The sequence below is a fragment of the uncultured Bacteroides sp. genome (assembly GCF_902472605.1).
In the GTDB taxonomy this organism is placed as follows: domain Bacteria; phylum Bacteroidota; class Bacteroidia; order Bacteroidales; family Bacteroidaceae; genus Phocaeicola.
Genome location: NZ_CABROP010000025.1, coordinates 1 through 45,311, shown reverse-complemented (window position 1 = coordinate 45,311; position 45,311 = coordinate 1). Strand labels below are relative to the sequence as shown.

General features: G+C 44.7%; 39 protein-coding genes. 20 read left to right on the top strand and 19 right to left on the bottom strand.

The genetic code is table 11. The annotated features are described in order from the left end of the window. Nucleotides 1-237: 237 nt before the first annotated feature. The 4 genes from RDP42_RS07565 to RDP42_RS07550 all read right to left on the bottom strand — a co-directional run bounded on the left by RDP42_RS07565 (nucleotide 238) and on the right by RDP42_RS07550 (nucleotide 6,715). Nucleotides 238-2,136, bottom strand: coding sequence for an ATP-dependent DNA helicase RecQ (locus RDP42_RS07565; RefSeq protein WP_308763198.1), 1,899 nt, complete (start codon nucleotides 2,134-2,136; stop codon nucleotides 238-240). Between the two features lie 6 nt (nucleotides 2,137-2,142). Continuing rightward, the gene (gene recJ, locus RDP42_RS07560) at nucleotides 2,143-3,864 is read right to left on the bottom strand and encodes a single-stranded-DNA-specific exonuclease RecJ (RefSeq protein ID WP_204474919.1); all 1,722 of its coding nucleotides are present in this window, start codon (nucleotides 3,862-3,864) and stop codon (nucleotides 2,143-2,145) included. 232 nt (nucleotides 3,865-4,096) lie between these two features. Continuing rightward, complete coding sequence (locus RDP42_RS07555; protein ID WP_308763197.1) at nucleotides 4,097-5,290, bottom strand: C1 family peptidase; 1,194 nt, start codon at nucleotides 5,288-5,290, stop codon at nucleotides 4,097-4,099. Between the two features lie 33 nt (nucleotides 5,291-5,323). Continuing rightward, nucleotides 5,324-6,715, bottom strand: coding sequence for an aminopeptidase P family protein (locus tag RDP42_RS07550; protein WP_204478514.1), 1,392 nt, complete (start codon nucleotides 6,713-6,715; stop codon nucleotides 5,324-5,326). A gap of 131 nt (nucleotides 6,716-6,846) precedes the next feature. Between RDP42_RS07550 and RDP42_RS07545 the strand changes: the two genes are divergently transcribed. After that, nucleotides 6,847-7,713 carry a patatin family protein gene (locus tag RDP42_RS07545; protein ID WP_308763196.1) on the top strand — a complete coding sequence of 289 codons (867 nt, stop codon included), beginning with the start codon at nucleotides 6,847-6,849 and terminating at the stop codon, nucleotides 7,711-7,713. Between the two features lie 59 nt (nucleotides 7,714-7,772). Here the strand turns inward: RDP42_RS07545 and rny are convergent, their stop codons facing one another. From rny to RDP42_RS07530, 3 genes are all read right to left on the bottom strand, one after another. Then, nucleotides 7,773-9,308, bottom strand: a complete 1,536-nt coding sequence (rny, locus tag RDP42_RS07540; RefSeq protein ID WP_204474926.1) for a ribonuclease Y — start codon at nucleotides 9,306-9,308, stop codon at nucleotides 7,773-7,775. Nucleotides 9,309-9,414: 106 nt separating this feature from the next. After that, on the bottom strand, nucleotides 9,415-9,720 hold the full coding sequence (locus RDP42_RS07535) for a cell division protein ZapA (protein WP_204474927.1): 306 nt from the start codon (nucleotides 9,718-9,720) through the stop codon (nucleotides 9,415-9,417). Between the two features lie 26 nt (nucleotides 9,721-9,746). Next, nucleotides 9,747-10,040 carry a hypothetical protein gene (locus RDP42_RS07530; RefSeq protein ID WP_204474928.1) on the bottom strand — a complete coding sequence of 98 codons (294 nt, stop codon included), beginning with the start codon at nucleotides 10,038-10,040 and terminating at the stop codon, nucleotides 9,747-9,749. 210 nt (nucleotides 10,041-10,250) lie between these two features. On the opposite strand from RDP42_RS07530, the gene queD reads away from it, so the two are divergent. Beyond that, nucleotides 10,251-10,583, top strand: a complete 333-nt coding sequence (queD, locus tag RDP42_RS07525) for a 6-carboxytetrahydropterin synthase QueD (protein WP_308763195.1) — start codon at nucleotides 10,251-10,253, stop codon at nucleotides 10,581-10,583. Continuing rightward, complete coding sequence (locus tag RDP42_RS07520; RefSeq protein ID WP_308763194.1) at nucleotides 10,570-11,115, top strand: 7-carboxy-7-deazaguanine synthase QueE; 546 nt, start codon at nucleotides 10,570-10,572, stop codon at nucleotides 11,113-11,115. Before queD ends, RDP42_RS07520 begins: the two co-directional genes overlap by 14 nt. A gap of 331 nt (nucleotides 11,116-11,446) precedes the next feature. Here RDP42_RS07520 and RDP42_RS07515 read toward each other — a convergent pair whose 3' ends face one another. From RDP42_RS07515 to RDP42_RS07490, 6 genes are all read right to left on the bottom strand, one after another. Further along, a complete protein-coding gene (locus tag RDP42_RS07515) occupies nucleotides 11,447-12,178 on the bottom strand; it encodes a LytTR family DNA-binding domain-containing protein (protein ID WP_308763193.1) in 732 nt (243 codons plus the stop codon). Beyond that, entirely contained in the window at nucleotides 12,175-13,254 is a 1,080-nt protein-coding gene (locus RDP42_RS07510) for a sensor histidine kinase (protein WP_308763192.1), read from the bottom strand. Before RDP42_RS07510 ends, RDP42_RS07515 begins: the two co-directional genes overlap by 4 nt. 143 nt (nucleotides 13,255-13,397) lie before the next feature. Beyond that, entirely contained in the window at nucleotides 13,398-14,618 is a 1,221-nt protein-coding gene (locus RDP42_RS07505; protein WP_303915429.1) for an ABC transporter permease, read from the bottom strand. A gap of 19 nt (nucleotides 14,619-14,637) precedes the next feature. Beyond that, the gene (locus RDP42_RS07500) at nucleotides 14,638-15,384 is read right to left on the bottom strand and encodes an ABC transporter ATP-binding protein (RefSeq protein WP_308763191.1); all 747 of its coding nucleotides are present in this window, start codon (nucleotides 15,382-15,384) and stop codon (nucleotides 14,638-14,640) included. Between the two features lie 12 nt (nucleotides 15,385-15,396). Next, entirely contained in the window at nucleotides 15,397-16,617 is a 1,221-nt protein-coding gene (locus tag RDP42_RS07495; protein WP_308763190.1) for an efflux RND transporter periplasmic adaptor subunit, read from the bottom strand. A gap of 12 nt (nucleotides 16,618-16,629) precedes the next feature. Further along, nucleotides 16,630-17,973: a TolC family protein gene (locus tag RDP42_RS07490; RefSeq protein WP_308763189.1), complete on the bottom strand. Its 1,344-nt coding sequence runs from the start codon at nucleotides 17,971-17,973 to the stop codon at nucleotides 16,630-16,632. A gap of 142 nt (nucleotides 17,974-18,115) precedes the next feature. Here RDP42_RS07490 and RDP42_RS07485 point away from each other — a divergent pair, with 142 nt between their 5' ends. From RDP42_RS07485 to RDP42_RS07470, 4 genes are all read left to right on the top strand, one after another. Then, the gene (locus tag RDP42_RS07485) at nucleotides 18,116-18,334 is read left to right on the top strand and encodes a DUF4492 domain-containing protein (RefSeq protein ID WP_308763188.1); all 219 of its coding nucleotides are present in this window, start codon (nucleotides 18,116-18,118) and stop codon (nucleotides 18,332-18,334) included. Nucleotides 18,335-18,372: 38 nt separating this feature from the next. Next, nucleotides 18,373-19,869 (top strand): cytochrome ubiquinol oxidase subunit I, encoded by a 1,497-nt coding sequence (locus RDP42_RS07480; RefSeq protein ID WP_204474939.1) that lies wholly within the window; start codon nucleotides 18,373-18,375, stop codon nucleotides 19,867-19,869. Between the two features lie 34 nt (nucleotides 19,870-19,903). After that, nucleotides 19,904-21,055, top strand: a complete 1,152-nt coding sequence (gene cydB, locus RDP42_RS07475) for a cytochrome d ubiquinol oxidase subunit II (RefSeq protein ID WP_308763187.1) — start codon at nucleotides 19,904-19,906, stop codon at nucleotides 21,053-21,055. 298 nt (nucleotides 21,056-21,353) lie between these two features. Further along, the gene (locus RDP42_RS07470) at nucleotides 21,354-23,852 is read left to right on the top strand and encodes a family 43 glycosylhydrolase (protein ID WP_308763186.1); all 2,499 of its coding nucleotides are present in this window, start codon (nucleotides 21,354-21,356) and stop codon (nucleotides 23,850-23,852) included. A 105-nt stretch (nucleotides 23,853-23,957) separates the two neighbouring features. On the opposite strand, the gene RDP42_RS07465 is transcribed toward RDP42_RS07470, so the two are convergent. From RDP42_RS07465 to RDP42_RS07450, 4 genes are all read right to left on the bottom strand, one after another. Then, a complete protein-coding gene (locus RDP42_RS07465) occupies nucleotides 23,958-27,218 on the bottom strand; it encodes a S41 family peptidase (protein WP_308763185.1) in 3,261 nt (1,086 codons plus the stop codon). Nucleotides 27,219-27,226: 8 nt separating this feature from the next. Beyond that, nucleotides 27,227-27,487, bottom strand: coding sequence for a hypothetical protein (locus tag RDP42_RS07460; RefSeq protein ID WP_308763184.1), 261 nt, complete (start codon nucleotides 27,485-27,487; stop codon nucleotides 27,227-27,229). 4 nt (nucleotides 27,488-27,491) lie between these two features. Beyond that, a complete protein-coding gene (locus RDP42_RS07455) occupies nucleotides 27,492-27,860 on the bottom strand; it encodes a phage holin family protein (protein WP_308763183.1) in 369 nt (122 codons plus the stop codon). A 74-nt stretch (nucleotides 27,861-27,934) separates the two neighbouring features. After that, the gene (locus RDP42_RS07450; protein ID WP_072543161.1) at nucleotides 27,935-28,138 is read right to left on the bottom strand and encodes a YtxH domain-containing protein; all 204 of its coding nucleotides are present in this window, start codon (nucleotides 28,136-28,138) and stop codon (nucleotides 27,935-27,937) included. Between the two features lie 192 nt (nucleotides 28,139-28,330). On the opposite strand from RDP42_RS07450, the gene RDP42_RS07445 reads away from it, so the two are divergent. The 11 genes from RDP42_RS07445 (at nucleotide 28,331) to RDP42_RS07395 (ending at nucleotide 41,390) form a co-directional block, all read left to right on the top strand. Next, complete coding sequence (locus RDP42_RS07445) at nucleotides 28,331-28,819, top strand: SPOR domain-containing protein (protein ID WP_303916821.1); 489 nt, start codon at nucleotides 28,331-28,333, stop codon at nucleotides 28,817-28,819. A gap of 107 nt (nucleotides 28,820-28,926) precedes the next feature. Beyond that, nucleotides 28,927-29,880: a PCMD domain-containing protein gene (locus tag RDP42_RS07440; RefSeq protein WP_308763182.1), complete on the top strand. Its 954-nt coding sequence runs from the start codon at nucleotides 28,927-28,929 to the stop codon at nucleotides 29,878-29,880. Nucleotides 29,881-30,121: 241 nt separating this feature from the next. Continuing rightward, entirely contained in the window at nucleotides 30,122-31,132 is a 1,011-nt protein-coding gene (gene gap, locus RDP42_RS07435; RefSeq protein ID WP_072543158.1) for a type I glyceraldehyde-3-phosphate dehydrogenase, read from the top strand. Nucleotides 31,133-31,253: 121 nt separating this feature from the next. Beyond that, nucleotides 31,254-32,165 (top strand): tRNA (adenosine(37)-N6)-dimethylallyltransferase MiaA, encoded by a 912-nt coding sequence (gene miaA / locus RDP42_RS07430; RefSeq protein WP_308763199.1) that lies wholly within the window; start codon nucleotides 31,254-31,256, stop codon nucleotides 32,163-32,165. 5 nt (nucleotides 32,166-32,170) lie between these two features. Beyond that, nucleotides 32,171-33,103, top strand: a complete 933-nt coding sequence (locus RDP42_RS07425) for a diacylglycerol kinase family protein (protein WP_204474950.1) — start codon at nucleotides 32,171-32,173, stop codon at nucleotides 33,101-33,103. A 2-nt stretch (nucleotides 33,104-33,105) separates the two neighbouring features. Beyond that, nucleotides 33,106-33,909 (top strand): 3-deoxy-8-phosphooctulonate synthase, encoded by an 804-nt coding sequence (gene kdsA / locus RDP42_RS07420; protein WP_308763181.1) that lies wholly within the window; start codon nucleotides 33,106-33,108, stop codon nucleotides 33,907-33,909. Between the two features lie 106 nt (nucleotides 33,910-34,015). Next, the gene (locus RDP42_RS07415; RefSeq protein ID WP_374046938.1) at nucleotides 34,016-35,125 is read left to right on the top strand and encodes an OprO/OprP family phosphate-selective porin; all 1,110 of its coding nucleotides are present in this window, start codon (nucleotides 34,016-34,018) and stop codon (nucleotides 35,123-35,125) included. 101 nt (nucleotides 35,126-35,226) lie between these two features. Further along, nucleotides 35,227-36,501: a serine--tRNA ligase gene (gene serS, locus RDP42_RS07410; RefSeq protein ID WP_308763179.1), complete on the top strand. Its 1,275-nt coding sequence runs from the start codon at nucleotides 35,227-35,229 to the stop codon at nucleotides 36,499-36,501. Between the two features lie 262 nt (nucleotides 36,502-36,763). Then, complete coding sequence (locus RDP42_RS07405) at nucleotides 36,764-38,701, top strand: glycogen debranching enzyme N-terminal domain-containing protein (RefSeq protein WP_308763178.1); 1,938 nt, start codon at nucleotides 36,764-36,766, stop codon at nucleotides 38,699-38,701. Nucleotides 38,702-38,718: 17 nt separating this feature from the next. Continuing rightward, on the top strand, nucleotides 38,719-39,990 hold the full coding sequence (locus RDP42_RS07400; protein ID WP_308763177.1) for a glycosyltransferase family 4 protein: 1,272 nt from the start codon (nucleotides 38,719-38,721) through the stop codon (nucleotides 39,988-39,990). 14 nt (nucleotides 39,991-40,004) lie between these two features. After that, nucleotides 40,005-41,390: an alpha-amylase gene (locus RDP42_RS07395; RefSeq protein ID WP_308763176.1), complete on the top strand. Its 1,386-nt coding sequence runs from the start codon at nucleotides 40,005-40,007 to the stop codon at nucleotides 41,388-41,390. An 86-nt stretch (nucleotides 41,391-41,476) separates the two neighbouring features. Here the strand turns inward: RDP42_RS07395 and RDP42_RS07390 are convergent, their stop codons facing one another. Both RDP42_RS07390 and RDP42_RS07385 read right to left on the bottom strand, forming a co-directional pair. Continuing rightward, a complete protein-coding gene (locus tag RDP42_RS07390) occupies nucleotides 41,477-42,931 on the bottom strand; it encodes a DUF4270 domain-containing protein (RefSeq protein ID WP_308763175.1) in 1,455 nt (484 codons plus the stop codon). 25 nt (nucleotides 42,932-42,956) lie between these two features. Continuing rightward, nucleotides 42,957-43,775, bottom strand: coding sequence for a glycogen/starch synthase (locus RDP42_RS07385; protein ID WP_303916322.1), 819 nt, complete (start codon nucleotides 43,773-43,775; stop codon nucleotides 42,957-42,959). A 255-nt stretch (nucleotides 43,776-44,030) separates the two neighbouring features. Between RDP42_RS07385 and panC the strand changes: the two genes are divergently transcribed. After that, entirely contained in the window at nucleotides 44,031-44,876 is an 846-nt protein-coding gene (gene panC, locus RDP42_RS07380; protein WP_308763174.1) for a pantoate--beta-alanine ligase, read from the top strand. A gap of 6 nt (nucleotides 44,877-44,882) precedes the next feature. After that, on the top strand, nucleotides 44,883-45,233 hold the full coding sequence (gene panD / locus RDP42_RS07375) for an aspartate 1-decarboxylase (RefSeq protein ID WP_204476771.1): 351 nt from the start codon (nucleotides 44,883-44,885) through the stop codon (nucleotides 45,231-45,233). The last annotated feature ends 78 nt before the right edge of the window (nucleotides 45,234-45,311 follow it).

Below are 45,311 nucleotides of genomic sequence, written 5' to 3'. Positions count from 1 at the left end.
TTTACTGACGGAATCGGAAGAGGTCATCTGGCTTCTTCAGAAGTGTCATGTCCTGATGGATAGAATTATGTAAGAATACATGGAAAATTGACAATAAAAAATGGCATATGAAGATGATAGACCATAATCATTTCATATGCCATCTTATTTTGGGGACATTTACTGAATATCCCTAATGAAATTTTCATAAAAACGGCGGAAGGGTTTTCCTTTCCGCCGTTTTTTTATGTCTCGAAGTCAGCTCTGCAACCGGCCGTTTTCTTGTCGGATGATTTCCTCCGACAGTAGATAGGAAACGACTTTGGTAAGTTGCTCTTCTGGCACATCTTCCATTCGGGTCTTCAGTTCTTGCAAGGAAAGAGATTCCATTTCCAGCAGCGAGCGTATCTGGCGACTGATTTCGTCAAACTGGCTTTGTCGCAGTCCGGAATGGTGGTGCTGGAGGCATACATCACATTGTCCGCAGTTGTGTTCGTTTTTTTCTCCAAAATAATGCAGCAGCATGCGGCTCCGGCATTTGTTTTCGCTTTCTGCATATTCAATCATGGCTTCGATACGTCGGCGATAACTTTCTTTCCGGTCTTCGTATACCTCTCTGCTCAGATAAATGCGATCGGTTTCCTGCCGTTCACGGGTGTAGATAATATAAGGTGTCTTTTTCCCGGGAATATAGTGGAGAATGTGCTGTCTGGTGAGAAAGAGAAGGGTTTCGTAAATCTGTTGCCGACTCAATCCCGAACGGTTAGAGAGAAGTTCCTCATTAATGTAGGCATAGTCGGTAAACAGTCCGGTGTATGTCCGCAGCAGGATGCGGAGGAGTTTTTCCGTATCTTCATTCTGTTCATGGATGCGGTACAATTCCTCTTTGGTGATAGTGAACATGATCCGTGAAGCGTTGTCCTGTTCGTCTGTGTATTCCAGGTAGCCGGCGCGGGTCAGGATTTTCAAGGCACTGTCGGTCTGTACGGGAAAATGCTTGAAGTTGTGGCAGAATTCATCCAAGTTAAAGGCAAAGGTACATCCTAAGCCGTCTCCCATGGCCATCTGGTAGTAGAAATTGATGTCTTCGTACACTTTTCGGATATAGTCTTTCTCAGGAAAAGTATCACTGATTCGTTGTTTGAGAGTGATTTTATCGCGGGGACAGAACAGCAATACTGCGTACGCTTTCAGTCCGTCACGTCCGGCTCTTCCGGCTTCCTGAAAATAGGCTTCGGGAGAATCAGGTACGTCGGCATGAATCACCAGACGTACATCGGGTTTGTCAATACCCATTCCGAAAGCGTTGGTGGCTACCATCACGCGGTATTCCCCTTTCAGCCAGGCTTTTTGCCGTAAGTCCTTGGTATCGTCGCTGAGTCCGGCATGGTAGAAAGTAGCCGTGATGTGATTCCGATTGAGGAGTTGGGCAATTTCTTTGGTTTTTCTCCGGTTGCGGGTGTATACGATACTGGAACCGTTGACCCGTTGCAGGATATGCAACATCTCGCCGTCTTTGTCTTCGGTATGTCGGACAATATAGGCCAGGTTCTTCCGTTCGAAACTCATGCGGAACACATTCTCTTGCCGGAATTGAAGGCGTTCTTGAATGTCCTTGACCACTTCCGGAGTGGCAGTAGCCGTCAGGGCAATGACGGGAACGCCTGGAAGCAATTGTCGTATTTCCGCGATTTTCAGATAGGCCGGTCGGAAATCGTATCCCCATTGAGAAATACAATGTGACTCATCGACCGTGATGAGGCTCACCTGCATGCTGCGGAGTTTAATCTGAAAAATTTCCGTGCCCAATCTTTCTGGGGAAATATAGAGAAACTTGTAATTGCCGAAGATGCAGTTTTCCAAGGCAATCAGAATCTCTTCGCGCGTCATGCCGGAATAGACAGCCGTGGCCTTGATTCCTCGTTCGCGTAAGTTGCGTACCTGGTCTTTCATCAGGGCAATCAGAGGGGTAATGACCAGGCACAATCCTTCCTGTGCGAGGGCCGGCACCTGGAAAGTAATGGATTTACCTCCTCCTGTGGGCATGAGCCCCAAGGTGTCACGGCCTTCACCGACGCTGCGGATAATATCTTCCTGTATTCCACGGAAGTGGTCGTATCCCCAGTATTGTTTCAGGATTTTCAGATAGTCAGGCATGTGAAATCAACTGCGGCTGGGCTTGATGTCTTCTATCTGCAACTGAATCTCCCCTCGCTTGTGGGTGTTTTCTTCAATCGTGTAGCAGATATTAAACGACTGTTTGGTCTTGATGTAGCGGACTTGCGAACTTTGTCCGAAAGCGATTCCGTTCATGACGTTGTTCGATTTGTTGTCTACCAGCTCCAGCTTGATATGCTCTTGGTCCCGACCCACTACCTTGCTGGTACCGTAGTCGTAGACATTTAGCGTGGCAAAGATCGGCTTATGATTCTCCGGACCAAACGGATTGAACTTCTTCAAGTCGAAGAAGAATTTCGGGGTGATGTCCCTGAAATCCAACTGTGCATCAATCTGAATGGTAGCATTGGTCTGTTCCGGAAGAATATGGTTGGTGACATATTCTTCAAACCGACGGGTGAATTCCGGCACATTTTCCACTTTCATGGAGAGACCAGCCGCATAGGTATGACCGCCAAAGTTTTCCAACAGGTCCCGACAATATTCGATGGCTTTGTATACGTCGAAACCGGATACAGATCGGGCAGAACCAGTCGCCAAGTTGTCGGTACGTGTCAGTACAACGGCTGGGCGGTAATAGATTTCCGTCAGTCGGGAAGCCACGATGCCGATAACTCCTTTGTGCCAGTCTTCATTGAAGATGACAATAGAACGTCTTTCGGATAAGTCAGACAGGTTGTCGACAATTTTGTTGGCTTCTTCCGTCATGCTCTTATCCAAATCTTTTCGGGTTTCATTGTAGCTGTTGATGCGGTTGGCTTTCTTCAGTGCGGCAGCAAAATCTTTTTCAATCAACAGGTCTACGGCTTCTTTTCCGTTTTGGATTCGTCCTGATGCATTGATGCGCGGTCCGATTTTGAAGACAATGTCGCTGATGGTGAGTTCTCTTTCGGCCAGTCCGCATACGTCAATAATGGCTTTCAGTCCGATGCTCGGATTGGCGTTGAGCTGTCGGAGCCCGTGATAGGCCAGAATACGGTTTTCACCCATAATGGGTACAATATCAGAAGCAATACTTACCGCCACCAGGTCGAGGAGGGGAGTCAGCTGATGGAATTCAATGCCGTTGTTCTGGGCAAAAGCTTGCATGAACTTGAATCCTACTCCGCATCCGGAAAGATGCTCGTACGGGTAAGTGGAATCAAAGCGTTTGGCATTCAGGATGGCTACGGCTGGGGGAAGTACTTCATCGGGTACGTGATGGTCGCAGATGATGAAATCAATGCCTTTTTCTTTGGCATAAGTGATTTCCTCAACTGCCTTTATTCCACAATCCAGCACGATGACCAGTTTGACACCTGTTTCATACGCATAGTCTACTCCTTTTTTTGACACACCATATCCTTCGTTGTATCGGTCGGGAATATAGTAGTCTATGTTCGAATAGAACTGTTGTAGAAACTTGAAAACAAGGGCGACGGCGGTTGTTCCGTCGACGTCATAATCTCCATACACTAAGATTCGCTCCTTTCTTCCCATCGCCTGATTCAGCCTTTCCACGGCCACATCCATGTCTTTCATCAGGAAGGGGTCGTGCAGGTCGTTCAGTTGTGGGCGAAAGAACCGTTTGGCCTCGGCAGCTGTGTGTATGCCTCTTTCTTGCAGCAACTTGCACAAGATAGGACTGATTCCTATTTCTTTGGCGAGGGCTCTAGCTGCTTCTCTTTCTTGAAGTGTAGGAGGTTGATAGTTCCATTTGTAGTTCATTTATATATGTTTTTTCTTTTTTTCTGCTAACCAAGACCTTGCGTTGTTCCCGGCAGAGGATACGAGTATGCTTGCTGTCGGATTTTTATTGGCAAAGCCTTTTGTCGGGAAAATCAGCTTTCTCGACTTCAATCCGTAAAATTAGTAAAAAGAAAGAAAAAAGCGGCTCATTCCTTCTTAAATTTATGGAATGAGCCGCTTATTATTTATAATTAGTCTATATACTAATATCTTATAATCCTAATTTCTTAGCGATGTCTGCCGGAATGGTTTTCTTGTGGACCAAGATGTTCATGGTTTTGTATTTGACAAATGCTTTAGAAGCGTACCAGATACCTTTGTATTTTCCGCTCAAGCCCCATGAGTTCTTTACCATATAGTATTCTTTTCCGTTCTGGTCTTTTGCGATACCATAGATAAGCATACCGTGATCGTCTGTCGTTTCCCAGTTGTCGAAGGCAGTCTGACGCATTTCCTGAGTGACATTGATTTCAGGAAGAGGTTTGCTGGTCAGCTCTTTGCGTTTGTCTGATTTGCTCAGTCCCAGCCAGCGTGCCATGTCGGAACCGGTCAGTTCTGCGCCTTTTGCTACGTCCGGGCATACAGCTACACCATCGCGGGTAAATCCTTCTTCACTGACGTCTGCACCCCAAGCAAAAGTGTATCCATTGTTGATGGCGTTGTCCATTACTTCCATCAGTTCATCGATTGGAAGGTTATATGACAAAGCGTTGCGCCAGTTGTCCTGTACCTCGATGCTGAACGGCTGGTAGAAAGGATGGTGTGTGAATGAAGTCAGTGATACATAGTCGTCCATGTTCAATCCTAATACTTCATCAGCAAATGTTCTCGGGGTATAAGTTTTGCCTTTGTAGGTAAATTCTTTCGGGCATTCTCCCAGGTAAGTATCATAAATGGCGGTTACACCTTTTTTCCATACCGGAGTCAGTTTGCTTCGTTTCCCTTTTCCGATGGCTTCTACGTAAGCACCTGCTACTGCATCCAGTTCGTTGTGGTTAGGAAGAGAGTCTCCGTATTGGATACCCGGCATGATATCCTGTGGTACCATACCATAGTTTTTGTAGCAATATACGATGTCTTCAAAGCTTCCGCCCGGAGAGAATGAAGCGTCGCCGTGATAACGTACATAGTTTACGGCACGGTCTTCCATTGTTTTGTGTACCACAAACATTTCAGACAGGTCGAATTCTCCCTTTCCGGTGCGGAGGAGTTCAGATTCCAAGAAGCCGATGCTGGAGAATGACCAGCAAGTACCAGACTGATTCTGGTTCTTTATAGAAGTAATAGGGTTTTCTTTTACAGTGGTGAAAGTGAATCCCTCTTCCGCCTTGTCTTTCTTAGGACCTTTGGCATACATGCTTCCGAAACAGAGTCCTGCGGCGGCCAATAAAATAAGTTTGTTCATTGTTTGATAAAATATTATAGGTTAATAAATCATTTATTCATTCATTATCGCTTCCACTTCCTCGAAGGTGATAGGAATATGCTTTTCGCCTAAGAATCTAGAACCGTTATCTGTAATCAGAATATCGTCTTCCAGACGGATACCACCAAAATCTTTGTATTTCTCGATGGCTTCGAAGTTCAGGAAGTCGGTATGCAGTTTTTCTGCTTTCCACTTGTCGATGAGGGCCGGAATGAAATAGCATCCGGGCTCGTCGGTGATGACAAATCCTTTTTGTAAACGTCGTCCCATACGGAGAGAAGCCAGTCCGAACTGAGTGGAAGGTTGAACTTCATCGTCATAACCCACGTAGCACTGACCCAAATCTTCCATGTCGTGTACGTCCAGTCCCATCATGTGTCCCAGTCCGTGGGGAAGGAACAAGGCATGCGCTCCTGCGGCTACGGCATCTTCAACATTTCCTTTCATCAGGCCCAGTTCCTTTAAACCGTTGGCCAGTACCTTGCAAACTTCCAGGTGTACAGACTTGTAAGTTACTCCCGGACGAGCCAGTTCCAGTGCCTTGTCGTGGCAAGCTAATACGATGCCATACACATCTCGCTGACGGCTGGTGAATTTTCCGCCTACTGGGATGGTACGAGTATGGTCAGAGCAATAATAGTTCATCAGTTCAGCACCTGCATCGGTCAGCATCATCCGGCCTTCCTGCAAAATATGACTGTGGTCATGGTTGTGGAGTGTCTGTCCGTTTTGGGTCAATATGGTAGCGAAAGATACCATACGTCCGTAAGACGAGGCAATTCCGTCGAGTACGCCGGCGATGTATTGTTCTGATACGCCCGGTTTGCACAGGCGCATGGCTGCTGTATGCATTTCATATCCCACGTTGCAGGCTTTGTCGATTTCTGCAATTTCGCAATCTTCCTTTGCGGCCCGCAGTGAGATAACTGCCTTGATGAGCTCGAGCGACGCATGATGTTTGGTCATGGAAGCTTTGATCCCCGTCAGCTCTTCCAACAGTAGCATGTTGTCGTAGCGGTAAGGCGGGAGAAAATGAATGGCTCTTTTTTGGGCAATAGCTTTTCCTACAAAATCTCTCAGCTTGTCGAACGGGAAGCTTTTTTCAACTCCTACCTGTGCTGCCAGTTCCTGTACGCTGGGCTGGGGACCCATCCAGATGATGTCGTCCATGTCCACATCATTGCCAAAAAAGTATTCCGTTCCGTTGTCAATGTCAATGATACCCGCATAGCCCGGGTGAGAATGTCCGAAAAAGTAGACGAACGAGCTGTCTTGACGGAATTTATATGTGTTGTCAGGATAATTGGCGGGTGCTTCGTTGTTCCCAAGAATGAGGATGATGCCGTTGCTCATTTTGTCTCTTAGAGCTTTCCGGCGTTTCTGATAAGTAAGCGAATCAAACATATTCATTTCATTTTAATATCACATCTGTGAAAATTATGTTGCAAATGTAGTAAATAAAATAGAAAAAATGGCGTAAATGTATTGGAAAAACATATATTTGCAAATCCAAGGTTACTTTAAAAAAGCGACGTATGAAACTAGACTTTGAAAAAACAGGATTGGTTTTAGAGGGTGGAGGCATGCGTGGTGTGTTCACGTGCGGAGTGCTGGATTTCATGATGGATCGTCATTTGGAATTTCCCTATGTGATTGGTGTTTCTGCTGGGGCGTGTAATGGTTTGTCTTACATGTCACATCAGCGTGGTCGTGCTAAGTTCAGTAATATTGATATGATGGCACAGTATCATTATATTGGGCTGAAATATTTATGGTATCAGCATAGTATACTGGATCAGCACTTGCTTTATGATTTATTCCCCAGTCAGATTGCACCTTTTGACTATGAGGCCTATTTTAATAATCCGGCGAGGTTTGAGATGGTCACCACCAATTGTGTGACGGGAAGGGCTTGTTATTTGGAAGAAAAGAAGGAGCGAGACAGGGTGCGGTTGGTAGATATCGCCAAAGCTTCCAGCAGCTTGCCCTACGTGTGTCCTATTGCCTATGTAGACGGTCGGCCGATGTTGGATGGAGGAATTGTCGATTCTATTCCGGTACTGCGTGCGATTTCGCAAGGATATGAACGGAATGTGGTGGTGTTGACTCGTAACAGAGGATACCGAAAGTCAGAGAAAGACATTCGTGTGCCTCGTTTCATCTATCGTCGTTATCCTCGGTTGCGTCTGGTACTCAGCAAACGGTGTGCTGCATACAATGAACAGTTGGACTTAGTAGAAAAGTTAGAGGATGAAGGACGTATCATCGTCATTCGTCCAGAAAAGAAAGTGGTGGTAAACCGGATAGAGAAAGATGTGAAGAAATTATCCGATTTGTATGAAGAAGGTTATGCGTGTGCAGAAAAAGTGCTGCTACCTTTTTTGGAAGAAGAAACGAAATAAGAGTGTTGGTATGAAATAAAAAACCGGAATCTTTTGATTCCGGTTTTTTATTGTGGATTTTATTTGGCGAAGCTGACCGCACGAGTTTCACGGATGACTGTGATTTTTACTTGTCCCGGATAAGTCATTTCGTCTTGAATTTTCTTGGCAATTTCTGTGGACAGGCTTTCTGTCTGTTTGTCGTCAATCTTGTCTGCCCCTACGATGACACGGAGTTCACGACCGGCTTGGATAGCATAAGTCTTGGTAACTCCCGGATAAGACATCGCAAGTTGTTCAAGGTCGTTCAAACGTTTGATATAAGCTTCCACAATTTCACGGCGTGCACCCGGACGGGCTCCGGAGATGGCATCGCAGACTTGTACGATAGGAGCCAGCAGACTGGTCATTTCCACTTCATCGTGGTGAGCTCCGATAGCGTTACAGATATCGGGTTTTTCTTTGTATTTTTCTGCCAGTTTCATACCTAACAATGCGTGTGGCAATTCGGGTTCTTCATCAGGTACCTTGCCAATATCATGCAACAGACCGGCGCGTTTTGCTTTCTTCGGGTTCAATCCCAGTTCTGAGGCCATTACCGCACATAAGTTGGCTGTTTCACGGGCATGTTGCAACAAGTTTTGTCCGTAAGAAGAACGGTATTTCATCTTACCGATGATACGAATCAGTTCCGGATGCAGGCCGTGGATACCTAAGTCGATGGTAGTACGTTTACCTGTTTCAATAATTTCGTCTTCTACTTGCTTGCGTACTTTAGCTACTACTTCTTCGATACGGGCCGGGTGGATACGTCCGTCGGTTACCAGCTGGTGCAAAGCCAGACGAGCAATTTCACGGCGAACCGGGTCGAAGGCAGAAAGTACGATGGCTTCCGGAGTATCATCCACTACGATTTCCACACCGGTTGCAGCTTCCAATGCACGGATGTTACGGCCTTCACGTCCAATGATACGTCCTTTGATTTCATCTGATTCTATATGGAATACAGTGACGGAATTTTCAATGGCAGTTTCAGTAGCTACTCGTTGGATAGATTGAATCACGATACGTTTCGCTTCACGGTTAGCGGTCAGTTTAGCGTCGTCCATGATATCATTAATATAAGACTGGGCCTGTGTTTTGGCTTCTTCTTTCAACGATTCTACCAAACGTTCCTTTGCTTCTTCTGCAGAGAGTCCGGAAATCGTTTCCAGTTTTTCTCTTTCCTGAGACTGTAGGTTGTCCAGTTCTTCTTTTTTCTTTTCAATGATTACCAGCTGTGCGTCGAGATTTTCTTTAATGGCTTCTGTTTCGTTGCGTTTGCGCTGGAGTTCTTCGTTTTTCTGGTTGAGCACCATTTCACGTTGTTTCAGCTTGTTTTCTGCCTGTTGGATTTTTTGGTTCCGCTGAGCAACTTCTTTTTCCAGATCCGCTTTTTTATTCAAGAATTTCTCTTTCACTTCCAGAAGCTTGTTTTTCTTGATTACCTCAGCCTCTGTTTCGGCTTCCTTAATAATGGTGTCATATTTCGTCTTCAAGCCGTACTTAAAGAATCCATACGACAATGCACCCCCCACCAGGAAGGCCACAATCGCTAGTATTACTGTCGTCAACATTATAATTAATTTAAATATATAAATAAAAAACGCATAAACTTTTCCGTTGGAATTCCTTCGGTACAAGCTTATGCGTGAAATTAGCTTTAATAATATTTCTATCTCTCTATAAACCTTTGTCCTGACTTTGTTGGATGCATCGTTCGATATCCTCGTTCAGTTCTTTTATTTTTTCCATATACGGACGGGTATCATTCCGGTCTTTCATGGAAGTATTTTCATACGCTAAATCGAGTGCCACCATCTTCCAGTGTTGTATGCTGTTGAATTCAGGAAATGCACTGCGGTATTTATTCAGTTTATAGTTAATCTGTCTGGCAGCTTCTCGATACCCTTCCTCTTCCGACGGGAATATAGATACGGGATAACGTTCGTTGTCAATTAGTAGATTAAATCTCTTTTTTTCGTCCATAAAAGTATATACTTCACCGTTTTGTCTTATTCATTCAGCAAAGCGATGCATTTATCGACTTCACGCACAAGTTTTGCCAGTCTTTGTTTGGTATCTCGGAGGTCATTGTCGTTGATACTGAGAATACGGGCATTTTTCAAATTGATATACTTGGTTTCCAATTCTTTTAAACTGTCTTTCAGTTCGTTTATTTCAGCATTTTTTGCGTCAAGCTCTTTCCTTAATGAAAGATTTTCTTTTTCCAATCCTTCGTGAAGAAACAGCAATTGTCGTAGCTTGCCTTCGAAAGTATGCAACAGTTTTTTGTCCTCTTCCGTCATCCGTATATCAAAAAAGTATATACAAATATACTGTATTGGTTGGAATTTCAAAAATATTTGTTGCGGATTTTATTAAAATTTGTGAGATTGAGTGGTTACGCAAATCTTTGCATGCGATTTTTTTTCTGTCTGATAATTCTTTTTACCTTTGTGATTGCATTGAGGTGACATTAGATGCGGAGTTTTTAATCTTTTAAAAATTAAATTGTTATGTATACTGTTATTAAGCGGATGGAGATTTCTGCCTCGCATCGTTTGGAACTTTCTTACGAAAGCAAGTGTGAGAACTTGCATGGTCACAATTGGATTATCACCGTCTATTGTCAGTCGGAACAGTTGAATGAAGACGGGATGGTAGTTGACTTTACCCATATTAAGAATGTGGTGAAAGGGCAGTTAGACCATAAAAACTTGAATGATGTGCTGCCTTGCAATCCGACTGCTGAGAATATCGCCCGGTGGATTTGTGAACAAGTGCCTCATTGTGTGAAAGTAGAAGTCTGTGAATCGGAAGGAAATACTGTGATTTATGAGAAAGATTAATGAGATTTTCTACAGTCTCCAAGGGGAAGGGTTTCATGCGGGTACTCCAGCCGTGTTTATCCGTTTTTCTGGGTGTAATTTGAAATGTGATTTTTGCGATACGCAGCATGAGCAAGGTATCCTGATGTCGGACGAAGATATTTTGGCGGAAGTTAGACGTTATCCTTGTCGGATGGTGATTTTGACAGGAGGAGAGCCAGGCTTATGGATTGATGATTGTTTAGTGGAGGCGTTGCACGAAGCCGGTAAATATGTTTGTATTGAAACCAATGGCACTTGTGTGCTTCCTAAGGCGATTGACTGGGTGACTTGTTCGCCTAAGCAAGAGTCTAAATTGCGAGTGGAACGGGTGGATGAAATAAAGATTGTTTATCAAGGTCAGGACGTAGAACCTTATTTGCAGATTCCGGCTTCTGCCTATTTTTTGCAGCCTTGTTCATGCATGAATACTTCGGAAGTGGTAGATTACATTAAGTTACATCCCGTTTGGCGTTTGAGTTTGCAGATTCATAAATTGATTGCGATTCCTTAATATCTTCATGCAAAATGTAAGAATATGCAGTTTTCCCTTTTTTTGATGTTTTTTAACAACTATCTCAGAGAGATTTGTTAATAAATCTATTTTCCAAATGGCTTGAGATGCTTTTGAACAATAAAAAAGATACTCCTGCTAATCACTATTAGCAGGAGTATCACAACACAAAAACTAAACTAGACTTAACTAAACTATTCTAAAGGAAGTTTCACAACTTCCGCTTTTATTATGTACGCTACAAATATAGGATTTAGATTTGTTGTAACCAAAGAAAATCGATAAAAAATTGAATTGTTTCAGAAAAAAATGTTGGAAATACAACAAATTTTCAAATAGTATGTTTATTAACATAATTTTGGAGGTCCTGCTTGTAGCTGTCCGATATCGGAATGTAGTCCTTTCCAAAAACAATTCTTCCTTTTTCTATAATTTTTATTTTTTGTTTTTGCACTATGAAAGACCGATGGATACGGATAAACCGGTTGGCAGGTAGTTTGTCTTCCATCATTTTCATGCTGACCAATGACAAGATAGGGCGTGGATTGTCTTCGAGATGAATCTTTATGTAATCTTTCAGCCCTTCAATATAGAGAATCTTATCCAGTTCAATTTGAATCAGCTTATAGTCACTCTTAACATAGATGTATTTCTGATCGTCGGATGATTGTACTTCGTTGGAAGCATTTTCTGCTTTCTGGCAGAGTTCAAACCATTGCACGGCTTTGTTGACGGCTGTCATAAAATCCGAGTAGCTGATGGGTTTGAGCAGATAGTCGAGCGCATTGACTTTATATCCGTCCAAGGCATACTGTCCGAAAGCAGTTGTAAATATGATGCGGGTGGTATTTGGAATAATTTTAGAAAATTCAAGTCCGTTCAGTTCCGGCATCTGAATATCCAGAAAGATGAGGTCTACCGGATGTTCAGTCAGAAGTTCCATGGCCTGAATGGCGCTGGAGTATGCTCCACACAGTTCCAGTGAGGGGGTTTTCTTTACATAGCTTTCCAGCAATCCGAGAGCCAGCGGCTCATCATCTATAATGGCGCATTTGATTGTCATGGTATGGTTTGTTTATTGTTAGTGTCAGGAATGTCAATAGTGAGTATTGAACTGTATTCTTTTTGGTCAGGGCTGACTTGTTGCTGCCATTCATAATGGCCGGCGTACAGCAATTCCAGTCTTTTGCGTACTTGTTCCAGTCCGATACCCGATCCGCTCTTGTCGGTAGCATTCTTAGGATAGTTGCTATTGCGTATTATGCAGTGGATTTTATCTTCTTTTTCCACCAGAGTAATGTCAATGAAACTTGGACTGGTGGGAGATACTCCATGCTTGAAAGCGTTTTCAATCAGTGAAATGAACAGCAGGGGAGCTACCGGACTCTGACTGTCCGGACGAATCTGGAAATGGGTACTGATTTTCACTTGCGAGGAAACCCGGATGCGCATCAGTTCAATGTAGTTTCGAATGAAGTCTACCTCTTTGTTCAAAGGAACAAATGTTTCCTGGTTGTCATACAGTACATAGCGTAATAATTTACTGAGTTCTTGAATGGCTTGTTGGGCTTTTTCTGTATCGAATGCAGTAAGCGCATAGATATTATTCAAGGTATTCAGCAGGAAATGAGGATTCAACTGGTTACGCAGATTCTTGAGTTCGGCCTCCGTACGGCTTTTTACGGCTTCACGGCGTGCCAGTTCTGTGGCACTCCAGCGAAGACTCATCCGGATGGCCACACTCAGTCCTACCATAAAAATCATGCTGGTGATGTCTCTTATATAAAAGATGTATTGGGGTGGCAGATAAGGACGAGGGCGTACGGGTGGGGGAAATGCCATCACGTTGTGCCAGTAGCGCAATCCAATGGAAACTATAAAAATGAGTGCAATGTTCAGTAGAATGAACCGTCCGATATGGTCTTTAAAAAGTATGGTAGGAATTAAAATCAAATAGTTGATATAGAAAATGACAAAGAAGGAAAGAGAGACTCCAGAATGATTGATGAATTCCTTCCAGTTAATGTTTCCATTGTCGTGCTGCGTAAAAAATAACGGAAATCCGAAAAATAATCCCCAGCATATGGTGTGGATGGTCAGTTCTAATAGGTATTGTTTGTTATGAGTGAGGTGTGTCATACAGATAGGTTTAAAGCAAAGATACGATTTTTTAAGAAAAGTCCGGCCGTCGCATGCAGTAAATACGTTGAATTATTTATTGCAGAGATAGACGGCCGGACAGGAAACCAAAGTTATGAAGAACAAAGTAGTTCCGTTATGTTTTATTCATAGCGCAGTGCTTCAATCGGATCCAGGTCGGCGGCTTTCTTGGCCGGATACCATCCGAAGAACACACCGGTAAGGGTACATACTGCGAATGACAGCAATACACTCCATGGCTGGATGAATACAGGCCAATGGGCAACCGTCTTGATGACGAAGCTGGCTCCACAGCCCAGAATCACTCCAATCAATCCTCCTGTAATACTGATCAGGATGGATTCTATCAGGAATTGTGACAGGATGTCTACTCCTCTTGCACCCACAGACATACGAAGGCCGATTTCACGGGTACGTTCGGTGACACTGACATACATGATGTTCATGATACCGATACCTCCTACTACCAAAGAGATTCCTGCGATGCAGGCCAGCAAGGTGGTCATCAAGTCGGTAGTGGTATTCAGCATGGAACTGAGTTCCTGTTGCGTACGGATAGTGAAATCATCATCGTCTGTTTCTTTCAGTTTATGTTCACGGCGTAAGATAGTGGTGATTTCGTCTACGGCTTCTTCCGTCATGTCTTCCGTCAGAGCGGAGGCAAAGATACCACTCAGGTAGGTCTGGGCCAGCAGACGTTTCATTACCGTGCTGTAAGGAGCCAGTACCACGTCATCTTGGTCCATACCCATGGAGTTGTATCCTTTTGATTTGAGCACCCCGATGACACGGAGGGGAACCTGGTTGCAGCGGATAATCTTTCCAATCGGGTCTTGTCCGTCGGGGAACAGGTTGTCTACAATGGTTTTACCAATGACACACACTTTTGCTGCCGTGCGGATATCTTCTTCTGTAAACATGTCTCCTTGTTCCACGGTCAGCTGACGGATGGTCAGATAGCCGAGGCTGACTCCACTCACTGAAGACGGGTAGTTGTTGGAACCGGAAATCAGCTGTCCGGAAGCCGAAACGTCCGGGCTGATAGCCGACAAGTACATACATTCATCGCGTAAGGTCTCATAATTTTCCAGTTTCAGGGTTTGCATGCTCGATGGGTCCTGACGGACACCTCCTCGCATTTCGGCTCCCGGGTGGACCATAATCATGTTGGAGCCCATTTCGGAGATTTGTTTTTGGATGCTCCGTTTGGAGCCTTGTCCGATGGCCAGCATGGCAATGACGGAAGCTACTCCGATAATGATTCCTAACATGGTCAGAAAAGCACGTAGCTTATTATTGGCCAATGCCCGGAAAGCTATTTTAAAAAGGTTTGTTCCATTCATAAGTCATCTCGATAAATTGTCAATCATCATCGTTTTTCGGCAGGGCAGCCAGTGCTTCCGCAGCCGAAAGAATATGGGGGTTGGTTACGTCTTCAATGACATGTCCGTCGCGCAGTCGGATGTTGCGGCTGCTGTATTGTGACAAATCCGGATTATGTGTCACGAAGATGATGGTACGTCCTTCCTGGTGAAGTTTCTGGAAGAGGACCAGAATTTCGAAAGAAGTACGTGTGTCCAGGTTACCGGTCGCTTCATCGGCCAGGATGACCGCCGGATTGTTGACCAGTGCACGTGCAATGGCTACACGTTGCATCTGTCCACCGGACATCTGGTTAGATTTGTGTTCCAAACGGTCAGCCAGTCCCACTGCAGTCAGGGCTTCTATGGCTCGGCGGCGACGTTCAGCGGCACTGACAGCACTGTTGTACATCAGCGGGAGTTCTACATTCTCTACGGCTGTCGTTTTTGGCAGCAGGTTGTAGTTCTGGAATACGAATCCGATTTTCCGGTTCCGTAGTACCGCTCTTTGCGGTTTGCTCATCGTACGTACGGATACCCCGTCAAGAAGGTATTCCCCACTGGTCGGCGTGTCCAGACATCCCAATGTGTTCAGAAGGGTAGACTTACCGGAACCGGATGTACCCATGATGGTCACGAATTCTCCTTCCTGAATGCTGAACGAGATACCGCGCAACGCATGTACCGTTTCGTCTCCTACTTGGAAGTTCCGTTTGATATTTTGTAATTCTATGACAGTCTTTTTCATGACAGTATCTCCTTATTTTTGTTTCTTCTTGTCATTTCCCGGAGGGCCTGGCATGAAGGGGCTTCTTTCTCCGTCGGCAGAAGCTTCAGGAGCTGCATTTGCAAATCCTTTCAATACCGTTTCTGTGACAATCGGAGTACCTTCGCTGATACCTTCCAGGATTTCCGTGTGGCTTCCGTCGCTCAGACCGATTTTTACAGGGTGTGCTGTGAAACCGTTGGCATCCATGGTCCATACTTTGTGTTCACCTTCACAGTCAGTGATGGTCTTTTTGCCGATTAGATTTTTTTCTGGAGTGAAGCGTAATGCTTTGTTGGGAACCACGAGTACATTGTCACGTGTATCCGTATAGATGGTTACATTGGCGGTCAGTCTTGGTTTCAGCTTCAGGTCCGGATTGTCGGCAGTAATAACTACCTCATAAGTGACTACCGTTTCGCTGCTGGTACTGGTACTGCTGGAGCTGCTGCTGTTGGCACTGCCCAGTCGGATTTGGTGAACTCGTCCTTCAAACACATCATTCGGATAGGCATCTACGGTGAATGTGACTCTGGCACTGTCTCTCACTCCGGCAATATCAGCTTCGTCCACATCGGCCACTACCTGCATCTTGGTCAAATCGGCAGCGATAGTAAACAGGGTCGGTGTTTCGAAACCAGATGCCACGGTCTGTCCTTCTTCTACGTCCTTACTGGTGACAATACCATTGATTGGAGAGGTGATGGTAGCGTAAGAAAGGTTTCGTTCTGCCTTTGAAAGAGCGGCCTGACTTTGTTCGAATGTACTCTTGGCACGTTCGTAGTCATAGGTACTTTGCTCGTAGTCGGTTTCACTAATCAGTTGCTTTTCATGTAGCTTTTTGTTTCTCTCGTATAGTTTCTTTTGGTAATCGTATTCGGCTTTTGCACCGTCGTATGTAGCTTGCGCTGATTGTAAATCACTGAGCAGGGTCACTCTATCCATCTCGGCTATCACTTCCCCTTCTTTTACTACCGAATTATAATCTACGTATATTTTATCAATGATACCTGATACCTGTGTACCGACTTCCACTTCAGTGACAGGTTCGATGGTTCCTGTGGCTGTAATGGAATTGCTGATATTACCTTTTGCTACTGTTTCGGTGACGAAGTCTACTTTGCCTTGTGCGCTCTTCTTGCCAAAAATCCAGTATCCTGCCACAGCCAGTACAATTACGACGCCGGCTGTGATAATTATTTTTTTCTTGTTCATATTGTTAGGTTATTATAATTCAATGTCTTTTCCTGCATAAAAATCAAGTAGTGTACGGTTCAATATCGCCATATATTTGGCCTGAATCCGCTGCTGCTGTGCGCTGAGCAGGTTGTTTTTTTCTGTCAGTAGTTCTACGGTATTCTTCATACCCAGTTTGAACTGTTCGTTGACCATATCGAAGCTGGTTTGGCTACTTTTCAGTTTCACTTCGGCTGCTGCATATTGTTGTTGTGCATTCAGTGCGTCCAGCCAGATGGTCTCGATATCCGTGTACAATCCTTTCTGCTTGTCCTGAAGATTCAGTAAAGAGGAATTGTATTGGAACTGTGCTTTTTCTACCGCACTTTTGGTTTGGCGGTTGTTGAAAATCGGTACGCTGATGTTCAATCCAATCATGTTGTTCCAGCCATATTTCATTTGCTGTGCCCAGTTGTTCTGGCTGGAGTTGTTGGTCATACTGGAGGTAGAGGCCGACAGACTGATGGTCGGGAAATAGCCGCTCTTTGCAGAAGAAATGGCCAGCTTGGCATTGTCAATGCTCAGTTTGCTGCTCTGTATTTCCGGACGGTTGGCCAGGGCTGTTTGGTAAACATCTTCCTGACTTGGAAGCAGCTGCATTACTTTGGCGTCATCCAGTACCGGAAGTTCCAGTTCCATTTCGGCGGTACCGTCCAGTTCCAGCATCTGTTTCAGCTGAAGCTTGTAGTTTCGCAGTGAACTTTCGGAAGTCACCAGCTGATACTCGTCGTTTCCAACTTGTGATTCCAGCTGTGCCAGATCTGCTTTGGAGATGCTGCCTTGGTTGAACAGTTCCTTGGCCCGTTCATAAGTGGCTTTGCTCACTTCCAATGTCCCTTTGTTGATGTTGACCGATTCGTCTGCATAAAGAATCTGCAAGAAAAGTTTTGTAATCTCTTCTTTGAGAGTATTCTCGGTTTCTGCCACACTCAGTTCGGCTATTTCCTGATTTTTCTTTTGCTGTTTGATGTTGTTCAGGCGTTGTCCTCCGTTCCAAAGTGTCCATTGTGCGTTCAGGCTGTAACTGCCGTTGTAGGTGGTTTTGTTGTTACTGCTGATAATTTCCGTTCCACTTACAGTGGCACTGTTCTGTTGGTAAGGACGGTTCACCACATTCTGTCCGGTGTTGAATGAAAGGCTTGGGAAGAGTGCAGCCTTTGCCGTTTTCACATCCACTTCGCTTTCCTGTAAGGAAATTTTATTTTGCTGCAGTTGGATGTTTTTCTCCAGTGCATAATTTATGCAGTCATCGAGCGACCAGGTTTGTTTCTCCTGGGCATTGGCTGACAGGAAAGTCGCAAATGCGGTGAAGAAAATGAGTTCTCTTTTTTTCATAATTCATTGAATTTTTACATTGCAAATGTATTCCTTTATATATAGAAGCGCAAAACAGATAGATTTTTCCACAGAATATCTCGATAAACTCTTGTTTTTTCCCGATAAAGCATTTACTTTGTAATCATTATAAAACTACATTATGATTAAAAACACTATCATTCGAATTTTTCATTTTTACCGTGACGGTTTTCGGGAGATGACCATTGGCCGTACGTTGTGGGCCATTATCCTGATTAAACTGTTTGTCATGTTCTTCATCTTGAAGTTGTTTTTCTTTCCTTCGTTCCGGAGTGGAAAGAGTGAGACGGAAAAGCAGGACTATGTGGGAGTGGAACTGACCGACCGGATGGCAGAATAATTATACCTTATTATATTAACCGATAAAGTAATTTTTTTATGCTTGAAACAATCGACACTTCGATGATTGACTGGTCGAGGGCACAATTTGCCTTGACGGCCATTTACCATTGGTTGTTTGTGCCATTGACATTGGGCTTGGCCGTGATTATGGCAACTATGGAGACACTGTATGTGCGTACGGGTAATGAATTCTGGAAACGCACTGCAAAGTTTTGGATGAAACTTTTTGGAATTAATTTTGCCATCGGTGTGGCTACCGGTTTGATTCTGGAATTCCAGTTTGGTACCAACTGGAGTAATTATTCCTGGTTTGTGGGAGATATTTTTGGAGCCCCGCTGGCCATTGAAGGTATTCTTGCCTTCTTTATGGAAGCTACCTTTGTGGCTGTAATGTTTTTTGGCTGGCACAAGGTGAGCAAGGGATTCCATTTGGCATCTACTTGGCTGACCGGATTAGGAGCCACGATTTCTGCTTGGTGGATTCTGGTAGCCAATTCTTGGATGCAATATCCCGTGGGAATGGAATTCAATCCGGAAACCATGCGTAATGAAATGGTCGATTTCATGGCTGTGGCGTTCTCTCCGGTAGCTGTGGTGAAATTCTTCCATACCGTGTTGAGCAGCTGGATGGTAGGAGCGGCTTTTGTCATCGGTATCAGTGCCTGGTATCTGATTCGTAAGCGTGAAAAAGAGTTTGCCCTGGCCAGCATGAAGGTGGCGGCTGCCATTGGACTGTTTGCTGCTTTGGTGACTGCCGGAACGGGTGACAAGTCTGCTTATCAGGTGGCACAGGTACAGCCAATGAAACTGGCTGCCATGGAGGCACTCTATGAAGGAGGCACGCACGAACCGCTTACAGTGGTCGGTGCCATCAAAATTCCGGAAATGCTTTCTTTCCTGGCTACCCACAGCACTTCGGGCTATGTGCCGGGTATCAATGATTTGCAGAACGGTGGCTATACGTTGCCGGACGGCTCTACCGCACTTTCGGCTGAAGAAAAAATGGCCAACGGGAAGAAAGCCATTACAGCCTTGGCCGATTTCCGCAGAGCCAAGCAGCAAGGTGATGAATCGGCCATGCAGATTGCCCGCAGCGCGTTGGATGAATACATGCCTTATTTTGGTTACGGATATATTCAGGATAAAGATACTTTGGTTCCTCATGTCGGATTGTTGTTCTGGTCATTCCGGGTGATGGTCGGCTTGGGAATGTATTTCATCCTGTTCTTCCTGGTAATCCTGATCTTGGTTTGGAAGAAACAGTTGGCTAAGCTGAACTGGTTGCATTGGATTGCCTTGTGGAGTATTCCGTTGGCTTACATTGCCAGTCAGGCCGGATGGATTGTGGCCGAGATGGGACGTCAGCCCTGGACCATTCAGGACTTGTTGCCCGTCAATGCGGCTGTCTCAAAACTGGAAACTGGTTCTGTACAGACCACATTCTTTATTTTCCTTGTGATGTTTACCGTACTGCTGATTGCGGAAATCGGCATCATGGTGAAAGCCATCCGTAAAGGACCGGATGAAAAATAAACTAACCGATACATTATCTTAAAACCGAAAAAATATGGATTCAACTTATATATTCTTGCAGCATTACTGGTGGTTTCTGGTCTCTCTGCTGGGTGCCTTGCTGGTATTTTTGCTGTTTGTGCAGGGAGGAAACTCTTTGTTGTATTGCCTGGGACGTACAGAAGACGAACGTACTTTGCTTGTGAACTCCACGGGCCGTAAATGGGAATTTACCTTCACGACACTGGTTACTTTTGGAGGAGCCTTTTTTGCTTCTTTCCCTTTGTTCTACAGTACCAGCTTCGGAGGGGCGTACTGGTTGTGGATGATCATCCTTTTCAGCTTTGTGCTTCAGGCGGTGTCTTATGAGTTTCAGTCGAAATTGGGCAACTGGTTGGGCAAACGCACTTATCAGTTCTTCCTGGTGTTGAACGGAGTGGTCGGTCCGCTGTTGCTGGGGGCAGCCGTAGCAACTTTCTTCAACGGCTCCAATTTCGTGGTGAGCAAGGGCAACCTGACCGACGAGATGATGCCGGTTATCAGTCATTGGGGAAACGGTTGGCATGGACTGGATGCTTTTGGCGACCCTTGGAACTTGGTATTGGGATTTGCCGTGCTGTTCCTTGCCCGTTTGTTGGGGAACCTGTATTTCATCAACAATATCCGTTATGAAGAACTGAATGCTCGTTTCCGCCGGCAGCTGATTGCGGATGTAGTGCCTTTCCTGGTATTTTTCCTGGCATTTGTCATCCGTACGCTGTTGAAAGACGGCTTTGCGGTGAACCCGGACAACGGACTGATTGTGATGGAACCGTTCAAGTATTTCCATAATCTGATAGAAATGCCGTATCTGCTCGTCCTGTTCCTGATAGGAGTGGTAGGTGTTTTGTATGGAATCGGCAAGAGCATTTTCTGCAAGACCTATACTCGCGGCATCTGGTTTGCCGGAATCGGTACGGTATTGACCGTATTGGCCTTGCTGTTAGTGGTTGGCTATAACCATACGGCTTATTATCCGTCTACCGCCGACTTGCAGAGTTCACTGACCATTGCCAACAGCTGCTCCAGCCAATTTACGTTGAAAACCATGGCCTATGTGTCTATCTTGGTTCCGTTTGTACTGGCTTATATCATCTATGCATGGCGGGCTATCGACCGCAAGCCGTTGACCATGAAGGAAGTGAAGGAAGACGATCATAGCTATTGATCTGTTAAGAGATTCTTTTTATATTAGGAACCGTTGTCTGATTATGGAATGATCGGGCAACGGTTTTGTGCTTGAAAAAACGCAAGTACGTTTGACTCAAAACGCAAGTGCATTTGACTTAAAACGTAAGTGCGTTTTGAGCAAAACTCTTTGGCGTTTTAGGGAAAACGCAAGTGCGTTTTGGGAGAGGCCTTTTAATAGTTACATTTCTCTACCTTTTGTGTCCTTTTTTCTCCGTTTTTTCAAAATTTACTGGCTATTTTTGTGTATTATATAATTTAGCATCTTATAAAATCTCATGAAAAAACTATTCTTGTTGATTGTGCTTTTCATTTCTGTGGGGACTGGAATGGGGGCACAGAATTTTCCAAAAGTGATTTTCCCCGGAGATTATCCGGATCCGTCCATCCTGCGTGACGGTAAGGATTATTACATTACGCATTCACCTTTTTATTATGCGCCGGGTTTCCTTATTTGGCATTCCACTGATTTGATGAACTGGGAGCCGGTATGTCGGGCTTTGCCGGAGTATGAGGGCTCTGCGATGGCTCCTGATTTGTTGAAATATCAGAACCGATATTATATTTATTATCCTACGTCTGCGGGAGAGATTTATGTGATTTATGCGGACGATATTCGTGGCCCGTGGAGTAAGCCGGTGAAACTGGCATTGAAAGGAATAGACCCCGGCCATGTGGTGGGAGAGGACGGGAAACGTTATCTGTTTACCAACAACGGATGGATCACTCCTTTAAGTGAAGACGGGTTGAAAGTCACCGGGCCGAGCCGCGAAGTGTACGATGGATGGGAATATCCGGCCAACTGGGTTACGGAAGGAAAGGATAGGTATTTGGAATCTCCTAAGCTGATTCGTAAAGACGGGTACTATTACATGATGTCGGCAGAGGGGGGTACCGCCGGTCCAGCCACCAGTCACATGTGTGTGGTGGCCCGTTCCAAGTCGGTATTCGGTCCTTGGGAAAATTCCCCGTATAATCCAATTGTGCATACATATAGTGCCAGCGAGAATTGGTGGTCAAAGGGACATGGAACACTTATCGATGATGTGAACGGTAACTGGTGGTTAGTATATCATGCGTACGCTAACGGGTATCATACGCTGGGGCGCTCTACCTTGATGGAACCGATAGAATGGACCTCCGACGGATGGTGTCGTACGACGCAGGAGGCTGACTGGTTGGGCAAAAGCAGACAACCGGAGTGGAAGATGAAGATTTCGGATGATTTCAGCGGGTCGGAATTGGGATTGCAGTGGACCTTCTGGAAAGAATATGCGCCGAAAGCACTGACATTCGCCGATGGAGAAATGCAGGTAAAAGCCAAGGGACATACTCCGGCAGATGGTCGTTTGCTTTTGACTACGGCCGTGGATAAATGTTATGAAACGGAAGTGGAGATAGCATTGGGCAGTGGCAACACGGGAGGACTGTTGCTTTTCTACAATGAGGAAGCCTATGCCGGTGTGACATCCGATGGAAAGAACTTCACGGTTTACCGGGGAGAGGAAAGGCCTTTGACGCTGCCTAACCGGATGGGAAAACACTTCTGGGTGAAACTGTTGAATCAGGGTAACCGCGTGAAAATGTCGGTCAGTGCGGATGGAAAGACTTGGGAAGTGCTGGCCGAGAATGTGGATGTATCCCGTTTGAACCATAATGTATATAAAGGTTTCTATGCCTTGCGTCCGGCACTCTTTGCTGCCGGAAAAGGAAAGGTGGGGTTCCGTGATTTCCGCTATCGTAATGCCATACCGGAAGAAAAAGATATGGCAGCCTACCTCATGGTTTTCCATCGGGATGAAACGCATGGCCTGTATATGGCGATAAGCCGTGACGGATATACCTTTACTGCTGTCAATAACGGGGAACCTGTGCTGGCCGGCGATACGATAGCTTATCAGCATGGAATTCGTGACCCTCACATTTTTCGCGGACCGGACGGAGCCTTTTATCTGGCAATGACCGATTTACACGTATTTGGGGTGCGTGACGGTTATCGTACTACGGAATGGGAACGAGGAGCGGAATACGGATGGGGAAACAACCGGGGACTGGTGCTGATGAAGTCGTGGGATTTGATTCACTGGAACCGGGCGAATATCCGTTTTGATCGGCTTTCTGCCGGATTGAGCGAAATTGGTTGCGCGTGGGCACCTGAGGTGGCTTACGACGACCAGAAAGGACGTCTGATGATTTATTATACCATGCGTTTCAAGAATGAGGCCAATAAATTGTATTATGTGTATGTGAACGATGATTTCAACAAGATAGAAAGCACTCCACAAATTTTGTTTGAGTATCCGATGGACGGGGTGTCGGCCATTGATGGCGACATCACGAAGGTGGGCGACAAGTATCATCTGTTTTATGTGGCACACGATGGCGTGGGCGGCATTAAGCAGGCCGTGTCCGACCGGATGGACGGAGGTTATGTGTACGATGCCCGTTGGTATGACTTTGAGCCGAAGGCCTGTGAGGCCCCCAATGTATGGAAACGGATTGGAGAGAACAAGTGGGTGCTGATGTATGATATTTTCAGCATTACTCCTCATAACTTTGGGTTTGCAGAAACCACCGATTTTGTGCATTTCAAGAACTTGGGCCATTTCAATGAGGGCGTGATGAAAACCACGAATTACACTTCTCCCAAGCATGGAGCTGTGATTCATCTGACCAAAGAAGAGGCGGATAACCTGGAGAAATACTGGAAAGAGCATCAGCGGAATTATGACCGCCAGTCATTGCGGAAGCAGCTGTTGACGGAGAAGGCTGAATAGTTCTCATTGAAATATACGTCAATGACTTGACTACATAATTAAAAGGGCGGGGAAAGAGGATTGTTTTTCCATCTTTCCCCGCCTGATTTTTAGAGGGTTGTCCTTTTATTTTTTATTCTTTACGGCATCGGCCTCTTTGAGCATTTCTTTTACGGCTGCCTCCAATTGTTCATCTTCGCCGTTCAACGATTTTTCAGGCGTGTTGTATACGGTGATGTCGGGTTCCAGCAGATGGTTTTCCATGTACTGGCCACGCATATCCATGCAGCCTACCTGCGGGATACCGAACACGATAGTTGGGTCTATCTGGCGTTCCCACCAAACGGCGGTCATCGTGCCGGGCACAGGAGCACCAATCAGTTTGCCGATTTTCAGCTCTTTGTATACCCATGGGAAGCCATGTGCGTTACTATAGTTATCTTCGCAGACCATGACGCAGGAAGGTTTCAGCCATTTGTTGAACGGATCACTGCCGATGTATTGTCCACGTGGCACGAAGCGCTGGTATTCTTTGCCGCTCAGCAAAGTGGCCAGGTCGTCGTGAAGCCATCCTCCACCGTTGTGTCGGGTATCCACGATGACGGCTTCCTTGTTACGGTTCCGGTCACTCAGCAATTCGCTATATACGGTGCGGAAGCTTGGACTGTCCATTCCTTTCACGTGTACATACGCAATACGTCCTCCGGAAAGTTTTTCCACCATCTGCTCATTCCGTTTCACCCAGCGCTTGTAAAGAAGCTCGTTCTGTGCCCCCATGCTGATGGGTTTGATGCTCACCTGGAAGCGCTTGCCGTTGGCTGGGTTGTAGATACTGAGTTGTACATTCTTTCCGGCTTTTCCTTCCAGCATCGGGAAATAGTCAGTACCTTTCAGTATGGCTTGTCCGTCGATTTTTTCAATGATGCAACCCGGAGTGACCTCGGTTTTCTTGACGGCAAACGGACCTTTGGCGATGATTTCCTGAATCTTCAAGCCGTCGCCTTCGTACTGGTTGTCGAAGAAGACACCCAGGCAGGCGGTTGACAGGGTAGCTCCCGGTGCATAATAGCGGGCGCCGGTATGGGAGCCGTTCAGTTCACCCAGCAGTTCACTCAGCATTTCCTGGAAGTCATAGTTGTTGTTGATGTGCGGCAAGAAACGGGCATAACTTTCGCGGTAGAATTTCCAGTCGGTTCCATGTAAGTCGGCCACGTAGAACTTGTCGAGTACCTGCTGCCAGATGTGGTTGAAGATATATTCCCGTTCCTTGTACGGACGGTAGTTGAAGATGGCTTCGAAATTCACGTTTTTGATGTCGTTTTTCTCAGTGTCAATCTTCTTGATGGCTCCGTTACTGCACAAGAACAGCTGTTTGTCTTCTTTGTTGTAAATCAGTGAACCATATCCGATATCTTTAAGCAGGAGTTCGGTCTTCTGTTCCTTTAAGTCGTGTACCCAGAGGTCGGCTCCATCTTCAAAAGAAGCCTGGTAATACAATTTGTCACCTTTGGGAGAAAGTACGGCATCGCCTAAGAAAGAAGAGTTTACTGTCAGTCGGATCACGCGGTCACGACAATTTTCCAAGTCGAAGGTCAGAGGAGTAACTTCATCCTCTTTTTCTGATTTGTCTTTCTTTTTGTCCTTTTTCTTGTCGTCCTTGTTGTCCTTTTCTTCATCTTTCTTCTCTTTTTCTTCCACCAGTGCCAGCTCTTCTTTGCTCAAGCGGAAACGTTCGTAGGCATCCAGGTCGAAGAACATGATGTAGACATCGCTTTCAGCTCCCCAGCTTCCGTGACTTCTGTATCCGGCACGGTCGCTTTCCCAGATCATGGCTTTGCCATCCAGTACCCATTTGGCATTGGAATCGTTGTAGCCGCTTTCTGTCAGGTTATGGATTTCGCCGTTGCCGGAAGCGTTGACCAGTGCTACGTCGTTGTTGTTCCATCCTCCTGTGCCGATGTAGCCGCAAAGTAGCCAGCGGCTGTCGGGACTCCATTGGAACCACTGGTCACCGTCGCTGTAAGAGTATTCGTATTTTCCGTCCATGGCGGTACATACGGATTTATCTTTCAGGTTGAGTACACGTAAAGTGGTACGGTTTTCAAGAAAGGCAACTTTCTTTCCGTCCGGGCTGTATTGGGGTTGGAAAGAAGTGACTTGTGTCTGTGTGAGCCGTTCTTCCTTGATGCCGGTGGCATAAGTGAACAGCTTTTCTTCCTTTTCAGTAAGGGTAGACTGGTAAATCTGCCAGATGCCGTTTCGTTCAGAAGCATATACGATGCTTCTTCCATCGGGAGAAAAGTCTATGCTACGTTCTTGTTCAGGGGTATCTGTGATTTGCTTGGTGGTTTTATAGTCGGTAGATGTGACAAAGACATCGCCGTGAAGCACGAAGGCCACTTCTTTTCCGTTAGGGGATACGGCAATTTCCGTAGCTCCGGAGGTTCTGATTTGGTGTGCAAGTTCCGTTTCAGTCTGGTCTGTCACGATGCGGATGTTGACTTTCTGTGGAGACTGCCCTTCTTTAACCGTATAGATTTCGCCGTCGTAGCCGTAGCATAACAAACCGTTCTGGGCGGCAGACAGGAAACGTACCGGGTGTTGGGTATGGTGGGTCAGCTGTACTTCGTTGCTTCCATCCAAGTTGCGTTTGAATACATTGAACGAACCTCCTTTTTCACTCAGGTAGTAGAACGACTGGTTGTCGGCACTCCATACCGGGCTGCGGTCTTCTCCGTTGAAAGAAGTCAGTTTCTGGTAAGAGCGTTTATGATTGGCATCTTCCTTGCTGATCCAAATGTCGCGGGTAATGGAAGAAGTGTGATGTTTGCGCCAAGGGTCTTCATATCCTTTCTGGTCGTGATAGAGCAGGGTTGTACCGTCTTTACCTACGCTGATATCTTCCATGGGGAAAGAAGAATACAGAACGGGGCGTCCTCCTTGGGTACTGACTTCATACACTTGCGGAAACTGGGAACTGGGGAAAGACAAGTCGGTTGCATTTGGCATTACGCTTGCCCTGAATAAAATATGTCCTTCATCTGTAAAAGTTACAGGTAATTCATTCCCGGAGTGAGTGGTAAGTCTTTGGGGAGTTCCTCCATCCTTGGAGACGATGTAGATGTCCAAGCTGCCTTGGCGGGAAGATGCAAAGGCAATCTGCTGTCCGTCCGGACTCCAGATAGGATGTGTATCAAAAGCCTGGTTTGTGGTCAGCTGTTTGGCATTTCCTCCCGTAGAGGCTACGGTATAGATGTCTCCTTTGTAACAGAATGCGATGGTGTTTCCATCTGGGGAGATGGCACAATAGCGCATCCATAACGGATTTTCTGCCGCTCCGGCCATCGTGCATGTGGCAAGAGCAGTAATCAACAATTGGGTTTTCATTCGTGAATTTATTTTTTCTTTCGGTTAAAAAAACGGTGAATGCGTTGGAAAATCATGATGCCGGTCCGGAGTCCGTCGTAGGCAGCAATTCCAGCATTGACATGCTGCATGAGATTCTCCATCTTGTTTTTGCTTTGCTGGGGAGCAAATAAGTTTTCAGTAAGTTGCTGTATGCGTGCCTTCGAGTCCCTGAGTTCTTGCTTCTTTTGAGCTCTCAGTCTGGAAATCATTTCCACGCTATAATTGATAGGGGTTTTTATTTCGTCCATTATTTTATTCTTTTGGGGTAGATTCGTTTAAAAATAACCGGGCCAGGAAATGTACCATAGGTTGGAAAATCCATTGTTTCCGCATTCGGTAGATAAGAATAGCCAAAAGGAGCACGACTCCTCCGATAATGGCATATCCGCCAATCAGACTTCCTACAAGAGGAGCTAAAGCGTAGACCAGCATGAATGAGAAATAGAAAAGCGCCATCATGCCGAGTATGATAAGTATGAGGATGAGAATAAGGGTGGACAGAAGAATCGTCAGTTTTTCTACTAAATCCAGTTTTATGTACTGTCCTTGGAGTTCAATGTATTTTTTGACTTCTTTGAAAAGGGCCTCCAGGTTGTCAATGCTTTTATCGTTTGCGAACATAAGCAGTTATTCTTTGATGAAAAAATAAAAGCAGACTTTTCCCTCGGAAAAGCCTGCTTTATACTTACGACAAATTATTCAGCGTCTTTTACTTCTGCTGCAATCTGATCGACCAAATCTTCCATTTCAGCACGATTCAGTCGAATGCCTTTCTTGCGAAGAACTTCTGCGATTTTTCTACGGGTTTCTTCGCCTTTTTCCGGAGCAAACAAAATGCCTGCTGCAGCTCCTAAAGTTACACCACCCAAGAATGCTGCTACGATACTTAATGCTTTCATAAATCTGCTTTTTTAAAGTTATTACTTTACAAATCTAATAATAATCCTGATATGTTGTTCTTTTTTTATTGAAAAATGCATATCTATGTAAGGTAAAGAGCATAATTAACTGATTTTAATAGTCAGGCAGATTTTATATTGTTACCTTTGCAACAGTTAAACTGAATATTCATCTAATTTTGTATAGATAACATGAAGAAAGTAGTTGTAATGGGAATGGCATTGTGCACTGCATTGGCGTTCTCTTCTTGTAAATCAAGTGAAAGTGCTTACAAGAAAGCTTATGAAAAGGCTAAACAGCAAGAATTGGCAGAAGCATCAGCTGCCACAGAGGCTCCGGCAGAAGCTCCTGCAGTGGAAGCAGCACCGGCTCCCGTAGTTTCTACAGCTCCAGTACGAGAAGAAAAAGTAGAACTCGTTTCTGGCGATGGATTGAAAGCCTACAGCGTAGTTTGTGGTAGCTTTGGAGTAAAAGCCAATGCAGATGGGCTGAAGTCTAAACTCGATGGTGACGGATATAATGCCAAAGTGGTATATAATGCGGAACGTAATATGTACCGTGTGGTAGTAGAATCATTCGATACCAGAGATGAAGCAGCTCGGGCAAGAGACGCATTCAAGGCCAAATATCCGAATCGTGAGGATTTCCAAGGCTCTTGGTTGTTGTATCGTGTCTATTAATTTGACATAAAATAAGATTTATTGGTCCATATAGGTGGATTGAAAGCGACTGTTTTTACACGGTCGCTTTTTTTTGTATATTTGCCGCCTGAAAATAATTAGCATTTATGAAGTTATATAGGATTATTGGTGTGTGCCTGCTTGGCATGCCTTTGGCAATGCATGCGCAGGAAAAGGTTGTTCCCATTAAATATGGCGATATGGACCAGTGGGTAACCCGTAAGATTCACGAATCAGGAATTATCGGGGGAAATACAAAATTGTTGTATGAACTGGGACCGACAAAGGAAATAGATGGAAATGTGGCGTATGTGAATCAGGGCGGGTCTCCATGGGGAAACTCCAATGTGATGGCCAAAGTGATGGGAATCGTAAAGACCAATACCAGCGTATATCCTGAAAAGAGAGGTAACGGCTATTGTGCCCGTTTGGAAACCCATATTGAAAGTGTGAAGGTGCTGGGCTTGGTAAATATTACGGTATTGGCTTCTGGATCAATGTTTCTTGGAGATATGAAAGAGCCTATTACCGGTACTAAGGATGGAGAGAAAGCTTTGAATTCGGGCCTTCCTTTTACTTCACGTCCTAAAGCCATCCGTTATGACTATAAAGTGCAGATGTCGGGTGAACCCAATCGTATCCGTCAGACAGGTTTCAGCAAGAAGGCAACCATTCCAGGGCAGGATTGCGCCATTATGGTGTGCCTTTTACAGAAACGTACGGAAGATGCGGAAGGGAATATCATTGCTAAACGAGTGGGAACGGTGGCTGTGAAATATAATAAGACTCAGGGATGGCATAATGGAGCTACGTATGAAATTATGTATGGAGATATTACGCATGACAAACGTTATGTGGCAGATTTGATGCAACTGGGTACAGGTGGATATTATGCTCGAAATAGTAAAGGAGAAAGCAAGCTGATTAAGGAAGTGGGTTGGGCTGGAGAAAATGAACATCCTACTCATCTGATTCTTCAGTTTACGTCCAGTATGGGAGGTGCCTTTATCGGGTCGCCTGGAAATAAGTTATGGATTGATAATGTCAATTTGGTATATTGAGATTGCAAATTACGTTTTTGAGAAGTAAAAATCAGATAAAATAAGGCCCTATATATAAATAAGGTGTAAAAGCCGGTTTTTTTTAATTATTTTTTCTCCTATTCTTGATTGACTTTAAAAAGAAATACTTATTTTTGCATCGCAATCGAGGAGAAAGGGATGACATTTTAATACTTCTCTTTGGTTACAGACAGAGTGAGTGTTTATAAAGCAATTATAAAACCTTTAAATTTTAAACAAAATGATTAAAGTAGGTATTAACGGTTTCGGTCGTATCGGCCGTTTCGTATTCCGTGCAGCTCAGAACAGAAACGATATTCAGATCGTAGGTATTAACGACTTGTGCCCGGTTGATTACTTGGCATACATGTTGAAATATGATACTATGCACGGTAAATTCAACGGTACTATCGAAGCAGACGTTGAAAACAGCAAATTGATCGTTAACGGTAAAGAAATCCGTGTAACTGCTGAAAAGAATCCTGCTGATTTGAAATGGGATGCAGTTGGCGCTGAATACGTTGTTGAATCAACTGGTTTGTTCCTGACTAAAGAAAAAGCTCAGGCTCACATTCAGGCAGGTGCTAAATATGTTGTAATGTCAGCTCCTTCTAAGGATGACACTCCGATGTTCGTTTGCGGTGTTAACGAAAAGACTTACGTTAAAGGTACTCAGTTCGTTTCTAACGCTTCTTGTACTACTAACTGCTTGGCTCCTATCGCTAAGGTTTTGAACGACAAATGGGGTATCACTGATGGTTTGATGACTACAGTTCACTCAACTACTGCTACTCAGAAAACTGTTGACGGTCCTTCTATGAAAGACTGGAGAGGTGGTCGTGCTGCTTCTGGTAACATCATCCCGTCTTCAACTGGTGCTGCTAAGGCTGTAGGTAAAGTTATCCCGGCTTTGAACGGTAAACTGACTGGTATGTCTATGCGTGTTCCGACTTTGGATGTATCTGTAGTTGACTTGACAGTTAACTTGGCTAAACCGGCTACTTATGCTGAAATCTGCGCTGCTATGAAGGAAGCTTCTGAAGGCGAATTGAAGGGTATCCTGGGTTACACTGAAGATGCAGTTGTTTCTTCTGACTTCTTGGGTGACACTCACACTTCTATCTTCGATGCTAAAGCTGGTATTGCTTTGACTGATACTTTCGTTAAAGTTGTTTCTTGGTATGACAACGAAATCGGTTACTCTAACAAAGTATTGGATTTGATCGCTCACATGGCTTCTGTAAACTGCTAATTAGTTTAAACCATATAGCGAAAGCCGTCAGGATTTTCCTGGCGGCTTTTTTTTGCTCATAATCATGCTTGATGTGCAGAAAAAGGTTATCTTTGCTGCCGAACTCCTCAATTTGGCTCTTATGAAGTATGATTTGATTACGATACTGGGTCCTACGGCTTCCGGCAAAACTTCTTTGGCGGCCGCATTGGCAGCTCGTCTGAAAACAGAAATTATCAGCGGCGACAGCCGGCAGGTGTATCGTAAAATGGATTTGGGAACAGGAAAAGATTTGTCGGATTATGTGGTAGATGGTTACCAAGTTCCTTATCATCTGATTGACATAGTGGATCCGGGATATAAGTATAATGTCTTTGAATATCAGCGGGATTTCCTGGCTGCGTATGAAGACATGAGGTCCAGAGGGCTTCTTCCTATCTTGTGTGGAGGAACAGGCATGTACCTGGAGTCTATCTTGAAAGGTTACCGTTTGCTGCCTGTACCTGAAAATAAAGAGTTGCGGGAGCGATTGTCTTCCAAATCTCTGGCGGAACTGACAGAGATACTAAGCCATTATAAGAAATTGCACAATTCCACCGACGTGGATACGGTGAAACGGGCGATTCGTGCCATTGAAATCGAAGAATTTTATTTGACTCAGGATGTCAACGCTCGTTCGTTTCCGGAGATACACAGTCTGATTATTGGTGTAGACATTAACCGGGAACTACGGAGAGAAAAAATAACCCGCCGGTTGAAAAAGCGACTGGAAGAAGGGATGGTGGATGAAGTGAAATCCTTGCTGGCAGAGGGTATTCATCCGGATGACTTGATTTATTATGGACTGGAATATAAATACCTGACTTTGTATGCGATTGGAAAACTTTCGTACGAGGAGATGTTCCATCAGCTTGAAATCGCCATCCATCAGTTTGCCAAACGGCAGATGACCTGGTTCAGGGGTATGGAAAGGAGGGGATTCCAGATTCATTGGATCAATGCGGAATCGCCGATAGAGGAGAATGTGAAACTAATTGTAGACTTGATAAATTAACCGATATGGCAGTAGAACCAGACAGATGGGGGGTCATTTACAACCCTAAAGCCGGAAGTCGCAAAGCGCAGAAACGCTGGCGGAATATTCGCGCTTACATGGACGAGTGTAAGGTGAAATATGACTATGTGCAGTCGGAGGGATTTGGGTCTGTAGAGCGCCTGGCAAAAACGATGGTGAACAACGGATACCTGACCATTGTAGTGGTGGGAGGTGACGGAGCCATCAATGATGCGTTGAATGGCATTATGAATTCCGATATAGAAGACAAGCAGAAAGTGGCGTTGGGCATCATTCCCAATGGCATTGGCAATGATTTTGCCAAATACTGGGGCTTGAATTCGGATGATTACAAGATGGCGGTGGATGTATTGATTAACCGCCGCTTGCGGAAAATAGACACAGGCGTATTTTCTTATTTTGATGGAGAACAGCATCAGACCCGCTATTTCCTGAATGCAGTTTACATGGGACTGGGGGCACGGATTGTGCGGATTACCAATGAAACCCGAAGATTCTGGGGTATTCCGTTGGTTTCTTATCTGGCTTCTTTGTTTTTGGTGGCATTTGAAAGAAAATTGTATCGGATGCATCTGAAGGTGAACGATGAGCATATCCGGGGGCGGATCATGGCGGTGGCTGTGGGTAGCGCTTATGGCTATGGACTTACGCCGAGTGCAGTACCTTACAATGGATGGCTGGATGTATCGATTGTATATCGTCCGGAACTGCGTGAATTGATTTCCGGATTGTGGATGTTGCAACAGGGACGTTTGTTGAACCATAAAATCGTAAAGCCTTACCGGACACGTTGTGTAAAAGTATTACGGGCTCAAAATGCGGAAGTCAGTCTGGATGGACGTCTTTGGCTGGACCGTCATTTCCCTATTGAGATAACTATTGCTCCAGAAGCGATAACTTTGATAATTCCTGATTGATTATGATAAAGAACATTTCAGATTTGAAGCGGGAGGATATGTTTTTCCTCTTGGCTGGACCGTGTGTGATAGAAGGAGAAGACATGGCGCTCCGTATTGCAGAAAAGGTAGTGAAGATTACGGATAAATTGCATATTCCTTATGTGTTCAAAGGGTCTTACCGGAAGGCGAACCGTTCGCGCTTGGATTCTTTTACAGGCATTGGCGATGAAAAGGCTTTGAAGATTCTGGCAAAGGTGCGGAGTACGTTTGATGTACCTGTAGTGACGGATATCCATACAGCTCCCGAAGCTGAAATGGCTGCCGAATATGTCGATATTTTGCAGATTCCGGCCTTTCTTTGCCGTCAGACGGATTTGCTGGTAGCGGCAGCCCGTACGGGAAAGATGGTCAATATCAAGAAAGGACAGTTTCTTTCACCGGCTGCCATGCGATTTGCCGCAGATAAGGTGGTGGAAGCCGGAAACGATCAAGTGATGCTGACGGAGCGTGGTACGACCTTTGGTTATCAGGATCTGATTGTGGATTATAGGGGGATTCCGAAAATGCAGTCTTTCGGACATCCGGTAATTTTGGATGTGACCCATTCTTTGCAGCAGCCTAACCAGGCTTCAGGAGTAACCGGAGGTATGCCGCAGCTGATTGAAACGATGGCTAAGGCTGGTGTGGCAGTCGGCGTGGATGGTCTGTTTATGGAAACGCATGAAGATCCTTCCAAAGCGAAGAGTGACGGGGCTAATATGCTGAAACTGGATTTGCTGGAAGACTTGCTTGTCAAACTGGTACGTATTCGTCAAAGTCTGTGAGTTGCCGATGAAACAATTCTTAGGTGTGAAGTGTGGACTTAAATGGAAGGTTACTTTGTGGATACTTTGGGGATTAACCCTGAAAGTAGCCGCACAAAGTGAGCCTATGATTTCTTCTCAGGAACAACCGTTACTGGAACGTTTGACCGAGGGAAAACGCAAAGTGGACTGGGCCGATATGAATATCCAGTTCTGCTCGGCGGTGGATGCGTCTTTTCAGAACGGACAATTGGATGAGACGGCTTTCAAGGTGCATCGTATCCGTTTGGAGGTGTTGGGAGGTTTTCATGAGAAGTTTACCTATCATTTTCGGCAATCATTGAATCAGTACACTACTCCCAATATTCCGTTGGATAATCTTTCGGGTTCGGTGGAGCTGGCCATGGTGGGTTGGCAGTTGAATGACAGATGGAAGCTGACCGCTGGAAAGCAGGCTGTGCAGTTCAGTGGGTATGAATGTTGGGTGAATGCCATTAAAGTACGGCATTATTCTGATTTTAACAACACGATACCTTGCTATCAGGCCGGATTGAATGTGGCGTATAAGATGAACGACAGCCATGAATTTAATTTTCAGGTGACCAACAACCGGAATGGAGACAGCAATGACCAGTTCATGTATGGATTGCCAGAAGGAGTGGAGGCCACCAAGATTCCTTTGCTGGCTACGGTGAACTGGGACGGATATTTCGTGGATCATGCCATGCAGCTCCGTTATTCGTTGTCGTATGGGCAGCTGGCCAAAAATAAGAATGTCTTTTATTTTACCTGCGGTAATGTGTGGGACAAGAAACCTTTTTTGGGGTACATCGATTTCATGTATTCTCGCGAGGGAATCGATTCGAAAGGATTGATTAGCGGAGTGACCGTACAGGATGGAGTAGGGAAGACTTTGTCGAACGTGGATTATTTCACGACTATTTTTAACCTGGACTATCGGGTAGCTTCTCATTGGAATCTTTATGTGAAAGGAGTGTATGAGCAGGGAAATGTGTTCAAGTCGTCGGGTGATGTGAATGCCGGTACCTATCGGAGAGTGTGGAACGCCCAGCTTTGTGCCGAATACTATCCATTGAAAAACAGTGAACTATTATGCTATTTGCATTTGCTGTATAAGAATGTGCATCTCACGGAAAGAGCCACGCGCTGGGGAGCTGAAAGTTATAACCAGCAGCGAATTTCATTGGGATTGGTTTACACCCTTCCTGTTTTCTAAACGGAACAGATTTTATACGTGACATCTGTTTATGTATTCCAATAAAAAACTATATCTTTGCAGCACGAAACAGAGAGGATTATACTAAAAAGTAAAAAGATATGCTTACCATTAAACAAATTACAGAAGATACCGACAAGGTAATTCGTGGATTGGAAAAGAAGCATTTTGCCAATGCAAAAGAAACAATTGCCAAAGTGCTTGAACTGAACGACAAAAGACGTAGTGCACAGAATCAATTAGATAAAAATCTTTCAGAAGTAAATTCTACTTCAAAGGCGATTGGAGCCTTGATGAAAGAAGGCAAGAAAGAAGAAGCTGAGGCTGCCAAAGCACGTGTGGCAGAAATCAAGGAAGCCAGCAAAGACTTGCAGGCCGAGATGGATAAGGCAGCAGAAGATATGCAGAACTTGCTTTACACTATTCCGAATGTGCCTTACGAATGTGTACCCGAAGGATTTGGCGCGGAAGACAATGTGGTAGAGAAGATGGGTGGAATGGAAACCGAACTTCCTAAGAACGCTCTGCCTCACTGGGAACTGGCAAAGAAATATGACTTGATTGATTTTGACCTGGGTGTGAAGATTACAGGAGCCGGTTTCCCGGTATATAAAGGAAAAGGAGCTCGTTTGCAGCGTGCATTGATCAACTTCTTCCTGGATGAAGCTCGTGCAGCAGGTTATGAAGAAATTATGCCTCCTACGGTAGTGAATGCTGCCTCAGGATATGGTACAGGACAGTTGCCTGACAAGGAAGCTCAGATGTATCATTGCGAACTGGATGATTTGTATCTGATTCCTACGGCCGAAGTTCCGGTAACGAATATTTACCGTGACGTGATTTTGGATGAGAAGCAACTTCCGATCAAGAATTGTGCGTATACACAGTGTTTCCGTCGTGAAGCAGGTTCTTATGGTAAAGATGTACGTGGCTTGAACCGTCTGCACGAGTTCTCTAAGATTGAGCTGGTACGTATTGATAAGCCGGAACATTCCAAACAGTCTCATCAGGAAATGTTGGATCATGTAGAAGGTTTGTTGAAGAAGTTGGAACTTCCTTACAGAATTCTTCGTCTGTGTGGTGGAGACATGAGCTTTACAGCTGCGCTTTGCTTCGATTTTGAAGTTTATTCCGAAGCACAGAAACGTTGGTTGGAAGTCAGCTCTGTTTCTAACTTTGATACTTACCAGGCCAATCGTTTGAAATGCCGTTATCGTACCGCAGAAAAGAAAACGGAATTGTGCCACACTTTGAATGGTTCTGCATTGGCTTTGCCGCGTATCGTAGCTGCATTGCTTGAAAACAATCAGACTCCGGAAGGTATTCGTATCCCGAAAGTATTGGTACCTTACTGCGGATTTGATATCATAGATTAAGGAGCATAGGGCGTTTTGCCTATCCCCATTTTTAGTCGTCTGACAAATCTCTTTTTAAGATAAAATAAGAGAAATTTGTCAGGCGACTTTTTTTTAGCGTAAGAATTGTCATCTCTAATATGATATTTTTTGGAAAAATGTGCCTTAGAAGCCAAAAAAAAAGGATTTTGGTTTTGCTATTAGTTTTTAATCATTAATTTTGAGGGGAAATAAATAACATCTTTTTAGAACGAATATTAATTTATAACCTTAATATACAACTATGAGTTATTTACGATTTGATAAGACGATAATGACAAATCTGGAAGAAACTCTGACAAGAGAAATTCTTCGTACAAATCGCTCGGGGGCTTATCATTGTTCGACTATTGTGGATTGTAATACTCGCAAGTATCATGGCTTGTTGGTAATACCGGTTCCGGAATTGGATGATGAGAATCATGTATTGCTTTCTTCGTTGGATGAGACTGTCATCCAGCATGGGGCAGAATTTAATTTAGGTCTGCACAAGTATGGAGGTGATAATTTCAGTCCGAGAGGACACAAGTACATCCGTGAGTTTGAATGTGAGAAAGTGCCGACTACAGTTTATCGTGTCGGGGGATGTGTGCTGAAGAAGGAAAAAGTGTTTGTGCATCATGAAAACCGTATTTTGATTCGATACACGTTGATGGATGCACATTCAGAAACTACGCTCCGGCTTCGTCCTTATCTGGCTTTCCGAAGTGTGCGTCAGTATACTCACGAAAATGCGCAGGCCAGTCGTCATTACGATCTTGTGGAGAATGGAATTAAAACTTGCATGTATCCGGGATATCCGGAACTTTATATGCAGTTGAGTAAGGAAAATGAATTTTGTTTCCATCCTGACTGGTACAGAGGAATTGAATATCCAAAGGAACGTGAACGTGGATATGATTTTAATGAAGATCTGTACGTTCCAGGTTATTTTGAAGTAAGTATCAAGAAAGGAGAATCAGTCACATTTTCTGGAGGAGTTTCCCCTATCGAAACACAGTCTTTAAATGCTTTGTTTGCTGCCGAAGTAGAGCAGCGTACTCCACGTGATAACTTTAAGAACTGTCTGATCAATTCCGCTCATCAGTTCCTGAACAAGCAGGATGGTGAATCTTACATTTTGGCCGGATATCCTTGGTTTAAATGTCGGGCGCGCGACATGTTCATCTCTTTACCGGGACTGACATTGTCCATTGGAGAGGTTGGTAAGTTTGAGATGATTATGGATACTGCCATAAAAGCGGTGTATGCCTTTATGGAAGGAAAGGATAGCCATCTGAAAGTAACGGAAATCGAACATCCGGACGTGTTGCTGTGGATGGTATGGACCATACAGCAGTATGCCAAGATGGTTTCTTGGGATGAGGCAAGAGTGAAGTACGGCAAGTTGCTGAAAGATGTGATGGAATACCTGGCAGGTAGTAAGCATCCTAATCTGACGGTGCATGACAATGGGCTGGTTTATACCAACGGAAAAGAAAAGGCTGTGACTTGGATGAATTCTACGGTCAACGGACGACCGGTAGTAGCCCGAACGGGATATATCGTGGAATTCAATGCGTTATGGTACAATGCTCTCTGTTTCGTAGCCGATCTGCTGGCTGGAGACGAGGGCTTTGCTGCTTATTTGCGTCAGTTTGCTGAAAAAGCGGCTCCTTCTTTCATCCAGACTTTCTTGAATGAATATGGCTATCTGCTGGATTATGTGGATGGCAACATGATGGACTGGAGTGTGCGTCCGAACATGATTTTTGCCGCTGCATTCGATTATTCTCCGCTTGATTCCAAACAGAAGAAGGGAGTAATTGACATTGTGACCAAGGAACTGCTGACTCCGAAAGGCCTTCGTTCTTTGAGTCCGAAGAGTGGCGGTTATAATCCGAACTATGTGGGACCGCAATTGCAGCGTGATTATGCCTACCATCAGGGAACTGCATGGCCGTGGTTGGAAGGATTCTACTTGGAAGCTTATTTGCGCATTTACAAGCGGAGCGCCATTTCGTTTGCGGAACGTCAGATGATCAGTTATGAAGACCAGATGACTTGTCACTGCATCGGTTCTATTCCGGAATTGTTTGATGGAAATCCACCGTTCCAGGGAAGAGGAGCCATTTCATTTGCCATGAATGTGGCGGAAATTTTACGTACATTGAATTTGTTGGAGAAATATAACAATCAATAAGAAGAGGAGGAGTTTGTATGAAAGTTTTGATGTTTGGTTGGGAATTTCCTCCTCATATCTTAGGAGGATTAGGTACAGCCAGTTATGGACTGACTCATGGACTTGCCCAGCAGGAGGATATGGAAATTACTTTCTGTATCCCGAAACCTTGGGGGGATGAAGACCAGAGTTTCTTGCGTATTATAGGAATGAACAGCGTGCCCATTGTATGGCGTGACGTGCAGTGGGATTATGTGAAAGACAGAGTAGGAAGCTACATGGATCCGCAGCTTTATTATGATTTGCGTGATCATATCTATGCGGATTTCAATTATATGCACACCAACGATTTGGGCTGTCTGGAGTTCTCAGGAAGATATCCGGACAATCTGCATGAAGAAATCAATAATTATTCAATCGTGGCAGGAGTAGTGGCCCGTCAGCAGCAGTTTGATATTATCCATTCACACGACTGGCTGACTTATCCGGCAGGTATCCATGCAAAGCAGGTTTCCGGAAAACCATTGGTAATCCACGTACATGCCACGGATTTTGACCGTAGTAGAGGAAATGTCAATCCTACGGTTTATTCCATTGAAAAGAACGGTATGGATCATGCGGATTGCATTATGTGTGTGAGTGAGCTTACCCGTCAGACCGTAATCAACAAGTATTATCAGGATCCCCGTAAAGTATTTACCGTGCACAATGCCGTATCTCCGCTTTCCAAGGAGATTCAGGATATTCAGGTCAAGAAGAATCCGAAAGAGAAGATTGTGACGTTCCTGGGACGTATTACAATGCAGAAGGGACCGGAATACTTCGTAGAAGCAGCAGCCATGGTATTGAAGCGTGCCCGTAATGTGCGTTTCGTAATGGCTGGAAGTGGAGATATGATGAATGCGATGATCCGTCTGGCGGCCGAAAGAGGCATTGCCGACCGGTTCCATTTCCCGGGATTCATGAAAGGAAAGCAAGTATATGAAGTCTTGAAAATGAGCGACGTATACATTATGCCTTCAGTCTCTGAACCGTTTGGTATTTCACCTTTGGAGGCCATGCAGTGTAGCGTGCCGACGATTATTTCCAAACAGTCAGGATGTGCGGAGATTCTTTCCAAGTGTATAAAGACCGATTATTGGGATATACACGCCATGGCAGATGCTATCCATTCTATTTGTACGAACCAGTCATTGTATGAATATCTCCGTGACGAAGGGAAGAAAGAAGTGGACGGAATCGTATGGGAAAAGGTCGGCGTAAAGATTCGTGGACTTTATGAGCAAGTCTTAAAAAATTATGGTAAATAAAACAGCAATACAATATGAAAACAATTTGTCTTTACTTTGAAATACACCAGATTATCCATCTGAAACGCTATCGTTTCTTTGAAATCGGTTCTGAACATTATTATTACGACGATTATGCCAACGAACAGGGTATGAATGAAGTGGCTGAACGCTCTTATATTCCGGCATTGAAAACCTTGATTGAAATGGCTAAATCTTCAAATGGAGCGTTTAAAGTTGCATTGTCCATCTCTGGAGTGGCTTTGGAACAGTTGGAAATTCATGCTCCGGCAGTGATTGAACTGTTGCATGAGCTGAATGCAACCGGTTGTTGCGAATTCCTCTGCGAGCCTTATTCACACGGTTTGTCTTCGTTGAAGAATGAAACCTGCTTCCGTGAAGAGGTGGAACGTATGCGGGTGAAGATTAAAGATTATTTCGGTCAGGAGCCCAAGGTATTCCGTAATTCCAGCTTGATTTATGATAATGAAATTGGAGGTATCGTAGCTGATATGGGCTTCAAGGGAATGCTGGCAGAAGGTGCAAAGCATGTATTGGGATGGAAGAGTCCGCACTATTTGTATCATTGTGCCGAGAACCCGAATCTGAAATTGTTGCTGCGTGACTATAAGCTGTCAGACGATATCGGCTTGCGTTTCTCTAATACTGAATGGAGCGAATATCCGTTGTTTGCCGATACATACATCGGTTGGATTGCTTCTTTGCCAGAGAACGAGCAGATTATCAATATCTTTATGGAGCTTTCAGCACTGGGTATTTACCAGCCGTTGTCATCCAATATATTGGAATTCTTGAAAGCGTTGCCTGAATGTGCCCGTCAGAAAGGCATCACATTCTCTACACCTTCTGAGATTGTTTCTAAGCTGAAGTCAGTAGATATGCTCGATGTACCTTATCCGATGTCTTGGACCGATGAAGAAAGAGATATCAGCCCGTGGTTGGGTAACGTGATGCAACGTGAGGCATTCAATAAACTTTACAGTGTGGCAGAACGTGTATATTTGTGTTCAGACCGCAGAATCAAGCAAGACTGGGATTACCTGCAGGCCAGCAACAATTTCCGTTTCATGACCACCAAACAGATGGGCGTGTCTTTGGACCGTGGTATTTACGATTCGCCGTATGATGCGTTCACCAATTACATGAATATCTTAGGTGACTTTATCGGACGTGTCAATGCTTTGTATCCGGTAGATATGGAAGATGAAGAATTGAACTCTTTGTTGACCACTATCCGCAACCAGGAAGAAGAACTGGTACAGTTGAACGATGAAGTGAAACATTTGCAGGAAGAGCTGAAGGAGAAAGAACAGAAAGCGGAAAAGGCTCCCGCAAAGAAAGCTCCAGCCAAGAAGGCTGCTTCTTCTACGGCTAAGAAGACTACTTCAAAGAAAGCATAAATCTCCGAAGTATCGGGACAAAAAAATCCTGGAATCAATCGATTCCAGGATTTTTTTTATGCTATAGAATTAAATAAATGCATTGTTTATTTATTGAATCTTGGTTTGGTATAGATAACTTCCATTTTTATCTTTTCACCGTCTTCACCTCCTACTAACTTGGCTGAGTTCACCTCCAAATCGTGCGAAAGCCCGATTGTATTTCCCTGTGAGTCTGTTTCTGTTTTCACCGGAATCAATACCAGCGTATTATATTCATCCCATCCTTCAGCAGGTTCTTCTTTGGTTCTCATGTCGCTGAATATCTGACTGATCAAACGGTTTACTTGTGAGAAGGAATAAGAATTTGTGGTACTGCTGTAAGTGCCAAGGAAAGACGTCTTGCTGTCGTAATTTTGCTTCTGTTCAAAGAAATCTTTTACCTCACTCTTCCGGATAAGCAACAAATTCTGTGGTGTTCCCATCTTGTAAGGACTGCTTGCAGAGGTTTCGCTGACATTTTTGTATTTGGTAAATGACATGGATACAGAGTTCAGTGTATCATTGCCAAGGGCTTCATACATTTCTTTCAGCGGGAGTTTCACTTCCGTGCAAAGTCCGGCAGGCGTTTTCAGATACGTGTTGTGCGTTTCAGCCGCCAGTCTTTCCAAGTTGTCTCCAGAGTTACTCAGACGCGTAGACATATATACCTCATTGGTTGCTGCAAATGGGATAGAAGTGTAGACCAAAGAATCCACTTTTCCAGATGAACTTTCCATCAGGTAGCTCACTTTCATGCGCAACCAGATAGCTCCGATGTATAGAATCGAGCCCTCTCCACTTGTATTGTGTACATAGAATCCTGGCAATACGTTGTGAATGAATGAGTAGGAATCTTTGAAGTTATTTTTGTCTTCGTTGTATTTTCTTTTCAAGTAGGTACTGAAAGTTTCTTCTCCTTTTGCTTTTTTGGCTTTGTCCAAGTCGATTACCAAGGGAGGATAATATCCATTGGCACTTTTGATGGAGTCGATTTCCTCTTCTGTCCAAGAGTTGTCACGAACGGCATAATCCTGTTCGGCCAATGCCTCTTCGTTTTTGTTGTAGAAATTCTCTGGATTATAGGAGGTATAATATAGCCCCAAGTCCTCGCCCGTATCATCAATCGCCTGATTCAGCAAATCCACTCTTACTCGCATGGGAGCCAATGAATCACCGAAGAAACTGGAATAAGAAAGCTCCAGCGTGGTGGATATAATATCCTGCATGGTTTCCGGAAATTCAAAATTTTCCGTACAATTGATTTGTGTGATGAAATCCGTGGTATAGGTTCCAAAGTCCGGGTCTGTAAATTTCCCCAAATATGCATTGCTGGTACGGGAGAATACGCCATCCGGATTCAGGTCTGTATATTTCAGTGTCTTTGTAGTTGCTTCGAATGTTTGGGCCGATGCGGTGATTTCATCTGCGTCTGCCACAAAATCACCGATACCAGTGGTGGTATCATCACAGCTGTAGAGTGTGGCTGCAAGTGCGATTGCGGCCAAGAACTTAAGTCTCATTTTTGTACTTTTTTATCTATTTATATTATTCAGCCCCATCGAATACCTTGTCGTAGAATGCGTCACACGCATCTGCGTAGGCATCGCCTGAAGCGTATTCAAGCACCGGAATGTTCAGACTGTGTGCGTAGTCAATGACATTCTGGTTGACAGTCTCATCGTTTTGAATCACTCCGTCGGAGTAGGCTACCGCCAGTTTGCAGAGGTCTTCATAGCTTGCCGGAGATTTCAGCATGCTGAGGTCTTCCGGAGTCACTTCCTTGAAGAGTGCCTGATCGGCAAAGTTGGGAGCGAGAGTGGATTTGAAGCCCTCCTGATAAAGAGAATAAATCACTTTTGAGTCGCGGAAAGAAGGTTCGTCATAATAAGCCTTCTTGATATAGAGTGGAACCATTGCGCTCATCCATCCGTGGCAGTGAATCACATCCGGGCACCAGCGTAATTTCTTCACGGTCTCCAGTACGCCACGGGCATAGAAAATGGCACGTTCACCATTGTCCTCATAGTCGTTTCCATTTTCGTCGCACGTCATCTGTCGATGCTGGAAATAGTCGTCATTATCAATGAAGTACACTTGTCTGCGCGCAGCCTGGATAGATGCCACCTTGATAATCAGCGGGTGATCCGTATCGTCGATAATTAAATTCATTCCAGACAGACGGATTACTTCATGCAGCTGATTTCTGCGTTCGTTCACGATGCCCCATTTAGGCATGAATGTTCTGATTTCGCGCCCTTTGTCTTGTATGGCTTGTGGTAATTTCTGGCCAATCAGTGCCAGGTTACTTTCGGGTACGTAAGGAGTAATTTCTTGTGTAATGAATAAAACTTTTTTCGCGCTCATTGTATTATTGTTGCTCTTAACAGAGTGCAAAGATACAAAAAATAAGGCAATGAAGCGAAAGGGCGGGCGTTTATAAATCCTTATAGTATGTTAATGTATTGATAAACAGTAGGCTATATAAGTGTTTGTTATACAGGATAGCTGTAGTAAATTCGGTTGGTGAAGAAAGAATTTTTCATTTCCGTTTCTTTTTGTGGCAAATAAATAGTTACTTTGCAGCCGTTTTCTGAATTTACGACTAAAAACAGGAAGAAGATGAAGTTAATTCAAACTATCAGTGAGCTTCGCACCGAACTGGAGGCTTTCCGCAAAGAAGGAAAGACCATCGGACTGGTTCCGACGATGGGAGCTTTGCATGCGGGTCACGCTTCACTGGTGAAACGTGCCGTGGCTGAGAATGATGTAGTAGTAGTCAGCGATTTTGTAAACCCTACGCAGTTTAACGATCAGAATGACCTTCTGAAGTATCCGCGTACGCTGGAAGCAGATTGCGCTTTGCTGGAGTCTTGTGGAGCGACATTGGCTTTTGCCCCTTCTGTAGAGGAAATCTATCCGGAACCGGATACCCGTCAGTTCAGTTATCCGCCGTTGGATACCGTAATGGAAGGAAAGTTTCGTCCGGGACATTTCAATGGCGTTTGCCAAATTGTGAGCAAGCTGTTCTTGATGGTAGAACCTGACCGTGCTTACTTTGGTGAGAAGGATTTCCAGCAACTGGCCATCATCCGTGAGATGGTGCGGAAGTATCCTTTCAACATCCAGATTGTGGGTTGTCCGATTGTACGCGAGGAAGACGGCTTGGCCTTGAGCAGCCGCAATGCCCGACTCACTCCGGAACAACGGAAAGAAGCCTTGCAGATTTCGAGAGCCTTGTTTGCCAGCGTGGATTTCGGCCGGTCACGCATCTTGCGTGAAACCAAGGAGTACGTGGAAGAGTGTATCCGTCGGGCTCCGGGTTTGGAACTGGAATATTTCGAGATTGTAGACGGAAATACCCTGCAGCCGGTGAAAGCATGGGATGAAAGCAATTATATTGTAGGTTGCATGGCTGCTTATTGTGGCGATGTACGTCTGATTGATAACATTAAATATAAAGGATAACGGATGATGATGATTGAAGTGTTGAAGTCGAAACTTCATTGCGTAACGGTGACAGAAGCAAACCTGAATTACATGGGCAGCATTACGATTGATGAAGATTTGATGGATGCGGCCAACCTGATTGCCGGAGAGAAAGTACAGATTGTAGACAACAACAACGGTGAGCGTTTTGAAACCTATATCATAAAAGGCGAACGCGGCACCGGATGCATTTGTCTGAACGGGGCAGCAGCCCGCAAGGTACAGGTGGGCGACGTGGTGATTATCATGTCGTATGCCCTCATGGACTTTGAGGAGGCCAAGCATTTCAAGCCGACCGTGGTATTCCCGGATACGGCCACCAACCGTCTTCTGTAATCTTTTGAAGAGATATTGAATGAAAAAAGAGGCTGTCTCAAATTGAAATATAATTTGAGATGGCCTTTTTTGTGTCTG

Excerpts from the sequence above, each read along its gene's own strand:
- RDP42_RS07505 (WP_303915429.1), bottom strand. The coding sequence starts at position 14,618 with ATGAATGGAACAAACCTTTTTAAAATAGCTTTCCGGGCATTGGCCAAT.
- RDP42_RS07495 (WP_308763190.1), bottom strand. The coding sequence starts at position 16,617 with ATGAACAAGAAAAAAATAATTATCACAGCCGGCGTCGTAATTGTACTG.
- queD (WP_308763195.1), top strand. The coding sequence starts at position 10,251 with ATGTATACTGTTATTAAGCGGATGGAGATTTCTGCCTCGCATCGTTTG.
- RDP42_RS07450 (WP_072543161.1), bottom strand. The coding sequence starts at position 28,138 with ATGAAAGCATTAAGTATCGTAGCAGCATTCTTGGGTGGTGTAACTTTA.
- RDP42_RS07470 (WP_308763186.1), top strand. The coding sequence starts at position 21,354 with ATGAAAAAACTATTCTTGTTGATTGTGCTTTTCATTTCTGTGGGGACT.
- RDP42_RS07480 (WP_204474939.1), top strand. The coding sequence starts at position 18,373 with ATGCTTGAAACAATCGACACTTCGATGATTGACTGGTCGAGGGCACAA.
- RDP42_RS07405 (WP_308763178.1), top strand. The coding sequence starts at position 36,764 with ATGAGTTATTTACGATTTGATAAGACGATAATGACAAATCTGGAAGAA.
- RDP42_RS07395 (WP_308763176.1), top strand. The coding sequence starts at position 40,005 with ATGAAAACAATTTGTCTTTACTTTGAAATACACCAGATTATCCATCTG.
- RDP42_RS07545 (WP_308763196.1), top strand. The coding sequence starts at position 6,847 with ATGAAACTAGACTTTGAAAAAACAGGATTGGTTTTAGAGGGTGGAGGC.
- RDP42_RS07440 (WP_308763182.1), top strand. The coding sequence starts at position 28,927 with ATGAAGTTATATAGGATTATTGGTGTGTGCCTGCTTGGCATGCCTTTG.
- panD (WP_204476771.1), top strand. The coding sequence starts at position 44,883 with ATGATGATTGAAGTGTTGAAGTCGAAACTTCATTGCGTAACGGTGACA.
- RDP42_RS07415 (WP_374046938.1), top strand. The coding sequence starts at position 34,016 with ATGATTTCTTCTCAGGAACAACCGTTACTGGAACGTTTGACCGAGGGA.
- RDP42_RS07490 (WP_308763189.1), bottom strand. The coding sequence starts at position 17,973 with ATGAAAAAAAGAGAACTCATTTTCTTCACCGCATTTGCGACTTTCCTG.
- rny (WP_204474926.1), bottom strand. The coding sequence starts at position 9,308 with ATGTTGACGACAGTAATACTAGCGATTGTGGCCTTCCTGGTGGGGGGT.
- miaA (WP_308763199.1), top strand. The coding sequence starts at position 31,254 with ATGAAGTATGATTTGATTACGATACTGGGTCCTACGGCTTCCGGCAAA.
- cydB (WP_308763187.1), top strand. The coding sequence starts at position 19,904 with ATGGATTCAACTTATATATTCTTGCAGCATTACTGGTGGTTTCTGGTC.
- panC (WP_308763174.1), top strand. The coding sequence starts at position 44,031 with ATGAAGTTAATTCAAACTATCAGTGAGCTTCGCACCGAACTGGAGGCT.
- RDP42_RS07400 (WP_308763177.1), top strand. The coding sequence starts at position 38,719 with ATGAAAGTTTTGATGTTTGGTTGGGAATTTCCTCCTCATATCTTAGGA.
- RDP42_RS07535 (WP_204474927.1), bottom strand. The coding sequence starts at position 9,720 with ATGGACGAAAAAAAGAGATTTAATCTACTAATTGACAACGAACGTTAT.
- RDP42_RS07445 (WP_303916821.1), top strand. The coding sequence starts at position 28,331 with ATGAAGAAAGTAGTTGTAATGGGAATGGCATTGTGCACTGCATTGGCG.
- RDP42_RS07565 (WP_308763198.1), bottom strand. The coding sequence starts at position 2,136 with ATGCCTGACTATCTGAAAATCCTGAAACAATACTGGGGATACGACCAC.
- RDP42_RS07530 (WP_204474928.1), bottom strand. The coding sequence starts at position 10,040 with ATGACGGAAGAGGACAAAAAACTGTTGCATACTTTCGAAGGCAAGCTA.
- RDP42_RS07455 (WP_308763183.1), bottom strand. The coding sequence starts at position 27,860 with ATGTTCGCAAACGATAAAAGCATTGACAACCTGGAGGCCCTTTTCAAA.
- RDP42_RS07555 (WP_308763197.1), bottom strand. The coding sequence starts at position 5,290 with ATGAACAAACTTATTTTATTGGCCGCCGCAGGACTCTGTTTCGGAAGC.
- RDP42_RS07550 (WP_204478514.1), bottom strand. The coding sequence starts at position 6,715 with ATGTTTGATTCGCTTACTTATCAGAAACGCCGGAAAGCTCTAAGAGAC.
- RDP42_RS07390 (WP_308763175.1), bottom strand. The coding sequence starts at position 42,931 with ATGAGACTTAAGTTCTTGGCCGCAATCGCACTTGCAGCCACACTCTAC.
- RDP42_RS07500 (WP_308763191.1), bottom strand. The coding sequence starts at position 15,384 with ATGAAAAAGACTGTCATAGAATTACAAAATATCAAACGGAACTTCCAA.
- RDP42_RS07465 (WP_308763185.1), bottom strand. The coding sequence starts at position 27,218 with ATGAAAACCCAATTGTTGATTACTGCTCTTGCCACATGCACGATGGCC.
- RDP42_RS07460 (WP_308763184.1), bottom strand. The coding sequence starts at position 27,487 with ATGGACGAAATAAAAACCCCTATCAATTATAGCGTGGAAATGATTTCC.
- recJ (WP_204474919.1), bottom strand. The coding sequence starts at position 3,864 with ATGAACTACAAATGGAACTATCAACCTCCTACACTTCAAGAAAGAGAA.
- kdsA (WP_308763181.1), top strand. The coding sequence starts at position 33,106 with ATGATAAAGAACATTTCAGATTTGAAGCGGGAGGATATGTTTTTCCTC.
- RDP42_RS07485 (WP_308763188.1), top strand. The coding sequence starts at position 18,116 with ATGATTAAAAACACTATCATTCGAATTTTTCATTTTTACCGTGACGGT.
- RDP42_RS07520 (WP_308763194.1), top strand. The coding sequence starts at position 10,570 with ATGAGAAAGATTAATGAGATTTTCTACAGTCTCCAAGGGGAAGGGTTT.
- RDP42_RS07515 (WP_308763193.1), bottom strand. The coding sequence starts at position 12,178 with ATGACAATCAAATGCGCCATTATAGATGATGAGCCGCTGGCTCTCGGA.
- RDP42_RS07510 (WP_308763192.1), bottom strand. The coding sequence starts at position 13,254 with ATGACACACCTCACTCATAACAAACAATACCTATTAGAACTGACCATC.
- serS (WP_308763179.1), top strand. The coding sequence starts at position 35,227 with ATGCTTACCATTAAACAAATTACAGAAGATACCGACAAGGTAATTCGT.
- RDP42_RS07385 (WP_303916322.1), bottom strand. The coding sequence starts at position 43,775 with ATGAGCGCGAAAAAAGTTTTATTCATTACACAAGAAATTACTCCTTAC.
- gap (WP_072543158.1), top strand. The coding sequence starts at position 30,122 with ATGATTAAAGTAGGTATTAACGGTTTCGGTCGTATCGGCCGTTTCGTA.
- RDP42_RS07425 (WP_204474950.1), top strand. The coding sequence starts at position 32,171 with ATGGCAGTAGAACCAGACAGATGGGGGGTCATTTACAACCCTAAAGCC.